We start from the raw sequence: 56,382 nt of genomic DNA on the forward strand, positions 1-56,382 counted from the left end.
CACGTCCGTCCCCGCCGGGATGGCTCGCTCGATGTCGATCAGGTACGACAGCGACAGCAGCGACCCCGCATCGCCCGGCGAGAACGCGACCGCCTCCTCGGCCGTGACCGTGAACTGCACGTCGTCGGTGTCGCCGTCGGCGGCGGCGACGAACGTCTCGGCGTCCGGGTCGACGCTGAGCGCGAGGTGGTCCGCGACCATCCCCGCGGCCGTCACGAACCGGCCGACCATGTCGACCGGGACCGTCAGCGACGCGGTGTGTTCGAAGCCGAGGTCGTCCACGTCGGGCGGCCCGCGGACGCTGTCGGGGTCGAACAACCCCATCGCGTACTCCAGGCCGTCGGCGACGACGTGGAGGCGGAACGACTCGGGGTCGAGCGCGAGCGTCACGGGGTCGTCGCCGGCGGCCATCGAGAGGATGTCCTCGAGTCGGGTCACGTCGACGCCGACGACGGTGCCGTCGGCCTCGTAGGACGCCGCGGCCGCAGCGTCGAGTTCCGCGTCGACCGCCGCGACGGTCGCCGGGTCCATCGCCGCCGCGCGGATGCCGTCGCGGCCGAACGTCAGCCGACACTCGTCGACGAGCGCGCCGACCGCCGAGAGCAGTGGCTTCAGGGTGTCCGCCCGCACGCGCACGGACACCGGTACCTCCCCGTCGAAGTCGGGCGTCTGTCCCGACTCCGCGTCCGTCTCGTCTCCCTCGTCGGTCACGGCGCTCGCCTCGGGCATGGCCGGATCCCGAACGTATCGGCTCATAAGTATTTTTGCAAGCGATCAGGTAGATACCCCGTTTCCGAGTACAAACATATATGTATCTCGTTTTCATACCCTGTTTTAGAGTATGGGCGGCGAACGGGAGCGTGGCGTCTTGAGCCCGGCCGACCGGGCGTACCTGCGTGGGGAGACGGAGTTCGCGAGCGTGCAGTCCGAGCGTAACGCGCGGGCGCGCATCCGCGACAGGCTTCACGCCGGACTCTACGACTTCGAACTGCTCGTGGAGGGGCTCTCGGAGACGGACCGGAAACTCGTGTTCGAGGACCGCCTCGACCGCGAAGGGACGGACGCCTTCGACGCGCTCGTCTCGGCGATGGCGTTCCTCTACCGCGGGGTCGAGGACACGGACCTAGAGTTCGAGACGGTGCTCGTGGAGGGGATCAACCTCGCGGAGGCGAGCGAGGAGCGCGCGGCGACCGTCGACCTCGACGTGACGTTCCGCGCGTTGAGCGTCGCCGAGGTGCGCCGGAAGATGCGGGCGGGCGAGACGCTGTCGCTGACGGAACTGGCCTTCGCCGACGCGCGCGAAGAGATCGCGCCCGACGAGTTCGCGGAGTACGTCCGCGGCGACGAGACGGACGACCCCGGCGTCGACGACGGCCGGATCCAGTCGCGGGTCACCGACTTCTGACTCCCGGCCCCGAGGAGATCGACGCCGACAGGTCCGTATATAAATTCCCCTTGATAACTTATCACACACGCCCGCAACGGCTCCGTGCGAGCAGTTGACGAACCGACGCCGGAATGTTTTTATAGAATCGAAAACAATCAGGGAGTGACTCATGTCTCAGCGCCAGCGAATGGGCAACCAGCCCATGATCGTACTCTCGGAGGACAGCCAGCGAACGTCGGGCAAGGACGCCCAGTCGATGAACATCACGGCCGGCAAGGCCGTCGCGGAGTCCGTCCGCACGACGCTCGGACCGAAAGGGATGGACAAGATGCTCGTCGACTCCTCGGGCGGCGTGGTCGTCACGAACGACGGCGTGACCATCCTGAAGGAGATGGACATCGACCACCCGGCGGCCAACATGATCGTCGAGGTCTCCGAGACGCAGGAGGACGAGGTCGGCGACGGCACGACGACGGCCGTCGTCATCGCCGGTGAGCTGCTCGACCAGGCCGAGGAGCTCATCGACTCGGAGGTCCACCCGACGACCATCGCGCAGGGGTACCGCCAGGCCGCCGAGAAGGCCAAGGAGGTCCTCGACGAGCAGGCCATCGACGTCACCGCGGACGACCGCGAGACGCTCGAGAAGATCGCCGCGACGGCGATGACGGGCAAGGGCGCCGAGTCCGCCCGCGACACGCTCGCGGAACTGGTCGTCGACGCCGTGCTCGCCGTCCGCGACGACGACGGCACCGTCGACACGGACAACGTCTCCGTCGAGACCGTCGTCGGCGGCGCCATCGGCAACTCCGAGCTCATCGAGGGCGTCATCGTCGACAAGGAGCGCGTCGACGAGAACATGCCCTACGCGGTCGAGGACGCCGATGTCGCCCTCTTCGACGGCGCCATCGAGGTCAAGGAGACCGAGATCGACGCCGAGGTCAACGTCACCGACCCCGACCAGCTCCAGCAGTTCCTCGACCAGGAGGAACAGCAGCTCAAGGAGATGGTCGACAAGCTGAGCGCCGTCGGCACGGACGTCGTCTTCGTCGGCGACGGCATCGACGACATGGCCCAGCACTACCTCGCGCAGGAGGGCATCCTCGCCGTCCGCCGCGCGAAGGACTCCGACCTGAAGCGGCTGGCCCGCTCGACGGGCGGTCGCGTCGTCGCCAACCTCGACGACCTCGAGGAGAGCGACCTCGGCTTCGCCGGCTCCGTCGCCCAGAAGGACATCGGCGGCGACGAGCGCATCTTCGTCGAGGACGTCGAGGACGCCCGCTCGGTCACGCTCGTCCTCCGCGGCGGCACCGAGCACGTCGTCGACGAGGTCGAGCGCGCCATCGAGGACTCGCTGGGCGTCGTCCGCACGACGCTGCGCGACGGACAGGTGCTCCCCGGCGGCGGCGCGCCCGAGACCCAGCTGGCGCTGGAGCTTCGTGACTTCGCCGACTCCGTCGGCGGCCGCGAGCAGCTGGCCGTCGAGGCGTTCGCCGACGCGCTGGAGGTCATCCCGCGCACCCTCGCCGAGAACGCCGGGCTCGACCCGATCGACTCGCTGGTCGACCTGCGCGCCCGCCACGACGGCGGCGAGTTCGGCGCCGGTCTCGACGCCTACACGGGCGACGTGATCGACATGGAGGCCGAGGGCGTCGTCGAGCCGCGCCGCGTCAAGACGCAGGCCATCGAGTCCGCCACCGAGGCGGCGACGATGATCCTCCGCATCGACGACGTCATCGCCGCCGGCGACCTGAAGGGCGGCGGCACCGACGACGGCGGCGACGACGAGATGCCGCCGGGCGGCGGCGGCATGGGCGGCATGGGCGGTATGGGCGGCATGGGCGGCGCGATGTAAGCGAGGTTCCGTAGGAACCTCGAAAAGCCGAGCGGGCGAAGCCCGCGAGGCAACCCACGTTTTGTGCTGCACTCGCGGCCCTTCGGGCCGCTCGTTCGACAAAACGTGGATCAAAAGCACTCCTCCCGAACTTCGGGCGGCTTCGCCGCCCGCCGTTCGGTCGTCGGCCCGCTCGGGCCTTCGGCCCTCGCGGAGGAGTCATCCACCACACCGCTCCCGACACGCACCGCCTCTCGACCGATCTTCGATTCTTTCGACACCGCGACCGCGAGCGACAGCTCTCCGTATCGCGATCGTCCCGGGAACTGGCCCCTACAGTCCCGGAACCACGCCGCCGAGCAGCAACACGAGCGCCACGGTGAGCACGAACAACCCCAGCGAGAACACCCGCAGGCGCGCCCGGCGGCTCCGAGCCACGTCCGGGAGGTCGGCGTCCGCGTTGCCGCCGCTCCCGCCGTTGCCGCCGAGTCCGAGGATCCCGCGTTGCTGCTGGCGACCGCGGTCGGCTTCCGGAGGGCGCATGCCGCCCGTCTCCGAGACGAGCAGTCCGGCGAGCGTCGCCGCCGCGACCATCGAGAGCGCGAGCACCGCCAGCCCGGGGTCCACCCCGAGCAGCGCCGCGCCGCCGGCGACGGCGACGACCGCGGCGACGGGGTAGGCGACCCCGACCCGCGCGTACGCCGCCGCCCGTCGTCGATCCATACCGGGGGTCGGCGCGCCGGTCCGAAAGCCGTTGTGTTGTCGACGACGGCGATTGAGCGCGGAACCGGGGTCGACGGGCGGCGCCGCGATGGGTTTTCGTCCCGTCGGACGTATCCAGTGGTATGAGCGATGAATCGCATGGCGGCGGGGGTCCGCGTTCGGAGGCGGACGCCGAAGCGGTCGCGGCGGCGCACGCGGACGCGCTCGCGTCGCTGGCGGCGGAGTTGGTCGGCGACGGGAGGCCCGCGCCCCGCGACGCCGTCGGCGAGTGGCGGACGCTGTTCCCCGGGACGGTCGTGACGCCCGGCGATCCCGAGTACGACGACGCCCGCCGCGTCTGGAACGGGTACGTCTCCGCGTTCCCGGCGGCCGTCGCGTACCCCACGACGCCGGCGGGCGTCGCCCGCGTCGTCGACGCCGCCCAGGAGACGGGACTCGGGATCGCGACGCGCTCGGGCGGGCACTCCTCGGTCGGCACCTCGACCGGCGACGGCGTGCTCGTGTGCGACGTGGGCGCGATGCGGGACGTGACGGTCGACCCGGCGGCCGGAACGGCGACCGTCGAGCCGGGTGCCACCATCGGCGAGCTCGACGCGGCGACGACCGAACACGCCCTCGCGACCCCGCAGGGCGTCGCCCCGGAGGTCGGCGTGACCGGCCTGACGCTCGGCGGCGGGACGGGCTACCTCTCGCGAGCCCACGGGCTGGCGTGCGACCGCCTCCGCCGGGTCGAGTTGGTGACCGCCGCCGGGGAACGAGCGCGGTCGAGCACGGCGAGACCGCGACAGCGAACGGGGAGCGGAGCGACCCGTGAGCGCGTCACCGCGAGCCCGGCGAGAAACCCCGATCTGTTCCGTGCGGTGCGGGGCGCCGGCGGCGACTTCGGCGTCGCCGTCGAGTTGGAGTTCGACCTCGTCCCGGTTCCCGACGAGGTGGCGATGTGTGACACGTGGTTCGGCGTCGACGGCGCCGACGAGATCGCGGCGCTGTTGCGGGCGTACCGCCGGCTGCTTCGCGCGGCGCCGCGGGAGACGAACGTCTCGCCGTACGTTGCGCGCGTTCCCGACGAGCCGGGGTTCACCGACGACCGCGCGGGCGACCTCGCGCTGTGTGTGCTCGGCGCCCACGCCGGCGACCCCGAGGCGGGAGAACGGGCGCTTGCGCCGTTTCGCGATCTGGCTCGCGAATCCGAACGCGGGACCGAGGAGGAACGCGAGAGCGGGGACGGAACGAACCGCGGCGGCGACGCGACGGCGCCGCTGATCGATCACGCCGAACGCGTTCCGTACCGGGAACTCCAGCGATACCTCGGGGGCGACTCGGCCGCCGGCGACCGCTACTACTGGAAATCCGTCGCCGTCGAGTCGTTCACCGACGACCTCGTCGCGCTCGTCGCCGAGCGAATGACCGCGCTCCCGGGCGGGGCCGGCGCGGGGCCGGACAGCACCGTCGTCGTCTGGCCGATGGGGGGCGCGATCGCCGACCTCGATCCGGGCGACACGGCGGTGCCCGAGCGCGACGCCGAGGTCGTCCTCAACTTCGAGGCGTGTTGGAGCGACCCCGGCGCGGACGACGAGCACGTCTCGTGGGCACGGGAGTCTGCCGAGTCAGTCCGCGAAGTGGCGACGGTGACCGGGGAGCTGCCGAACTTCTCGGGAACAGAGCGCGGCGAATCCGCCGCCCGCGACGTGTACGGCGACAACTACGACTGGCTCCGGGAGACCAAGCGGGAGTGGGACCCCGAGAGGGTGTTCTCGCCGAGCGGCCGGTTGTGACACGATCGAGGGTGAGAGACTCTCTCGTGTGAGAATTCCGGGGACGAGGTTATCCGTCCCGAGCGCGTATCGGAGGGTATGGACGACCCCTCCACACGCACCGCCAGACCGCCCCCGAAGAACACGCTGTTTTGCCCCGAGTGCGGCCACGCCGCGCCGGCCGACGGCGACTGGGTCGTGCGCGAGCGCGACGGCGTCGAGGCGCTGACGTGCCCCGACTGCGGCGCGACCCTGACGGTCCGCCGGTCGAAGCTGGCGGCGCCGGCCTGACGCCCGAGCGCGGCGAGCCGTCGATGGTCGAACGCGACGACACGGCGTCGGGAAGCGACACGCAACGCGGTGACCCCCGGCGTTCGCCGACACGCTGGGGTTGAAGCCGCGGGCGACCGTGGGGCCCGTATGCGCGCAGCAGTGTTCCACGGCCCCGGCGATATCCGGGTCGAGGAGGTCGACAAGCCCGAGATCGAGGAGCCGACCGACGCGATCGTCCGCGTCACCCACACCGCGATCTGCGGGTCGGACCTGTGGTTCTACCGCGGCGAGAGCGACCGCGACCCGGGGACGGGCGTCGGCCACGAGCCGATGGGAGTCGTCGAGGAGGTCGGCGAGGACGTGCGCTCGGTCGAGCCGGGCGACCGCGTGCTCGCCCCCTTCGCCATCTCCTGTGGCTCCTGTGAGTTCTGTCGCAAGGGGCTGCACACCTCCTGTGTGAACCGCGACTCGTGGGGCGGCGACAACGGCGGCGCCCAGGGCGAGTTCGTCCGCTCGACGCACGCCGACGGCACGCTCGTCCGGGTGCCCGACCGCTACGCCGACGACGAGGACGCCCTCCGGTCGCTGCTCCCGCTCACCGACGTGATGGGGACGGGCCACCACGCCGCCCTGTCGGCGGGCGTCGAGGCCGGCGAGGACGCGGTCGTCGTCGGCGACGGCGCCGTGGGGCTGTGCGGCGTCGCCGCCGCCCGCCGGCTGGGCGCCGAGCGGATCGTCGCCGTCGGCCACCACGAGGACCGCCTCGCGATCGCCGAGGAGTTCGGCGCCACCCACACGGTCGCCGAGCGCGGCGACGACGCGGTCGACGCGGTGCTCGACATCACCGACGGCGGCGCCAACCACGTGCTGGAGTGCGTCGGCGCCGCCTCCGCGATGGAAACCGCGGTGGAGGCCGCCCGCCCTGGCGGCACCGTCGGCTACGTCGGCGTTCCCCACGGGATGGAGGGCGGGCTCGATCTGTTCTCGTTCTTCGGCGACAACGTCGCGCTGCGCGGCGGCGTCGCGCCGGTCCGCGCGTACGCCGAGGAGCTGCTGGCCGACGTGCTCCAGGGGACGCTCGACCCGTCGCCGATCTTCACCGAAACCGTGGGCCTCGACGGCGTCCCCGATGGGTACCGCATGATGGACGAACGGGAGGCCGTGAAGGTGCTCGTGAAGCCCTGGGAGTAGGCGAACGGGCGGGTCCACGTTGGATGCTACCTCGTGACAAACGCTAAACCCCGAGCGGCCGATGGGCCGGTATGGAGGTCGTCGAGCGACCCACGTTCGAGTCAGAGGTGAGCAAGCGCATCTACGAGTACGTCGAGCGGCACGGGACCGCGAACCGTCACATCGTCCAGCAGACCGTGTCGGCGCCGGCCGAGGAGTTCGAGCGCGAACTGGACCGCCTGGAGTCGCGGGGATACCTCGACGACGACGGCGGGACCCTCCGGGTCGCGCTCGACGTGGGCGCCGTCGAGGAGTACGAGACCGCCGACACGTCCTTCACGATCCGGCCGGCCCGCCAGGACGACTTCGAGGGCCTCGTGGCGGCGATCCGGCAGGTCACCGACCAGGAGACGTACGTCGTCGCCGAGAGCATCGCCGAGCAGTTGCTGTACGAGGAGACGGTGACGCGGCACAACTCCGTCGAGTCGCGGGTGTTCTTCGTCGCCGTCGCCGACGACGCCATCGTCGGGTGGACCCACCTCGACCTGCCGCAGGTGTCGCGGGTGCGCGAGACGGCCAAACAGACCGTCGGGGTCGTTCCCGAGTACCGTCGGTCCGGGATCGGGGGACAGCTCCTCCGGCGCGGCCTCGACTGGGCGGAGGCCAACGGCTTCCGGAAGGTGTACAACAGCGTTCCGGTGACGAACGCCGCCGCCCTGGACTTCCTCGGCGACCACGACTGGGAGACCGAGGCGATCCGACGGGATCACTACACCATCGACGACGAGCACGTCGACGAGGTCATGATGGCGTACACGTTCTGATGGGAGACGGGCGGTCGATGACGAGCCCGGCGTGGGCGTGCCGGTCGAAGACTCGGGCACGAAGGCGGAGTCGGGGCGATCGAACCGAACGCGGTAGCCGATTTGTGAGTGACCGTCGGCTTATCCAGAACGGAGAGGCCGGACAGAGGGGAGGGCATCTGTAATCCCGTCATGTGTCGTGTCGACCGACGATCTCGCGCGGGAGGTGATCGTTCTCGAACACCATTCCGTCACGTATCGTCTACTCGAATGCGTGCGATTGGTGGGATGATAAGTAGACCCCCCACCCTTCCAGAAGCTTCCACTAACAACCGAACGGATCTATAATTCACAGAACCATGTGCGAATTGTCGGCTCGTTCAACAACCCGAGCACCGCTGGATTCGGCCCCCGGTGCATACGCTTGACCGCACGACCGATCGAGCCAGACTCAAGCTAACCGACGAGCGGGCTCGAATCAGCAGTGATGTATTCACCCAATTACTTATTAGAGCACGGCCGTTTCACTCGGGTATATGGCCTCTCGTCACCGTCGGGAGTCCGCCGCGGAGGAGTTGGCGGACCTCACCGACAAGCCGGAAGCGGACTTCGACGCGGAGGAGTTCGAGATCCCCGAGTTGGACGATCTCGACTCCGTCAGCGAGTCGTAACGCGCCCTTCTACTTCGAGCGTTCGTGATACTCGGCGAGTAGCTCCTCGTATCGCTCGTCGAAGAAGCGCTCGCAGTACGCCGGGGCCCTGTTTACCGGCACTTCGGGGAAGCCCTTCTGAACGTCCACCTTCAGATCGTCGTAGGCGTACAAGTCGATGTGGAGCCGTTCGTCCGTGATATCGTGACCCCAATCCATGTGCGGGTGGTGATCGAACCGGGCGACGTGTTGCCAGTCGTCCTCGGAGCCGTATTCCGGTGCGTGGTTACACTCCAGTTGAACAACGAACCAGAGTACGTCCCCTTCCTCGACGCCGAGTTCCGTTCGACGCCGAACCCGCCCGTAGTCGAGGTGAGCGGTGTAACTCCTGTCGGGAGTTGGCGACTCTAGTTCTCCGCCGTCCATCGATTCTCCGGAACCGGCGGCCTCACTTAGCAGTTGATACTCGTATGCAGTCGGTGCGAGGGTTCGACGGCGCCACCGAGATCATCGCCGTCGCCCTCAACGACGGCTTGTCGTGGATCCGTCTCCGGGTTTGAACATTCCTCCGCGAATCCTCGTTCTGTCGCCTAACCAAATCTAGTCTGAATTATAATCTGGCAGGCAATCGGCCCGACCGGCCCAGGCAAGTGGGTAACAGGTCACGCTTGGGGAGCGATTTTACACATGGCCGTCGCGAGCGGATGTGCAAATGGAGAGGTGGTCGACTCTGTAATGTGCAACCCCCCGTTCTTGGGGGTTCGTGTGGGGTGTGATTGTGTTGGAGTGTTTCATTTGGATATTGATCCCAGTCCAACTATGGATTATTTAACGCTAGGCCGACTTCGAGTCTGAAAACCATTAGCTGCTATTGCTCTGGTAATGTCCGGAACTATCCATCTATTGATAGAAATGACTAATATCCTAACAAATTCTACTGAATATACATGTATCAATATACCAAATTGACTGAGTCAATGAATCTCAACCCTGTTGGGGCTGGGCCGGAATTGGTGTGCCACACACGATTTTGGCACGTGGTTGAGACGCTTCCTAGTGACACGTGTCTACCCCGTGCGATTGTCGGACTCGGACTCCTATCTGAGTTAATCCGACCAAGAGAAAATGACATCTGTATCCAGGTTGACGCAAGCGAGGCTCAGGAAATAACCGCGATAGTGCTCCCAGAGACCTTGGTGGAGATTCGAAAGCTCTGCCGTGACCTTACTAGGAGCAATCACCAGTACGATCAAGAAGCAGTAGGGAAGTTCCTCCAGCGGACAGGACTCACCCGTCATCCCACTGCTGGTAACGATCTGTGTGATTTCCAGGCAATTGAGCCGATTAATAAAATCACTGATGCACCGGAGTTGGACGTCACCGGATGGAAACCATCAGATCAGTCCAGGCCTGCTGACAAGTCAACCCAATCCGAGTCAAAGCAACAAAGCGATATCAAGACCCTGCTTGCGGGAAACAAGCGAGTGACGTACTGGGGTGGGGAGCGTATCACAGGAAAGAGTGGGCTTTCAGATCCAGAACGGATCAAAGATGCTGGGCTGCACCGTGGTGGCGGTTAAAACACAGCAACAATAAGTCATGTGTTTTGATTATTCAGATACCACTTAACCATTCAGCATATATCGTGACGATCGAAAGCCAAGTAATCGTGTTTTCTCTGGATCTAATTCGCCGAAAAAGCGGGCGACGAGGGATTTGAACCCCCGACCTCTTGGTCCGGAACCAAGCGTTCTGTCCGCTGAACTAGCCGCCCTCACACCCTTGTACCGCGGCCCGGCGAATAAGCCTTCGGAACCGTCACGGGCTCGCGACGAACGGAACGTGAAGCTGTCGGAAACAACCGCGAGAACGTGGAAAAGCGGGTCGGCGACGGGACCGAACGGTTACGGCGCTTCGCCGGTCTCGATCGTGAAGTCCGCGCGGGGGTACGCGACGCAGGTGAGGGTGTACCCCTCGTCGAGTTCGGCGTCGTCGAGCATCTGCTGGTTGTCGTGTTCGACGTAGTCCTCGGCGTTGCCGCCGGAGGTGATCTGGCCGGCACACGAGACGCACTGGCCCTCCCGGCAGGCGTAGGGCATGTCCCAGCCCTCGTCCTCGCCGGCCTCCAGGACCGTCTCGTTGTTGGCGACCTCGATCGTGTCGCCCTCCTTCGTGAACTCGACCTCGAAGTGCTCGATCTCGTCCTCGGGAATGTCGCCGGGGCCGGACGACGACTCCTCGGCCGCCGCGCCCTCCTCCAGTTCGCCCTCCTCGCCGGTCGCGACCGCGCCGGCGGGGGCGCTCCCGCCCCCGATGGCGCGGCTCCCCGGCTCGGGGAACTCCGTCTCCTCGACGGTGGAGGCCCGCCGCTCGATGACCTCCTCGGAGATGTCCGCGGTGGCCTCCCAGCCGGTGCCGCGGGCGGCGTGCAGGGCGACGAAGACCAACACGAGGCCCGCGCCGAACCCGATTGCCACGGGGTCTACCATGCTCGCGGCTATGAAGCGGGGGGTAACAAGGGTTGTGATCGTTGGCGGGCGACGGATCCGCGCGAGTCGCCGACGGCGAACGTGTTCGACGTCGAGATCGCCCCGCGACGGGGTCACCCCGCCGGGGCGTCGCCCGCGGTCGCGTTCGCCCACGACCGGTCCGGGTCGGTCGCGCCCGGACACCGACCGTCGAGCGGGCTCGTGTACGACGCCGAGCAGCCGGCGAACTCGCCGTTCTCCATCCACTGGATCCGCGTGCCGTGCGCGTCCGGGATCAGTCCCTCGGGGCTGCCGCCGCTGGGCGTCACCGTGATCCGATACAGGACGCCCGTCTCACAGGAGGCGTTCGTCGGGCCCTCGTGGCGGGAGTCGACGTGAACGCGGAACGTACTGAGGTCGGTGCCCGGCGGCGACGTGCGTTCGGTCCACGCCGAGAGGTTCGCGTCCGTGTCGCCGGTCTCGATGAAGTCGACCTGTGAGTAGTTTCCGGCGTCGAAGGAGCCGCTCGAATACGTCGCCACGTCCTCGGCACAGCCGGCGTCGAGCCGTTCGAACTCGGTGACCCGAAGCTCCGACGGCCCGGTGTGGTCGGAGAAGCCGGGGAGCGCGTTCACCGAGGGGCCGACGACGGCGCCGACCGCGAACGCGAGGAGGGCGACGGCGACCAGCCGCTGTGTCGATTGGGAGACCATACGCGGCCGTTTTCACGGCTCCGTGAAGTCCGTGGCGGACCGCCGCGGGTCGGGGAGCGGGGAGTGGGGGGCGGGGGGCGGGGGGCGGGGGCGGGGGGCGGGGGCGGGGGGGCGGCTACTCCCCGGTCCGGGGGACCTCGTGGCGACCGAAGCCGTACCGCAGCCGACTCGCGAGCCGCCGGCCGAACCGCTCCTCGCGGGAGTCGAAGCGTTCGGCGAGCGCCTGGTAGATGAGCGGCACGGGCACCTCCTGTTCGAGCGCCTCCTGTACGGTCCAGGTTCCGGTGGACCCGCCCTCGATACGGTCGGCCACGTCGCCCAGGTCGTTGCCCTCCTCGCGGAACGCCTCCTCACAGAGTTCCAGCAGCCACGACCGGATGACCGCGCCGTTGTTCCACGTGCGCGCGACGGCCTCCAGGTCGAGGTCGTAGCGGCCGCGGTGGAGGAGCTCGAACCCCTCGCCGTACGCCTGCATCAGCGCGTACTCGACGCCGTTGTGGACCATCTTCACGTAGTGGCCCGAGCCGGCGGGCCCCATCCGGTCGTGGCCCGCGGGGCCGGTGGCGACGGCGTCGAACACGGGCGTCAGCTCCTCGTAGGCCCACTCGGGGCCGCCGACCATCAGCGAGAAGCCGAGTTCCGCGCCGGCTGGACCCCCGGAGGTGCCGCAGTCGAGGTACGCCGCGTCGGTCGCCTCCGCGCGGCGGACGGAGTCCTCGAAGTAGGAGTTGCCGCCGTCGACGACCACGTCGTCGCCGTCGAGGTGCGGCTCCAGGTCCGCGAGCGTGGCGTCGACCGCGTCGCCGGCGGGGACCATCAGCCAGATGCGGGCGCCGGCGTCGTCTCCCTCGCCGGCTCCGCCCTCGCCGCTATCCAGTCGCTCGTACAGGTCCGCCACCGAGTCCGCCGGCTCCGCGCCGGCCTCGGCGGCCGCGGCGGTCGCCTCCGCGTCGAGGTCGAACGCGACCACGTCGTGGCCGGCGTCGAGGACGCGGTCGACGACGATCCGTCCCATGCGACCGAGTCCGATCACGCCGAGTCGTATGCTCATACCGGCGCGTCGGCGAGGCGGGGCGTATGCGTTGCGGTGTGCGGGAGCCGCCGCGCGGGCCGGGGTGTGCGGGCGCGGCCGCACGGTCGGCAGATCGCAGCCGGATCGCCCGGAAGCGCCGCACTTACGCGCCGCGCTCACGCACACACCCCCATGGACGACCGAGTGCGAGAACACGCCGAGGTGCTGGTCGACTGGAGCGCCCGCGTCGACGCGGGCGACCAGGTCGTGATGGACATCGCCGAGGGCGCCCACGACCTGGCGGTCGCGGTGGCCGCGGAGCTGGGCGAGCGCGACGCGAGGCTGCTGACCACATACGGCTCCAGCGAGGTGGGCCGCGCGTTCCTCCGCGCCGGCGACGACGACGACCGCGAGTTCGCACACAGCGAGCCGAAGCTGGCGATGCTGGAGGCCGCGGACGTGTACCTCCGCATCGGCGGCGGACGTAACACGACCGCCCTCGCGGACGTGGACGGCGACCGCCGCCGGCGCGCCCGGAAGGCGACAACGGCGACCCGCGAGGCGCGGATGGACACCGACTGGGTCTCCACGGTCCACCCGACGCGCTCGCTCGCCCAGCAGGCCGGGATGGCCTACGAGGAGTACCGGGACTTCGTGTACGACGCGGTCCTGCGCGACTGGGAGTCGCTGGCCGAGGAGATGGCGAACATGAAGGAGATCCTCGACGCCGGCAGCGAGGTCCGCATCGAGAAGGAGCGCACGGACCTCACGATGTCCATCGAGGACCGCACGGCGGTCAACTCCGCCGCGAGCGTCGCCTACGACTCCCACAACCTGCCCTCGGGCGAGGTGTTCACCGCGCCGCACGCCACCGAGGGCGAGGTGTACTTCGACGTGCCGATGACCATCGACGCCCGGCGCGTGCGGGGCGTCTCGCTCACGTTCGAGGACGGCGAGGTCGTCGACTTCGCCGCCGAGCAGGGCGAGGAGGCGATCGCGGACGTGCTCGCCACCGACGAGGGGGCCCGTCGACTCGGGGAACTCGGGATCGGGATGAACCGCGGCATCGACCGCTTCACCGACTCGATCCTGTTCGACGAGAAGATGGGCGACACCGTCCACCTCGCGGTCGGGCGCGCGTACGACGCCTGCCTGCCGGAGGGCGAGTCGGGCAACGACTCGGCGGTCCACGTCGACATGATCACGGACATGTCCGAGGACTCGCGCATGCTGGTCGACGGCGAAGTGGTGCAACACAACGGGACCTTTCGGTGGGAGGACGACTTTTCCGCCGAGTAGGTCGACTCGGCGTCACATCGTTTGTCGGTATTTCTATTGGCGAAACGACACGAACGGTTCGAACACTCCCGTTCACACGGCGCACACAACCCCACGGCGGTTGGCGTGCGGCTGCCGCGCCTCGTGCGCGGTCGCCGCGCGCGAGGGGCGAGTACCGGAGCGCGAACGGAGTGAGCGCGAGGAACGCAGTCGGCTGGGGAGGCTCACGTGAACGGAGTGAACGTGAGTTCGTCGGAGCTCGCTCCGACGTACGTGAGGCTGCGGTGCGGTCGCGGTGGGCGGGACTGAAAGGGGCCGCGGGTGTGCGCGAACCCCGATGACGTAAGCACTGGAGCGAGGTGAACGAAGTGAGCCGAGCGAAGCGCGCAGCGAGTCGCGGGAGCGCACACCCGCGGGGGCTTTCGAGAACCTCGACGCCCTGCCGGCGGTAACTCCGCAGCGGTGTTCGTCATCCGAGTTCCCACAGAATACGGATCAGACCGTCGCGCTTAACCTCCGCCCACCACCACGGACACGCGATCATGGAGCCGCGCCACGCCCGCTACCCGTTCTTCGCGTCGGCCCGCGAGGCCGTCCGCGCGTCGGGCGTCGACCTGGCCGCGCTCGTCGCCGACGGCGACGACGCCGTCGACCGCGGCCGCGAGCGGGTCGAGCGCGCGCTCACCGAGGGCACCGTCGAACCCGAGGACGCCGGCGCATGGGACACCCGCGACGAGCTGCTCTCGTATCCGATCGCGCGGATCCTCGTCTCGCTGCTCGACTCACACGCCGCCGTCGAGAAGTACGCGCAGGCCGAGGCGGCCACCGCCTACCGCCGCTTCACCGAGGACCTCGACCGCGCCCGCGACGACGGCGCCCGCCGCGAGCCCGCCCGCGTCGACCGGGACGCCCTGCTGCGGGAGTTCGACCTCGCCGGCGCCGTCCGAATCGAGGACCCGAAGCCCGGGCAGGTGGCGGGGAGGTGGCTCTGGCTCGACGTCGGCGCGTACCTCTCGTACGTCGACCCCGACTGGGGCGACGACTGGCGGCTCGTCAACCGCGAGCTCGTCGACGGCGAGGTGCGCACCGAACGCGAGGAGCTGTATCGCCTGCTGCGCGAGGCCGTCGAGGACCGCGTCGCCGAGGGGCTCCCGTTCGAGGGCGTCGGCGAGGAGCTCGCCGACGAGCTGGAGACCGAGATAAGCGACCTGCGCGACCTGCTGGCCGACCGGAGCGTCGCCGCCGACCTCGACGTGGTCGCGCCCGAGTACTTCCCGCCGTGTATCGCGAAACTGCTGGGGCGGGCACAGGGCGGCGACGAGCTGGACCCCCACGAGCGCTTCTCGCTGCTCGCGTTCCTCGCTGGCCTCAACCTCGACGCCGAGGAGGCCGTGGCGCTGTCGGGGCTCGACCCGGAGCTCGTCGCCGACCGCTTCGCGTACCTCCGCGACGACTCCGGCGCGCAGTACCCGCCGCCGTCGTGTCGGACGCTCGGCGAGTACGGGATCTGCGGGAACGAGGACAACCACCGCAGCGTCGCGCCCCATCCCCTGGAGTACTACAGCCGGAAGCTCCGCGAGGCCGACGAGGTCGTCGACTGGCGTGAACGAACCGACTCGGACGCCGGCGACGCCGCGGCCTGAGCGGCACTCCGGTGGAACGACGGGTCCGGGTCGGAGGTCCTCCGATCGCTACTCGCGGCGATCGAGGAGGACGCCGGCGGCGGCCATCAGCACGACGAACAGGCCGATCGCGGCGACGAGGTAGTACGCGCCGATGTTCGAGAGGTTGTGGCCGTCGGTGTACTGGAGACCGATGGCGACCAGAAGGGCGATGAAGACGACGACTGCGCCGACGGAGACGGCGATCATGCGGCGCATTTCGGCGTCGATTTCCATGCACCGCCGTATCCGTGGACCCGGCAAAAGGGCTTCGAAGCGTTCGTCAGCCGCCGGATACCGCGAACCGTCCGCGGAGGGCCGACCGAGCCCTTAGGTTCGCTCGGACCGTACCTTCACCGATCAATGACACCCGCACTCACCACCGACGAGCGACCGGATCGAACCCGCGGACGGAGCCACCACGGCCGGAACCGCCACGACGGCATCCACGAGAACGGCGTCGCACGCGGACGGCGTCGCTTCACCGAGGACAGGCCGGACGCACCGGACGGTCCTGACGGGCCGGACGGCCCCGGCGGACTGGAGGAGTCGAACGCACGGGACGGCGTCGACGCCGTCGAGCCCGGCGACGGCGAGCGGACCGAGCGCGCCCGGACGGAGCCGATGGCGGTGTACCCGCTCCGCGACGACGACCGATACCTCGTCGACACCGAGGGCGGCACGTACGTCGTCGACCTCGGGAGCGACACCTGCACCTGTCCGGACCACGAGATCCGGGGGAACCGCTGCAAGCACCTCCGCCGCGTCGGCATGGAGGTCGGCATCGGCCGCGTGCCCGCCCCCGGCGAGCGCGTCGCCGCCTGCGCCGTCTGCGGCGACGGCGTGTTCGTCCCCGTCCGCGAGGAGGGCGCGTTCCTCTGTGGCGATCACCGCCCCGCGGTCGGCTCGTTCGTCCGCGACCGCGAGGCCGACAAGCTGCTCGTCGTCACCGGCGTCACGACCGAGCGGGCCGACGAGTACGAGACAGAGGAGGGGAAGCCGATCGCCGACTACGACACCAACGCCGCCTACGGCGACCACGAGCCGGTGGTCGAGGCGGTGTACGTCGGCAACGCGCTGCGCTCGCCCGGCACGCTCGACGTGTCCGGACGCAAGCGGTACGGCTTCCCGGCCTCGCGGCTGCGCCGGCTCGACCCAACTGAGCGGCCGGACATGCCCGTTATCGGGATCTGAGGAGCGCGAACGGGAAGAGATTACAGCAACCGACGGATTCAGAGCATCTCCTCTGCTTCCTCGGCGGTGAGGACGCCCTGCTCGACGGCGTTGAGCACCTCCGCGACGCTGGTGTCCGACTCCGTGTCGTCGCTGGCGGCCAACAGATCGTCGATGGTCTCGCCCTCGTCCAGGGCCGCCTCCTTCTTCACGCGGTAGTTCCCGCCGTCGGTGACGTGGAGGTCGCCCGGGTGGAAGAAGTACCAGTCCTCGCGGTCGAATCGCACGCCGATCTTCGGGGAGGCGCCGAAGTTGCGCGCGAAGTAGATGAGCGCCTCCACCTCCTCGCCGCGGAGGTAGATGGGGTCGCCCGAGGAGGACTTCGCCTCGACGGCGTAGAAGACGCGGCCGTCGCCCGCGAGCACGTCCGGCAGCTCGCGGTCGGTGGAGGAGCCGCTGGCGGGCGCGCGCATCACCGCGAAGCCGGCGTCGTGGAGCCTGTTGACGAGTTCGCGCTCCCGGCGATCGCCCTTCGGGTTGCCCGGCATAGCTGTGCGTGAGCCGTTGGCGCGGATAAACGGGACGGTCGCGAACGAGTGCGGAGTGAAAGTGAACGCGGGGGGCGGGACGCGACGGAATGCGCCGGGACGGGGGGGGGCGACCGCGGGGCGTCACTCCCGCCGCGCGATCACCGACTCGCCCGCGCGGACCGCCTCTCCGCGGCTCACGCGGACGTCCTCGAGGGAATACGCGCTCGGGAGCACCACGTCGGCGCGCGAGCCGAACGCGATGTAGCCGATCCGCTCGCCCCGCGTGACCGGATCTCCATGCGAAACGTAGGGGGTGATCCGACGGGCGAACCAGCCCGCGATGAGCGCGCCGTCGACGCGATCGGCGTCGCCGTCGGCGTCCACGACGCCGGCTTCGACTCCGGCGCGGTCGGTCGCGTTCTCGCCCGCGTCGAGCGTGTACTCGAACCGCTCGTTGCGCTCGGAGTCCTTCGCGAACGCCGGCTTGTGGGCGGCCCCGCGGTGGTCGAGACGCGTCACCGTCCCGTCGGCGGGCGCGCGGCAGACGTGCACGTCGAACGGGCTCATGAACACCCCGACGCGGACGTTGTCGCCGTCCTCGCGGACCACCGAGACGTGGCCGTCCGCCGGCGAGAGCACGCCCTCGCCCGACGGCTCGCGGTCGGGGTCCCGATAGAAGTACACGGAGAAGCCGCCGACCGCGAGCAACAGGATCCCGATCGGCGGCACGAGCAACAGGAACGGCACGGCGAGCACGAACGGGACGAGGACGCGACGTTCGCTCCCGGGAGCCAGGTCCGGAACCGGAACCCGGATCATGCGTCGACGGGGTCGCGGACGGCCGTCTCGGTCGTCGTCCGGCCGGCGCCCCACGCCGCGAGCAGGTGCGTGAGGTGGATTCGGTCGTCGCTCCCCTCGACGAGATCGAGGTCGACCTCGCCCGCGAGGGCGTGCAGTCGGGCGACCGATTCGGGGGAGGCGTCGGACTTCGAGCGCGCGACGCGGAGGATCTCCCGCAGGAGGTCGCCGCCCTCGTACCCCTCGTCGTGGAGCAGGTCGTCGAGGGCCGAACGGGCCTCCTTCAGCTCCCCGGCCTGCGCCGCCTCCAGCGCCGAGAGGACCGCCTCGTCGGTGCCGACCTCGCCGAGCGTCTCGTAGGCCGCCGACATCGTCACCTCCTCGTGCTCGACGGCGGTGGTCTGCGCCGAGAGGATCGCCCTCCGGAGGTCGCCGCCGGCCGCGCTGGCGACGAACTCCAGCCCGTCGTCGTCGTGGTCGATCCCCTCGGCCTCGCAAACGTCCGAAAGCACTCCGATGATCTCGTCGGTCGTCGGCGCGCGCACGGGCACCGGGAAGCAGCGCGAGCGGATCGGCGGGATGAGTTTGGCGGGCTGGCGCGTCGCGATGACGAACTGCGTCGTGCGGTGGTACTGCTCCATCACGCGCCGGAGCGCCTGCTGGAAGTCCTCGCGGATCGCCTCGGCGTTGTCGAGCAGGACCGTCTTGTACGACCCCGACATCGGCGCGTTCGCGGCCGACTCCTTCAGCACGCGGTTGATCATGTCGCGTTTCGCCATGCGCGAGCGCCCCGTGAGGAACGACTCGAAGCGGGGGTCCTGCCGGATCTCCTTTTTGGTGCGGCCGAAGAAGTCCGCGACGTTGATCTCGATGAGGTCGTTGTCGGGGTCGTCGTGTGCGGCCTCGGCGAGCGCGCGCACGGCGGCGGTCTTGCCCGACCCCGGCGGACCCTGCACCACGAGGTTCATCGGCTCGTCCACCGCCCGAGCGAGCCGCTCGCGAACGTCCTCCTGCGGGAGGTCCGCGAGCGCGGGGGCGTGCGTGTCCGTCCACAGCGGGCCGTCCATTACCGCGTGGTAGCTGCCCGGACGGCTTGAACCCTGCCGTTCGGCGAGGCCGTGGCAGTGGCGGTTGGGGTTGCGACGGCGGGTGCGGTTGCAATGGCGGATGGGTCGGATACGGTCGTCCGATGAGTACTACGGCGGCGGCACCGCTGTGGGTGGAACGTGTCGGGAAAAACGGCGGAGTCGGTTCGACCCGTGGGATCGAATCGGCGGTCGTCGCTCGGTTCGTTGCCTGTCGCGGGCGCCCGCGACGGAGGTCCGCGGCAGGGGGCGCTCAGTCCGCCGTGACTTCCGTCGGCGTCCGGTCGGCCCCGGCGTCGGGCGTGGCCGCCCGGTAGAGGCCCCAGACGAACAGGACCACCAGTCCGAGGAGGACCAGGCCGGTCCGCAGCGTCGGGTCGATCGCGGGCGTCGCGATCACTTCGCCCGCCTCGTTGGTCAGCGGGACGGGGCTGTACGGCTTGCCCGCGAGGAGCTCGACGAGGCCGAGCCCGACGATACCCAGCAGCACCAGTCCCGCGCCGAACGCCGTCGCGATCTTGTCGGTGATGTCGAATTGGTTCATTGGTCTCACCTCCTTACCCGAGGAGGTAGCGGAGCTTGGGGTAGCGGTTCACCACGTCGAGGCGCTCGATGAGCGCGTCCAGGCCGTAGTAGCGGCCGGCCGCGAACACCATCATCGTGGCGAACAGGAGCAGCCCCATCAGGTCGCCGTTGACGAGGCCGTTCCCGAAGCCGGCGTTGCCGACCCAGAACAGGGTCATGAAGACGACCCCGCCGAAGGCCGCCAGGCGGACGAACGCCCCCGCCATCAGCGCCAGCCCGATGAGCGTCTCGAACAGGGGCACGCCCGGCTCGATGAGCCACGCGAGGTTGTTCCCCATCCACACCGGGATGGGGCCCAGCGCGGTGCCGGTCATCCCCTGCATGTACGCCGTGCCGTACGTGAAGTTCAGCCCGTTCTCGATGAGCTTCGTCACGCCGGCGTGGAAGAACCACCAGCCGGTAATGACCCGAAGTAGGGCGATCCAGTACGCCGCGAGCGGCCCGCCGACCTCGAAGCCGAAGTCTTCGGCCAACGGGTTCGTTTCCGAGTATGCCATGGGTCTCACCTCACAGGTGAGGATCGGACGGCTATCCCGGTATAAACGACACCTGGTTCCCAATCGCTGAAAGCCGGCGAAAGTCGGCGCGAGCGTTGCCGTACTACCCGATCGTTGATCGAGGATCGAGCGTCAGACTGCGGCGGCGCGCAGCGCCGCGGAGTCGGAGCCGTCGGCGGCCCCGTCGGACCCGTCGTCGCCGTCGTCAGCGGTCCCCTCGCCGTCATCGCCGTCGGTTCTCTCGAACTCCCGCTCCAACTCGGCCTCGCCGTCGCCGGCCTCGACCTCGACGCTCAGCTCGGTCACGTTCGCGTCGACCGAGAACGTGACCGTCCCGTCCGCGCCGGTACTGAACGTCTCGGTCATCTCGTCGTCGTCGAGTTCCTGTGTGACCTCGACCGTGGCGTTCTCGACGGCCGAGCCGTTGCGCGTCACCTCGACGGTCGCGTTCTCGCCCGCGGCGACGTTCCCGACGAATGAGGCGTTCAGGGCAGCGATCTCCGCCTCTTCGTCGTCCGAGTCGTTCTCGGCCGCCCCGTCGTCGGACTCGTCCTCGCGCTCGTCGACGTCCTCGATGGGCACCTCGTCGCCCGTGCCGGACTCGCCCACGACGGGTTTGAGGATGTACTTGCCCGAGTTGCCGGCCTTGAACACCGACATGTCGTAGACGAAGTCCACTTCCTCGCCGTTACCGACCGTGAACTCCTTGTTCAACTGGAGCTTGTTCGACGGCAGCTTCACGTTCGCGGAGTCGCCGTTCTCCAGCGTCGCGTCGATGCCGTCGACGTAGACGAACACCTTGGTGTAGGTGCCGTTCTCGACCCCGAAGGTGCCGAGCTTCGTCGCGTTCGCGCCCGGCAGCGTCGTCAGGTCGACCGTCCGGTCGTCGACGTCCTTCTCGACCCAGCCGCCGGACTCGCCGCCGCGCTGGAGTCCGACGTTCGTCACCGTGACGTTGAGGTGGGCGAAGTCGCCCATGGCGTTCTGCTCGTCGCTGAGGTAGAAGTCCATCGAGGACTGGCCGGAGTTCGAGGAACCGGACTCGCCGCGGTCGGCGTCGTCGGCGTCATCGGCGTCGTCGGCGTCATCGGCGTCGTCGGCGTCATCGGCGTCGTCGGTGTCGCCGCCGTCATCGGCGTCGTCGCCGGCGGCGTCATCGCCCTCGGACTCCTCGCGTTCGTCGTCCCCCTCGCCGCGCTCGCCGACGTCGCGGATCTCCACCTCGTCGCCCGTACCGGACTCGCCGGCGACCGGCTTGAGGATGTAGCCGTTGGGACCGCGCTCGAACACGGTCACGTCGAAGACGAAGTCCACTTCCTCGCCGGTGCCGACGGTGAACTCCTTGTTCAGCTGGAGCTTGTTCGACGGCAGCTTCACGTCCGCCGAGGAGCCGTCGGTGAGGGTGCCGTTCACCGACTCGACCTCGACGAAGACCTTCGTGTACGTGCCGTTCGGGACCGGGACCGACCCGAGTCTGGAGGCGTTCGCGCCCTGCAGCTCGGTCAGGTCGACGGTGACGTCGTCGACCTCGTAGGTCACCTGCCCGCCGTCGTCCGCGTCGTCGCCGTCGTCGGACTCGGGCGTCTCGGTCGATTCGGCTGTTTCGGTCGGTTCGGTCGTCTCCGTTCCGTCCTCGTCGTCAGCGCCGTCGTCATCCGAATCCGCGTCGTCGGCGTCCGCCCGAACGAGCGTGACCTCGGTGATCGTGACGTTCAGGTGTTCGAACTGGTCGATCGCGTTCTGCTGGTCGCTGATGTAGAAGTTGACGGTTCCCCCGTCGCCCCCGCCGTCGGCGGTCCCGGCGTCGCCCCCGGAGGGAACGCCGCCCGCACAGCCGGCGAGAACCAACATCAGGGCCGCCGCGACGGCGGCCCACCCGGTCGTGTGTCGTGACATCGTACACGGTCGTACCGGCGGCGACCACATATACGGAGCCGGCCACGAACCCGGATTCGTCCGGGATTCAGCCGAATTAATCCGGACACAGCGCCGGGTTCGATGTCGGTCCCCGCGGGCGCAGTCAGTCGGGCGGCGACGTGGTCGCGGCGCTGCTGCGGCGCGCTCCGACAGCGTTTCACCGTCGGCACCTCCACTCCCGGGTATGATCCGGGTCACCTTCCTCGGGACGAGCGGCGCGGTGCCGACGGTAGAGCGCGCGCCGAGCGCGCTGTACCTGAACCGCGAGGGCGACGAGTTCCTCCTCGACTGCGGGGAGGGGACCCAGCGCCAGATGATGCGCTTCGGCACCGGCTTCGGCTTCTCGCACCTGTTCGTGACCCACCTCCACGGCGACCACGTGCTCGGGATCCCGGGGCTGATCCAGAGCCTCGACTTCAACGACCGCGAGGCGCCGCTGGCGATCCACGGGCCGCCCGGGTCGAAACGCCACCTCAAGGGGCTGGTCCACGCCGCCGGCCACGACCCGAGCTTCCCGGTGACCGTCCACGAGGAGCGTCCCGGGTCGGTCGCGCTCGACCGCGCGGAGTACGAGATCCGGACGTTCGAGACGGATCACCGGACCTCCTCGGTGGGCTACGCGCTCGTCGAGGACGACCGGAAGGGTCGCTTCGACCGCGAGAAGGCCGAGGAGGAGCTCGACGTTCCGCCTGGGCCGGCGTACGGGAAGCTCCACGAGGGCGAGTCCGTCGAGTTGGACGACGGCCGCGTCATCGAGCCCGAGCAGGTCGTCGGGCCGTCCCGACCGGGACGGCGGGTCGTCTACACCGGCGACACCCGGCCCGCCGACGCGACCGTCGAGGCCGCCGAGGGGGCTGACCTGCTCGTCCACGACGCCACGTTCCTCGACGAGGACGCCGACCGCGCCCGCGAGACCGCCCACTCGACGGCCGTCGAGGCCGCCCGGATCGCCGGACGCGCCGGCGCCAAGCGGCTCGCGCTCACGCACCTCTCCTCGCGGTACGCTGGACGGGCGGGGAAGTTGGAACGGGAGGCCGCCGACGCGTTCGACGGCGAGGTGTGGTTCCCCGACGACGGCGACCGGGTCGAGGTGCCGTACCCCGACGCGGACGGGGAGTGAGCGGCGTCGCCGACGAACGACCAGCGCGGAGTTTTTACGCGACAGCCGCCAAGGCGCGGGCGTGAACGCCCGGACGAGCGCGCTCGACTCCCTCGTGTTCGGGGTCGACATCCAGAGCGGCGACATCCGGGGCGACGCCCCCTCCTACGCGCTCGTCGTCTTCGACGGCGAGTCGATCGAGCGGGACGTCGTCTCCCACCGCAAGCTCCGCCGGCGGATCGAGGCCGACGAGCCCGCCGTCGTCGCCACCGACAACGCCTACGAACTCGCCGCGGACAAGGACGACCTCGTCCGGTTCCTGCGGGCGCTCCCCCACGAAACGTCGCTCGTGCAGGTGACCGGCGCCGAACGGCCCGAGCCGCTCTCGCGGGTCGCCTCCCGTCACGGCGTCCCGTACGGGAAGAAGCCGATGAAGGAGGCGGAGGCGAGCGCCCGCCTCGCGGCCGCGAACGTCGGCTACGAGGTGACCGCATTCACCGACACGACGACGGTGAAGGTGTCCCGCGGGCGCTCGACGGGTAAGGGTGGCTGGAGCCAGGACCGCTACACCCGTCGGATCCACGGCAACGTGAAGCGGCGCGCCCGGGAGGTCGAGTCGGCGTTGGACGACGCGGGGCTCGACTACGAGGTCGACATCACGGAGAAGTACGGCGGCTACCAGAACGCCGTCTTCTCGGTGTCGGCGCGGCCGCAGGACATCCCGGTGAGCGCCCATCGCTCCGGCGACACCCGCGTCGAGATCGAGCGCGAGCGCCGCGACGGCATCGAGTTCGAGCCGCTCGTCAAGCGCCGGGACCGCGTGATCGTCGGTATCGACCCCGGCACCACCACCGCGGCGGCCGTCGTCGGCCTCGACGGCACGGTCTTCGACGTGCACTCGACGCGGACGGCCGACACTGCCGACGTGATCGAGTGGCTGATCGAGCGCGGCCGGCCCGTGATCGTTGCCGCCGACGTGACGCCGATGCCCGAGACCGTCGAGCGGTTCCGGCGGAGCTTCGACGCCGCCGGCTGGACGCCCCAGTCGGACCTCCCGGTCGACGAGAAGCTCCATCGCACGCGCGAGGAGGCGTACGACAACGACCACGAGCGCGACGCGCTCGCGGCCGCCCTCTTCGCCTTCGACGACCACGAGGACCAGTTCGAGCGCGTCGGCCGGCAGACCCCCGCGGGGATCGACCGCGCGGAGGTGATCGCCCGCGTCGTCGCCGACGAGCAGTCCGTCGAGGGGGCGCTGTCGGACCTCCGGGACGACGACGGCGAGGAGGCCGAGGAGTCCGGGCCCGAACCGCGCGAACTCACCGACGAGGAGAAGCGCATCCGGGACCTCGAATCCCAGGTCGACCGCCTCCAGTCGCACGTCGAGGACCTCAAGGACGAACTCGAGGAGAAGGACGACGAGATCGAGGACCTGGAGGAGGAGCTGTCGGACGCCCGGCACGAGGAGCGACTGGAGGCCCGGCGCGACCGCGAGGTCACGCGGATCCGGCGCGAGAACAGTCGCCTGGAGCGCGAACGCGACGAGGCCGAGGAGACGGTCGAGGAGCTCGAGGAGAAACTCGCGCGCATGAAGACGCTGTGGAAGCTGGACCACGACAACTTCGCGGACGTTTCGGAGGGACGCGATCTGGTAGCCGTGAAGGCGGTCGAGCAGTTCACGAAGCGCGCGATCGAGCACGCCGACGAGCAGTACGGACTGGCCGCCGGCGACGTGATCTACCTCCGGGACGCCTCCGGCGCCGGCCGGGCCACGGCCGAGCGGCTCGCGGAGACGGAGCCGCGGGTGATCCTCCGGAACGGGGGACTCTCGGACATCGCCGAGGAGGTGCTGTTCGAACACGAGATCCCCGTCGGTCCGGCGGACGACGTGACGCTGCAGGAGGTCGACGAGTTGGCGGTCGCCCGCGAGAGCGACGTGGAGGCGGTGATCGACGACTGGGAGGACCGGGCCGCGGCGCGCGAGCGCGAGCAGACCGAGGAGATGGTGGACGAGATCATCTCCGAGCATCGGGCGGGCGAGGCCGAACGGACGTGAGGCCTCGATACGTGAACGGCGAACGGAGTGAGCCGTGAGCAGGCGAGGCGGAGCGGACCTAGTGAGCGGCGCGGAGTGAGCGAAGAGCGACCGAACGCAGTGAACGACGGCACAACCGATGTCGGAGATATGAAACGGATCGCGTGTACCGGCGGCAAGTACCTGCGAACAGCGCCGTCGGCAACCGCCGTTCCGTCCGAAGCGACGGGGTTGCGGACCCGGACCCGAAACGTGCCGCCGGCCGGCCGAGCGCGCGGCGGCGGCGGCCGCTCCCGGCACCGACAACCGTCGAAGTCCGACCGATGTCCGTCGTTCGTCAGTCGCTCGTCGGTCAGAAGTCATACAACTTGAAACGAATTCCTAATTCTGATATATCGTGGAGTCGTTTTCTCGACCCCCGCGAACCCCTCCGTTTCGGGTGGAGTGAGACTCGTTACCACGAATCGAGTGATCGTTTCGACGACCGGCCCGGCGGACGTGTCAGTTGACGCGAGTGACTTCGTAGCCGCGGTCGCGGATCGCATCGAGGAGTTGGCCGGCGTGCTCGCGGCCCGCCGTCGCGACCTCGAACACGAGGTACGCCTCGCCGACGCGAAGGTCCTCGACGGCACGGTCGTGGCGGACGTGGCAGACGTTGGCGCCGCGGTCCGCGAGGACCGTCGACAGCGTCGACAGCTCGCCGGGTTCGTCCTCGATGCGGACGCGCAGCCGGAGGAGCTGGTCGCGGTCGGTCATCGCGTGTTCGAGCACGGTGTCGAGCAGCGACATGTCGATGTTGCCGCCGCACAGCAGCGGCACGACCGTCTCGTCGGTTACGTCGATGCGACCCGAGAGGAGGCCGGCGACGCTGGCGGCGCCGGCGCCCTCGACGAGCTGTTTGGCGCGCTGAAGCAGCGTGAGGACGGCGTGGGCGATCTCGTCGTCGCTGACGGTGACGACCTCGTCGACGTGGCGCTCGATGAGCTCGTAGGTGAGGTCGGCGACGCCGCCGGTGGCGATGCCGTCGGCGATGGTCCGGGTGTGCTCGCGGTCGACCGGCTCGCCCTTGTCGAGGCTCTCGGGCACCGTCGCGGCCTCCTCGGCCTGCACCCCGACGACGCGGACCTCGGGGGCGACGGCCGCGAGCGCGGTGGCGACCCCCGCGATGAGGCCGCCGCCGCCGATGGGGACGATCACGGTGTCGAGGTCGGGGACCTGTTCGGCGAGTTCGAGGCCGAGCGTGCCCTGCCCGGCGACGATGGCGGGGTCGTCGTACGCGTGGACGAAGACGGACCCGGGCTCCGACGCGAGGTCGCGGGCGTGCGCGACCGCCTCCTGGAACTCCCGGCCGCGGAGGACGACCTCCGCGCCGTAGCCGCGGGTGGCGTCGACCTTCGCCTGCGGGGCGTCCTCGGGCATCACGACCGTCGCCGGGATCCCGGCGTTCGTCGCCGCGAGCGCGACGCCCTGGGCGTGGTTGCCGGCGCTGGCGGCGACGACGCGCTCGGCGTCGCCGTGCTCACGGCTCACGTCGCTCGCCGTTCGCTTCGAGGGCTCACTCCGTTCACCCTCGCCCGCGTCCGCGATCTCGGCGATCTTCGTCGAGGCGCCGCGGGTCTTGAACGAGCCCGTGCGCTGGAGGTGCTCCATCTTGAGGCGCACGTCCGCGCCGCTCATCTCCGAGAGCGACCGGGAGCGCTCGACGGGCGTCTCGCGGACGATGTCGGGGTCGAACCGCTCGCGCGCCCGCCGGATGTCGGTGACGGTGACGGGATCGGACATGGCTGGTTGACGGGGGCGTCTCCGTGAGTGTGCAAAAGTTGCGTGGATCGGTGGCCGCCGATCGTCGTCGCTCCGGCCGGCACCGCCGAGGCCGCCCTCCCGGAGCCGTCGCCCAGTCGTCCGGTCGGAGGTCGGACCGCGCGGGATCCGACGAGCGGCTCACAGCCCGAACATCCAATACCCGCGTTCACACACCACACGGTATGAACGCCGTCGTGGTGGGCGGGGGAATCGTCGGCGTCGCCAGCGCGTACGAGCTCGCCGCCCGCGGCGCCGACGTGACGCTCCTCGAACGGGGGAGCCTCGGCGCCGGCAGCACCGACCGCGCGCTCGGCGGCATCCGTGCGCAGTTCTCCACCCGGGTCAACGTCGAGCTCTCCGTCGCCTCGATCGAGGTGTGGGACGCCTTCGAGGAGCGCTTCGGCGTCGACATCGACCGCCGGCGGACGGGCTACCTCTTTTGCACCCGCGACGGCGACACCGCCGACGCCTTCGCCGAGCAGGTCGCCATGCAACGCGAGTATGGCGTCGAGAGCCGCCTCGTCGATCCCGACGAGGCCGCCGAGTTGTGCCCCGGCCTCCGCCCCGAGGAGTTCGTCGACGGCACCTACTGTCCGACCGACAGCTTCGCCGACCCGCACCTCGCGCTCCAGGGGTACGCCGGCGCCGCCCGCGAGGTGGGCGTCGAGATCCGGACGAACACGCCCGTCGCGGGACTGAATCCCCGGGAGTCGGGCGTCCGAGTCGAACTCGCGGACGACGACGCCGACCCCCTCATTGCAGACTCCGTCGTCAACGCCGCCGGCGCGTGGGCGCCGCGGCTGGCCGAGACCGCCGGCTACGACCTCCCCATCGTCCCGCACCGCCGCCAGACGGCCGTCGTCGAGCCCGAGCGGCCGGTTCCGGAGTCGGATCCGCTGGTCATCGACGCCGACACGACCGCGCACTTCCGCCCCGAACGTGACGGCCGCGCGCTCGTCGGCGGCCACTTCGCGGAGGCCGACCCGGTCGTGACGGACCCAGACCGCTTCTCGGAGACGCCCGACACCGACTGGGCCGTCGAGGCGATCGAGCGCGTCGGCGCGTTCGCGGACTACTTCGGCCCCGAGAGCCGCCTCGCTGGCGGCTGGGCCGGCCTGTACGCGGTGACGCCCGACCATCACGCGATCGTCGAGGAGTCCGTGCCGGGCGTCGTCACCGCCGCGGGGTTCTCGGGTCACGGCTTCCAGCACGCGCCGGCGACGGCGCGGGTCGTCGCGGAGCTGGTGCTGGACGGCGAGGCGTCCACGGTCGACGTGTCCGGGCTCGGACGCGACCGGTTCGAGGACGGGGACCTGCTCGTCGAGCAGAACGTGGCGTAACGCGGCGCGCGGGCACGGCTACGGATGGGGGTGGGGATGCGGGAACGAGCCAGTCGAGGAAGTCGCAGGGGCGGATACCTCATGTGGCGAGCCGAGTCGGTCGTGCTCGCGGGCCCGGTTCGCAGTCTTAGCTCCGGTTCGGCTCCCCGATCGCATCGTCGAACTCCGTCAACTCCGAACGGGGCTCGTCATCGGACTCCGACCGGTCGTCACGGAGCGTCGTCGGGTCGCCTGCTCGCGCCGGCGTCGAGTTCGGCCCGTCGAACTCCTCGTTGAGGAGCGCGCCGACGAGGCCGCCGACGGCGCCGAGGGCGCCCCCGTACAGCGCGCCGACCAGCAGGAGCACGAGGAACAGGGCGAACGCGACGAGCAGCCCCGAGCGCTGGCCGGGGCCGACGATGACGAAAACCGACGCGATCAGCGTCGCGATGACGGCGCCCGGAACCGCGGCCAGCAGGCCCGAGAGCCCGCCGACTTTGGCGCCCTCCGTTCGGTCGGGGCCGTGGAGGTAGCCGGCGACGCCCCCGCCGATCACCGGGGAGAACGGCAGGAAGAACGTCACGAGCGAGACCGCGGCGCCGATGGCCGCGTGCTTCAGGGCGGTCATATCTGATGAGGACATACCCGGTAGTTCGGTCGCCGATCGAATAAATAGCGCTGCGTGCAGAGCTATCACTCCGCAGCGACCGAACGCTTTAGTCGACCCCGGTCCGTCTCCCCGATATGGCGACCGGACCCGCCGCGACGACGCAGGCACCGCACCCGACCACCGACGGGGACGGGTCCGGCTTCTTCTTCCCGCGCCGCTGACCCCGGCGGAGCGCGGCGGCGGCCGAGGGGTCGCCGCCGCGTGAAACCGATGCGGGTCGCCCCAGCGGGCATCGCCCGGCTTCCGTCCGAGGGCGCGAGGCCGGAACGACACGACTAACCACCGACCGATCGGACACGAACACAACCGAATGCGACTCCCACAGGCGCAGGTCGCGTTGCTGGAGGCCGCCAGCGCGACCGACGCGAAGACGATCGAACAGCTCGCAGCCGAGACGGACCTGAAGCCCGAGACGGTCACTCGTGCCGCCTTCGACCTCCGCGACGAGGGGCTCGTCACCGTCGACGAGCGCGTCGAGGAGTCGGCGACGCTCACCGACGAGGGCGAGACCTACCGGAACGAGGGGCTGCCCGAGGTCCGCCTGTTCCGCGCCGCCCGCGACGCCGGCGGCGACGTGGGAATGGGCGAGGCGGTCGGCGCCGCCGGGCTGGAGGGTCCCGAGGTCGACATCGCGCTCGCCAACTACGCCCGCAAGGGGTACGGCGTCGTCGACTCCGGACAGGTCTCGGCGAACGAGGACGCGGACCCGGACGACGACGACGAGGCCGCCGCGCTCGACGCGCTCGCTGCGGACGAGGCCGTCGACGACGCGGCCCTGCTCGACCGACTGGAGAGCCGCGGCCTCGTCGAACTCGACGAGCGTACCGTCCGCTCCGTCACGCTCACCGACGACGGCGTGGACGCGCTGATGGCCGGCGTCGAGGCCGCCGAGACCGTCGACCGGCTCACGCCCGAACTGCTCACGAGCGGCGACTGGGAGGACGTCGAGTTCGCCGAGTACACCGTCGAGGCGGACGCGCCGGCCGTCGAGGGCGGCCGGGAACACGTCCTCCGCGGCATGTCCGAGCGCGTGAAGGACGTGCTGGTGGGAATGGGTTTCCAGGAGATGGACGGCCCGCACGCCGACGCGGACTTCTGGATCAACGACTGCCTGTTCATGCCGCAGGACCACCCGGCGCGCACCCACTGGGACCGCTTCGCGCTCGACGTGCCGCCGGTGGCCGACCTCCCCGAGGGGCTGGTCGACCGCGTCGAGGCGGCCCACCGCGACGGCGTCGGCGAGGACGGCGACGGCTACCACTCGCCGTGGTCGGAGGACTTCGCGCGGGCGATCGCCCTGCGCGGGCACACCACGTCGCTGTCGATGCGCTACCTCTCGGGGTACGCGAACGCGGACCTGGAGCCCCCGAAGCGGTACTTCTCCGTCCAGAAGGCGTACCGCAACGACACGCTCGACGCCACCCACCTGCTGGAGTTCTACCAGATCGAGGGGTGGGTGATGGCCGAGGACCTCTCGGTGCGCGACCTCATGGGTACCTTCGAGGAGTTCTACCGGCAGTTCGGGATCGAGGAGATCCGCTTCAAGCCGCACTACAACCCCTACACGGAGCCGAGCTTCGAGCTGTTCGGCGAGCACCCCGAGACGGGCGAGGAGATCGAGATCGGGAACTCGGGGATGTTCCGCGACGAGGTGCTCGAACCGCTCGGGATCGACTGCGACGTGATGGCGTGGGGACTCGCGCTGGAACGGCTCGCGATGCTCACGACGGGCGCGGAGGACATCCGCGACCTGCACGGCACGCTGGCGGATCTGGAGTTCCTGCGGAACGCGGAGGTGACCTACTGATGCCAGTCGTCGACATCGACACTGACGAGCTTCGAGGATTGACCGGCGAGGAGAACAAAAGCGACGAGGAGTTCAAGGAGGACCTGTTCGCGCTCGGGCTGGAGTACGAGGGCGACACCGACGACGGCCTGCTCCAGTTCGAGTTCGGCCCCGATCGCCTCGACCGGCTCTCGGTCGAGGGGGTGGCTCGGTCGCTGCGCTACCAGTACGGCGCCGACCGCGGCGTGTACGTCCCGAACACGAACGACGCCGGCTGGACCATCGAGGTCGACCCCTCCGTCCCGGACGAGCGCCCGTACGTCACGGGCGCGGTCGTCCGGGGCGTCGAGCTCGGCGAGTCCGGCCTCGACTCGCTGATCCAGCTGCAGGAGAAGCTGCACGCGACGATGGGGCGCGGCCGCGCGAAGGGCGCCATCGGCGTCCACGACCTCACGATGCTGAAGGGCCAAGCTCTGACGGAGGAATCCGAGCCCTCCGGCACCATCGACGCCGCCACCGCCGATCTGGGCGCGACCGAGAAGACGATCACCTACCGCGGCGTCGAGCCCGACGGCGACCGGTTCGTCCCGCTGGACGCCAACGCGGAGATGACGCCCGCGGAGGTGCTGGCGGAGCACGACACCGGCGAGACGTACGCCGATCTCGTCGAGGATCTGGACCGATACCCCGCGATATACGACGAGCTCGGGCTGTTCTCGTTCCCGCCGGTGATCAACGGGAAGCGCACGGAGGTCGACACCGAATCCCGCGATCTCTTCATCGAACTGACCGGGACCGACCAGTGGACCATCGACAAGATGTGCGTCATCCTCTGTTATGCCCTCTCGGCGCGCGGCGGCACCGTCGAGGAGGTGCAGGTGGACTACACGGACGGCGCGACGTACCCCGACGAGTACGGCCCCGAACTGATCCGGCCGGACCTCGACACCGACGAGAAGTCCGTCACCCACGAGCGCATCGAGACGATGCTCGGGATCGAATTGGAGCGCGAGGAGGTCGTCGACCTGTTCGAGCGCTCGGGCCTCGACGCCGCCTACAGTCTGGGCGAGGAGGAGACCGTCTACGACGTGGAGATCCCGCCGTACCGCGTCGACGTGCTCCATCCGCTGGACCTGGTCGACGACGTGGGACGGGCGTACGGCTTCAACGAGTTGGAGCCGACCTACCCCGACATCGGCACCATCGGCGGGCGCCACGAGCGCTCGCGGCTGGAGCGGGCGGTGCGCACGAGCCTCGTCGGCCTCGGCTTCGAGGACATGCTGAACTTCCACATGACCTCCGCCGAGGAGAACTACGACCGGCTGCGCCTCGACGAGCGCGACCCCGGCGCCGACCTGTCGGAGGCGCCGCTGGGCGCCGAGCCGCGTGCGGAGATCACCAGCCCGTACAGCGAGGATTATACCCAACTGCGCACGTGGGCGCTCCCCTCGCTGGTGCAGGTGCTGGAGAACAACACCCACCGGAGCTACCCGCAGGACCTCGCTGAGGTCGGCTTCGTCGCCCACCGCGACGACGACGTGAACACCCGCGTCGCCGAGGACTACCGGGTCGCCGGCGCGCTCGCGCGCACCGACGCCACCTACGAGGACGCGAAGGCGCGCCTCCAGGCGGTCTGTGACGACTTCGACGCCGATTTGGAGACGCCCGCGACGGAGCACCCGAGCTTCCTCGACGGGCGCGTCGCCGCGGTCGTGATCGACGGCGACGAGGTCGGCGTCGTGGGCGAACTCCACCCCGAGGTGCTGGTCGACCGGGACATGGAGGTCCCCGTCGCGGCCTTCGAGTTCTCGCTGTCGGCGCTGGCGTAGTCTCTCGGCGCCGGCGCCGCCGGCGATGTGCCCGTCGCGACGGCGGGAAACGACCATCCGAACCCGCGGACGGCGGCCGATCGCGGCGCGGGCGAGGGGAACACCTTTCACGTCATCCGCCGCAGGCACCCGTATGAGCCTGACCGTCGAACGCGTACTGGTCCCCGTGGACGGGAGCGACGAGTCACTGACGGCGGTCGAGTACGCCGTCGCCGTCGCCGAGCGGTACGACGCGCAGGTCCACGCCGTGTACGTGCTCGGCGAGGAGGTCGTCCGTGCCATCGAGGAGGAGATGGTCGACCAGTCGGAGATCGCCGAGGACACAGAGGCGTTCACCGACACGGTCCGCGATCTCGCCCACGCGGAGGGCGTCGAGGTGTCGAGTTCGATCGCGTACGGCTTCTCGACGAAGCGCAAGACTACCCACCCCGGATCGGTCATCCTCGACACCGCCGAGGACATCGACGCCGACTTCATCGTCATCCCGCGCGAGCCGCTCACCGGCGAGCCCGGCGAGGTGCTGGAGAAGGCCGCCGAGTACGTGCTGCTGTACGCGAGTCAGCCCGTGTTGTCGGTGTGACCTGATCGACGCGAGAGAACGGGCGCTACACCCGGAAGCGACGCGCGGGCGCCTACGCCGGATCCGCCAACACGGCCGTCATCTCCAGCTCGAACGACTCGGCGTCGCTCGTCTCGAAGCCGACCTTCTTGTAGAGGCCGACCGCGGCGCGGTTCCACCGCTCGACGGTGAGCCACACCTTGTCGACGTCGTTCGCGGCGCCGTGGCCCAACAGCGCCTTCATCAGGTGCGTGCCGATGCCGGCGCCCTGGTACGCCTGCAGCACGAAGATCGCCAGCTCGTACGCCTCGCCGTCGGGGACGAGCGTGGCGTGGCCGGCGACGGTGTCGCCGTCCCACGCGACGACGTTGTAGCCGTCGTCGCCGAGGATCGTTTCCAGCCACGAGCGCACGTCCGACTCCCGGCCCGGGGGGATCCCCTGTGCGCGGTCGGCCGGGTCGAACGCCGTGTACATCTCCACGAGCGCCTCGAACTCCTCCTCGCCGGCCTCGCCGTCGGCGTCGGGTGGATACGGCCGGATCTCGATGTCGCGGCCCTCGCGGTCGACGAACGACAGCGGCGGCGCCTCGAACGGGCCGGCCGGCTCGTCGGGGTAGACGCGGTCGCCGCTCATCTGACCAGTTTCACCGAGACGTGGGAGTTCAGGAGGACGAACTGCGCGATGCTGCCGAGGTTGATCTTCCCCATCGGGCTGGTCTCGCCCCCGCCGATCGCGATCATGTCGAACCCCTCGTCCTCCGCGATGGCGACGAGTTGGCTGCCCGCGTCGCCCTCGACGCGGCGCACGTCGGCGTCGAGGCCCGCCTCCGCGAGCACCGTCCGGACGCGATCCTCGACCTCCTCGGGGGTGCGGTCGGCCTGGGGGTTCTCGACGACCGCGACCGTGAGGTCGTCGCCGGTGGCCTTCGCCCGCTCGACGGTGTCCTCGAGCGCCCGGAGGGAGTCGTCGCTCCCGCCGATGCCCAGCAGTACGTTCATGCGCCGACGGTCGGCAGGGCCGGACAAAAGCATGCCGCCGACGCCGCCGCGGGCGGACGCCGTCACCCCGCGTGCGGGTGCCGGCCACCCGGCGGCCGTCCGCCGTCCGTCGGACGCGTGGGGGACGGGTTTTTCACCGTCGCTCGGCTACGGGGCGCCATGACCGACGACGCGGGCAAGGAGGCCGGCGGCGACGCCGACGCGGCCGCGGCCGAGGACATCGACGAGCGGGCCACCGACGTCGGCGAGGGCGCCGCCGAGGGTGTCGTCGGCGCGTCCCCGGAGCGCGAGGAGGCGACCGACGAGGAACGCGCGGACGCCGAGTCCGTGACGGCGGACGGGGCCACGGCCGACGAGTCTGTGGCGGCCGACGAGTCCGCAGCGACAGCGGACGCGTCGGGGTCCGTCCCCGGACCGGACGTCGGCGCCGACGCCGGCGAGGGCGTCCCCGAGGACGTGCCCGACGACGTGGCGAAGTACGACCGCTTCCAGAAGATGGAACGGGCGGAGTACGACCGCGTCAACGAGTTCCTCCGCGACCGCACCTACGTCACCGCCCGCGAGTGGGCGATCGCGCGGCTGTGTTCGGACTTCCGGACGGAGACGGGAGTCGAGATGACGAAGATCGGCGAGAACCTCCCGCGGCTCGTCCCGTTCATGACCGACACGTACACCCCGCAGGCGGTGAACCAGGCGCGGGCGTCCTTCGAGGAGAAGGTGCGCAAGGCGGGTGCCACCTTCCTCTACGGCGCGATGTCCGGGTTCTTCACCGCCGAGGACCTCGACGACGTGATGTACGAGTCGACGGAGGTCGCGAAGTTCCTGCTGGAGGTCGAGGGCGCGGACCTCGCCGTCGAGGAGGAGCTGGCCGCCGAGGACAAGATCTCCTCGGTGATGCGCGACGTGCGCGAGGCGAGCGCCGAGGTGCGCGGCGAGGAGGTCAAGTGCCCCGAGTGCGGCCACGTCCACGAGCCGTGATCGGTCGGCGCGTGTCGTCCCGTCCGGTCGATTGATTTGACGAGGGTTCGCGGGAGTAGCCCCCGACGGGAGTAGCGTTCTCGCTCCCGAAGCGAGCACCGGGGAGCGGCCGTTCCGGACAACGCCGTGACACGACGTGTCGAGCGACCACAGCCCCTATACCCGAACCACCCGCCGGTACACACAATGAACGCGACACTCGACGGCGACGTGGTCCGCGCAGCGGGCGATGCGCGCCAGCGGTTCCACGACGCCCGGGGGTACGGCCGTGCGTCGGGACCCGACGTGACCCTCGCACGGGTGGAGGCGGCCCATCTGCTGTATCGCGGCGACATCGATTCGGTCTCCGGGATGGACTTCCGGGCGTTCTTCCGCGACAGCGTCGCCGGCGAGTCCGGCTTCGCCGCCCGGTTTCTGGTGTACGCCGACCTGCGCGAGCGGGGCTTCTATCTCGCCCCCGCCCGTGCGGGGTGGCCGGGGAGCGCGGACGGACGCGACGCCGGCGCGGACAACACGGACGACGATTCCGACGGTCGCCACGACGACGCCGACATCCTCGTGTTCGAGCGCGGCGAGAAGCCCGGCGGCCCGGTCGCCCACCGCGTCCGCGTCGTCGGCGAGCGCGAGGAGCTGGCGGCAGCGTCGCTGGGGGGACGAACGCTCGCCGTCGTCGACGAGGAGAGCGAGGTGTCGTACTTCGCGTGCACGGCCGACGGCGGGTTCGACGGGCGAACCGAGTACGACCTACCGGACGACCTCGACGCCGACCTGCTCGACGACCGCGTCGTCTGCTGGTCGCCGCCGGTCGACCTGTACGAGTCGGCGTTCTACGGCCAGCCGATCTCCGGACGCGACGACGCCGACGTCGACGCCCTCCAGCTGTCGCTGGTCGAGGCGGCCGACCTGGCCGCCCGCGGCGCCGTCGCCCTCGACGCCGACGCGGTGATCGAGCGCGGGCGGGCGGTCGAGGGCGAGCGGTTCGACCGCCGCCTGTCGGTGTATCGCGAGCTTCGCGACCGCGGCGTCGTCCCCAAGACCGGCTACAAGTTCGGCGCCGACTTCCGGACCTACGACGCCGTGGAGACGGTGACGGACCTCCCGCACTCCGAGCGACTCGTCCGGGTGGTGCAGCCGGACCACCGCTTCCACCCCCGCGAGTTGGCGCTCGACGTGCGACTGGCCGGCGGGGTCCGGAAGCGAATGGTTTTTGCGCTCGCCGGCGACGACTCGAACGACTACCTGACGGTCGAGCGACTCACCCCATGAGCGACGACAACACCGGCCCCGCACGGGGCACCGACGAAGCCGACAACGAGGAGCACCGAGCGCGAACTGACGGTGGCGTCGCGCTCGACCCGTGGGGCTCGGCGACCGTCGCCGACTACCGCGAACTGTTCGAGGAGTTCGGCATCGAGGCGTTCGAGGAGATCATCGACGAGGTGCCCGAGCCGCACTACCTCATGCGCCGGGGCGTCATCTTCGGCCACCGCGACTACGGCGCCGTCGCCCGCGCGCTCGCGAACGACGAGCCCGCCGCCGCGCTCTCGGGGTTCATGCCCACCGGCGACCCCCACATCGGCCACAAGCTCGTGTTCGACGAGCTGATCTACCACCAGGAGCAGGGCGCCGACACCTACGGCCTGATCGCGGACCTGGAGGCCCACTCCGCCCGCGGGATGACGTGGGAGGAGATCGACGAGCACGCCCGCGACTACCTCCTCTCGCTGCTCGCGCTCGGGTTCGACGCCGAAGAGGGCGAGCTGTACCGCCAGTCCACGAACCGCCGGCTGCAGGACCTCGCGTTCGAGTTGGGGTCGAACGCCCGGTTCGCGGAGTTCGAGTCGATCTACGGCTTCGACGGCGGCACCTCCGTCTCGCACATGCAGTCGGTCGTCACGCAGATGGCGGACATCCTCTACCCGCAGCTGGACGAGCCGAAGCCGACCGTCATCCCGGTCGGCCCCGACCAGGACCCGCACGTCCGCTTCTCGCGGGACATCGCGCGCAAGACGCGCTACTTCAAGGTGACCGAGGCGTTCGCCAGCCCGGAGTTCGACGCCGCCGAACGCGTGCTCGTCCGCCGGGCCCACGACGAACGCGAGGCGTGGGCCGACGACCCCGAGACGCCGCGGTGTAAGGACGCCGCCGCGTGGCTCGCCGACGCCGACGTGGACGCCGAGTTCGAGTCCGCCCGCGCGGGCGCCGTCGAGAAGCTGGAGAACGCCGGGATGGAGCCGCTCCGCCCCCGAACGCGCTTCCTCGACCGCAACGCCGACGAGGCCGCCTTCGAGGCGCTCATCGAGGCGGTTCCCGGCGAGAAGCGCGTCTTCGACGCCCACATCGACTCCTTCGAGTTGGACCGCGAGGACGCCGAGGAGCTGGCCCGCGAGGTCGAGGTCGACAACGGCGGCTTCGGCTTCCACACGCCCTCCTCGATCTACCACCGGTTCATGACCGGCCTCACGGGCGGGAAGATGTCCTCGTCGATCGAGGCGAGCCACATCTCGCTGCTCGACGACCCCGAGGAGGGGTACGACAAGGTGAAGTCGGCGACGACCGGCGGCCGGGAGACGGCCGAGAAGCAGCGCGAGCTCGGCGGCGAGGCCGACGAGTGCCCGGTGTACGAGCTGTACGCGTACCTGCTGGCGAACGACGACGACGGCTTCGCCGAGGAGGTGTACGAGGAGTGCGTCGGCGGCGAGCGACTCTGTGGCGACTGCAAGGAGCAGGCGGCGACGCTGATGAAGGAGTTCCTCGCGGACCACCAGGAGAAGCGCGAGGAGGCGAAGGAGCTGCTCGCGGAGCTGGACATCGACCTGGACGTCGACGCCTCGCGGCGGGGGATCCCCGGCGACGAGGAGGAGTAGCGAGACGCGAGCGGAGCGAGCGTCTCGGCAGGACGGCGGCGAGGTCCTCGTGCCGAGCCGCCCAGAACGATAGCGAGGTCGAACGAGCGGAGCGAGTGAGACCTCGGAGAACGGCGTTCACAAGACGCGCAGCGTCTTGTGAGCTCACGAGAGCTTCGCTCTCGTGAACGGCGAGCTTGTGGGCGAGCCGCCCAGAAGAATAGCGTCGTCGAGCGAGCAACGCGAGCGAGGCGACGGATCCCGGCGGCGACGGAGTCAGATCCCGTATTTGGACCGAAAGAAGTATGTTTTCGTTCTGAGATAGACGGGATAGATGGAATATCGGTTCGAGTGTGAGTGCGGCGAGGAGGTGTCCGACTTCACGCGCGGGGGCGACGTGGAGGTCAGCACCGTCGCGGTCTGTGAGGCGTGCGGCACCTCATACGGGCTCACGATCTCGACGATCCAGAGCGGCGACGACGAATAGCCTGCAGGCCCCGGCCGGCGGCAACGCGCCTCCAGTACACTCCGCGGTCAGAACGCGACCTCCACCCCGTTCTCCTCGCTCGCTTCTCCCCACAGATAGTTCGCGGTCGCCGTGTCCAACACCGCCGAGCCGACGCTCTCGACGACGATCAGCTCGTCGGCCGATTCCCGGCCGGCCTCGCCCTCGAACACCGCCGACAGCGGCGTCAGCCGCGCGGGGTCGACCTCGTTGTCGACGATGTCGCCGACGGCCGCGACCTCCTCGGGAACGTCAGCGAAGGCTCGGTCGGCCCGCTCGAACGTCGCGCGGTCGAGTTCCCGCATCGACGCTTCGTAGGCGCCCACGGCGATCACCAGCGCGCCGTCGGCGAGCGCCTCGCCCGGGAACACCGGCGTCTCGCTGGTCGTCGCGGTGACGACCACGTCTGCGTCGCGGACGGCCGCCTCCGCCGTGTCGACGGTCTCGGCGGCGATCCCCTCGCTCCGGAGGTCCGCCGCGCAGCCTTCCCGCGAATCGGGCGTCGGCGAGTAGATCCGCGCCCGGTCGACGCCGCGGGCCGCGTCGATCGCGCGGGTCTGCCAGCGCGCCTGCTGGCCGGCGCCGATCACCGCGAGGTCCACCGGACCCGATCCGGCGGCCAACTCCCGCGCCGCGAGCCCACCGATGCAGCCCGTTCGGGCGTTGGTGATGCGCTCGCCGGCCAACAGCGCGAGCGGGGCGCCGTTCGACGCGTCGGTGAGCAGCACCTGCGCCTGCACCGTCGGTCTGTCGACCGCGGGGTCGGCGTTCCCGGGGAACACGGACGCGAGCTTCGTCGCGTACGCCGGGTCGCCGTGGACGTACGCCGGCATCGCGAGCCCGGTGCCCGCGGGCTCGTTGCGGCCGTCGAGCCCCTCGCCGACCGGGAAATGCGGTCGCTCGGGACGCTCCACCTCGCCGCGGCCCTGCTTCAGGAACGCCTCCTCGATCACCGGGAGGAGGGCCTCAAGCGAGAGCAGCGAGGCGACCGCGTCGTCGTCGAGGACGTGCATACGCGGGGGTCGACGCGGCGGGACTTCGGTGTTTCCTCGGACGGGCGACGACGGCAGGGCAGCGGGATGGCGTGGCAGCGGGGCGGCAAGACGACGTGAGAAGGGGACGACGGCTCCGAACTTACTCTAACAGCAGCAGCTCTGGGCGCTCCAGCCGCTCCATCACGAAGTTCGTGAACCGGCCGGCCTCGGCGCCGTCGATGACGCGGTGGTCGATCGACAGCGACAGCGGGAGGGTGTGGGCCGCGCGCACCTCGCCGTCCTCGGCGACGGGGCGCTCGTCGATGGCGCCGAGCCCCATGATCGCCGTCTCGGGGTAGTTGATGATCGGCGTCGCGTACTCGCCGCCGATGGCGCCGAAGTTGGTGATCGTGAAGGTTCCGCCCTGCATCTCCTCGCGGGTGACCTTCCGCTCGCGGGCGCGCGCGGCGAGGTCGTTCACTTCGTCGGCGAGTTCGAGGATCGACTTCTCGTCGACGTGTTTCACGACGGGGACCATCAGGCCCGCGTCGGTCGCGACGGCGATCCCGAGGTTGTACTCCTTCTTCAGGAGGATCTCCTCGTCGTCCTCGCGGAGCTCGGAGTTGAGGTACGGGAACTCCTTGAGCCCGGCCACGAGCGCCTTCATCACGAACGGCATGTAGCTGAGCTTCACGTCGCGCTCGGCGGCGCGCTCCTTCAGGCTCGCGCGCACGTCGACCAGCTCGTCGACGACGGCGGTGTCGTGGTGGGTGACGTGCGGCGCCGTGTACTTCGAGGTCTCCATCTGCTGGCCGATGGTGCGGCGGACGCCGCGGTACGGCACCGACTCCGGCTCGCGGGAGCCCGCGGCGGCGCCGTTGCCCGACGCGGCGGCGGAGGCGGACGCGCCGGCGTCGTCGGCGCCGGCGGCCGACTCCGCGGCCTTCGCCTCCGTCACGGCCTGCGCGTACTGCTGGACCTGATCGGCCGTCACGAACGCCTCGCCGTCGCGCGTCTCGTCGGTCGGCACATCGTTCAGGTCGACGCCCGCGTCCTCCGCGGCCTTGCGGGTCGCCGGCACCGCGAGCGTGCGGTCGCGTCCGGCGGCCTCGACGGACGACGGAGCCGGCGACGGCGCGGTGTCGTCCGCGGCGGCATCGGCGTCGCCGGCGGCGCCGGCGTCCCCCGCCTCGGAGACGGCCGACCGCGTGTTCTCGATGTCGACCGATTTCGGGCCCGAGGAGTCGCCCTCGGCGACGTCCTCGGTCCCGTCCGACTCGGCGTGCGCTCGCACGTCGCCCTCGGTGACGCGGCCGCCGGGGCCGCTCCCCTCGACGGCGGCGATGTCGACGCCGAGCTCACGGGCGAGCCGTCGGGCGGACGGGGGCGCGAACACCCGGCCCGAGGAGGGCGCGGGCGCCTCGTCGGCTGTGTCGGCGTCGGCGTCGGCGTCGACACCGGCGTCGACGTCGGAGTCCGCGTCCGCGTCGGTGCCGGCGTCAGCGTCCGCGTCGGCGACCGGTTCGGATCCGGATTCGGACTCGCCCGCATCGTCGGCAGCGGCGGCGGTGTCCTCCTCGCCGTCCTCGTCGACGTCGTAGGTGATGATCACGTCGCCGACGGGGACCATCTGGCCCTCCTCGGCGTGCAGTTCCTTCACCGTCCCGTTGTACGGGGACGGGACCTCCACGAGCGCCTTGTCGGTCTCGACTTCCGCGACCGGCTGGTCCTCGGTGACCGTGTCGCCGGGGGCGACCAGCCAGTTGACGAGTTCCCCTTCGGCGACGCCCTCGCCGACGTCGGGGAGCTTGAACTCCTTCTCGGCCATGGGTTAGAACTCCACGGCCTCCTTGATACCGTCGGCGACTCGCGCCGCGTTCGGGAGGTAGTAGTCCTCCAGCGCGTACAGCGGGTACGGCACGTCGTAGCCGGTGACGCGCTTGATCGGCGCCTCCTGGTACAGCAGCGCCTCCTCCTGCAGCGTCGCGGTGATCTCGCCCGCGAGCCCGCCCGTCTTGGGCGCCTCGTGGACGACGCACGCGCGGCCGGTCTTCTTGAACGACTCGACGATGGCCTCGCGGTCCATCGGGGAGACGGTGCGAAGGTCGACGACCTCGGCGTCGATACCCTCCTCGGCCAGCTCCTCGGCGGCCTCGAGGGTCGGGCGGGTCATCGCGCCGTAGGTGAACACGGACACGTCCGAGCCCTCACGGCGGGTCTTCGCCTCACCGATCGGTACCTCGTAGTCGCCCTCGGGCACGTCGCCACGGAAGGCGCGGTAGATGAGCTTCGGCTCCATGAACACGACCGGGTCGGGGTCGCGGATCGACGAGATGAGCAGCCCCTTGGTGTCGTACGGCGTCGAGGGCATGACCACCTTCAGCCCGGCCTCGTGGGTGTAGAACGCCTCCTTCGACTCCGAGTGGTGCTCGGGCGCGCGGATGCCGCCGCCGTAGGGCATGCGCAGCACCATCGGGAGCGTGTAGCGGCTGCGCGAGCGCGTGCGCAGCCGGGCCATGTGGCTCACGATCTGGTCGAAGCCGGGGTAGGCGAACCCGGAGAACTGGATCTCGGGGATCGGCTTCAGGCCCATCGCGGCCATGCCGACGGCGGTGCCGATGATGCCCGACTCCGCCAGCGGGGTGTCGATGACGCGGTTCTCGCCGAACTCGTCGTACAGGCCCTCGGTGGCGCGGAAGACGCCGCCGTTCTTGCCGACGTCCTCGCCCATGACGAGCACGTCGTCGTCCAGCTCCATCTCGGTCGCGAGCGCGTCGCGGACCGACTGTACCAGCGTCAGGTTCTGCGTGGCTTCTTGCTCTTGCGTGCTCATGATCTCACTCCTCCACGAACGCGTCGTCGCCGTACTCCTCGCGCAGTCGCGCGAACTCCTCGGCCTGCCGTCGGATCTCCGGGGTCTGCTCGGCGAACACGTGCTCGAACATCGAGGACGGGTCCGGCCGAACCGTCGACTCCGCCGCGTCGATGGCGTCGGCCACCTCCTCGCGGACGGACTCCTCGACCGCGGCGACGCGCTCGTCGTCGAGCACGCCCTGGTTCCGGAGGAACCGCTCCAGCCGCGGGATCGGGTCCTTCGCCTTCCACTTCTCGACCTCCTCGTCCTCGCGGTAGACGCTCGGGTCGTCGGCGGTCGTGTGCGCGCCGAAGCGGTACTGGACCGCCTCGATCAGCGTCGGACGGCGCTCGCCCTCGCCCGGGTTCTTCGCCTTCTCCAGCGCCTCGGTCGTCGCCTTGTAGACGGCCAGCGGGTCCATGCCGTCGATCTGGACGCCCTCGAAGCCGTAGGCGACCGCCTTCTGTGCCAGGGTCTCGCTGGCGGTCTGGCGCTCGCGCGGGACCGAGATGGCCCACTGGTTGTTGTTGCAGAAGAACACGTTCGGCGTGTCGAACACGCCCGCGAAGTTCAACCCCTCGTGGAAGTCGCCCTCGCTGGTCGCGCCGTCGCCGAAGTAGCAGATGAACGCGCGGTCGGTGTCGCCGTCGTTCTTCAGCTTGTCCGCCCAGGCCATCCCCGTCGCGTGGGGGACCTGGCTCGCGATGGGGACCGCGGGCGTGAAGACGTTCGCGTCCTCGGGGATGAGGCTCCCGCGCTCGTCGCCCATCCAGTACAGCAGCGTCTGTTTCAGCGGCAGGCCGCGGACCAGCGCCGCCCCGTGTTCGCGGTAGGAGGGGATCATCCAGTCGTCCTCGGCCAGCGCCAACGCGGAGCCGACCTGCGCACCCTCCTGTCCCGACAGCGGCGGGTACGTCCCCATGCGCCCCTGCCGCTGGAGCGACACCGCCCGTTCGTCGAAGTGGCGGGCGAGTTTCATGTGGCGGTACATCGCGACGAACTCCTCCTCGGAGAGGTCCGGGACGTCGCCGACGACGCCGCCCTCCTCGTCGAGGACCTGAACCATCCCGTCGCCGGGGTCGCGCTCGAGCGTGCTCACGGTACCCACCTTCGCATACCAGAACGCTGTCCGTCCCGCCTGATAGTGTTTTCGTAAATAGTTTACTGTGGACAGAAATACTGCCAAGAATTGGCAGGGCGTCGAATCTCCCTCGAATGAACCGGATGTTCGTACGTATTTCTTCGTGTATCCCCGAGGTTGCTTTGTGAACGGCCGAAAAGGAGACGGAGTTCTTTACAATCGTTAATGCATGCTGTTCGCTAGCACGAGGCACGACATCGCACGCGTCGGACGTGAGAGCGGGGGTCGTGAACAGCGGGGGATCAGTCGGCCGCCTGTGCGGCCTCGCGCGCCTCCTCGATCGTCGCCCCGTCGCGGACGAGCGCCTCGACGAAGAACTCGCCCGCCTTGTACGACGACCGGACCATCGGTCCGGAGGCGCAGTACAGGAACCCGAGCTCCTCCTCGGCGACGCGCGCCCAGGTGTCGAACGCGTCCGGGTGGACGTACTCGAACACGTCGAGGTGCGAGCGCGACGGCTGGAGGTACTGCCCGAGCGTGACGATATCGACGTCGACGTTCCGGAGGTCCCGCAGCGTGCGGTACACCTCGTGGTCGTACTCGCCGAGCCCGAGCATAACGCTGGTTTTCGTGTGGATCTCTGACTCGCGGTTCACGCGTTCGAGCACGTCGAGGGTCTGCTCGTAGTTCGCGCGGCGGTCGCGCACGGGCCACTGGAGGCGCTCGACCGTCTCGATGTTGTGGGCGATCACGTCCGGGTCGGCGTCGATGATCCGGTCGACGGCGTCTGGGTCGCCGCCGAAGTCGGGGATGAGCACCTCCACGAGGATCGAGGGATCGCGGCGTTTGATCGCGCGGATCGTCTCCGCGAAGTGACGCGAGCCGCCGTCGGCGAGGTCGTCGCGGTCGACGGAGGTGAGCACGACGTAGTCCAGCCCGATCTCCGCGACCGCGTCGGCGACGTTGGCGGGTTCGTCCGGGTCCAGCGGCTCCATCCCGCCGGTCTCCACGTCGCAGAAGTTGCACCCGCGCGAGCAGCGGTCGCCCATCAGCATGAACGTGGCCGTCCCCGGCCCGTCGCCGGGGCCGCTCCCCCCTGACCAGCACTCCCCGAGGTTCGGGCAGTTCGCCTCCTCACAGACGGTGTGGAGGCCGCGGTCGCGGAGGATGGACTTGATCTCGGTGAAGCGCCGCCCGGAGGGCGGGCGCATCTTCAGCCAGTCCGGCTTCCGCCGCCGACTACTCATACCTCGTCGTTCGTCGCGGGGGGCAAAAGCGTGCGGTATACCCCGTCGAGTTGGTCCGCCCGCGACTCGGATCCGATGCGGTTCGAGCCGCCGGCGCGTGGATCCGACGGTCGATTCCACGCATCGAATGTGATAACAGATTGAACCGACAGGGATTTATTATATCGCTAAGAGTGTGGAACAGACTCGCGAATGTTCGACGTCTCGCCCGAGGAGATCACCGACGGGCGGCTGGGGAGAGCGCTCGCGTTCCTCTCGATCCCGATCGTCGCCCAGCAGCTCGCGGTCACCGCACAGAGCATCGTCGACGTGCTCTGGCTCGGTCGCCTCAGCGGCGAGGCGGTCGCCGCCGTCGGCCTCGTGGCGCCGCTGATCGGGCTGATGACCGCGGTCGTGAGCGGGGTGTTCACCGGCGAACACGTCCTCGTCTCCCAGCGCGTCGGCGACGACGACGAACGCGGGGCGAGCCGCGCGGTGTTCCACGCGCTCGTCGCCGGCGTGGCGGTGATGCTCGCGATGGTGCTCGTCGCGAACGCGTTCGGCCGCCAGCTCACGGCGCTGTTCGACCCCGGCCCCGAGGTCGCCCGGATGGGCGCGATCTACCTCGGGACGATGGCAATCGCGTACACCGTCTCGACCGTCAGCGACGTGTTCGAGTACGGCTTCATCGGCGCCGGCGACTCCCGGACCCCGCTCCTGGTCAACCTCCTGTCGATCGGGATCAGCATCGGCCTCGACCCGCTGCTCATCTTCGGCTACGGGCCGATCCCGGGGTACGGGATCGCGGGCGCCGCCTACGCGACGGCGATCGGGTTCGGCGTCGGCGCCCTCGTCATGATCGCCGCCGCACGCTCGGGCCACCGAGGGTTCACCTTCCACCTCGACGCCGTCGGCCTCGATCGCGGGGAGTTCCGCGAGCTCGTCTCCGTGGGCGCGCCGAAGGTCGGGCAGGGGATCGCCAGACAGGTCGCCCGGCTCGTGGTCGTCGCGATCGTGTCGCTGACGGGCGGCGCGGCGGCGCTCACGGCGTACACGATCGGCGCCCGGATCGCGACGGTCGTGTTCGTCCCCGCGGCGGCGATCGGGTCGGCCGGGACGACCCTCGTGGGACAGAACCTCGGCGCCGACAAGCCTGCCCGGGCGACGCGGGCGACGTGGCTCGGCGTCGGCGCCGGCGCGGTCGGCCTCGGCGCGATCGGCGTCGTCCAGTACCTCCTGCCGGAGACCGTCGCCACCCTGTTCGTCCCCGGGATCGCCGGCGAGGCGCTCACGCTTACGGTCACGTACCTCCAGATCCTCGCGCTCGGCTACTGGGCGCTCGGGACGATCTGGACGGTCGAGGCCGGCTTCAACGGCGCCGGCCGAACGGACGTGAGCATGTACTCGACGATGCTCCAGTACTGGGCCGTCCGGGTGCCCGTCGCCGCCGTCGGCGCGTTCGTCCTCGGCTGGGGGGCGCTCGGGCCCTTCTGGGCGGTGACGATCTCGAACGTCGTCGCCGCCGTCGGGCTCGTCGGCTACTTCCGGTACTCGACCGCCGGGGGACTGCACGAGCGGGCCGCCGAGGGCGCCGGCAGCGACGGCGACGCCGGGGCCGCGGCCGGCGACTGATCGGTTCGGACGAGCGGATCGGACCGGTTCGCTCGTCCGAACCGGGAATCAGAAGTCGTCGTCGCCGGGGGCGATCCCCTCGGCGTCCTCCGCGGGCGGCTCGATCCCGACCTCCTCGGGGTCGACGTCGAACTCCCGGCGGAGGTCCTGAATCCGGTCGCGGATGTCCGCCGCCAACTCGAACTCCAGGTTGCTCGCGGCCTCCTCCATGCGATCCTCCAGCGCCTGGATGCGCGCCTGCGCCTCCTCCTCGTCGGCGACCTCGTCGCCGGCGACGCCCGAGGTGTCGGTCTTCGATCCGGGGAGGTTCGTCTCGCCGATCTCCTTCTCGATGGTCCGGGGCTCGTAGCCGTGCTCCTCGTTGAACGCCCGCTGGATCTCCCGGCGGCGGTTCGTCTCCTCGATGGCCGCCTCCATCGCGCTCGTCGTCGCGTCGGCATAGAGGATCACCTCGCCCTCGACGTTGCGGGCGGCGCGACCCATCGTCTGCACGAGGGTGGTCTCCGAGCGGAGGAAGCCCTCCTGGTCGGCGTCGAGGATCGCGACGAGGGAGACCTCGGGGATGTCCAGCCCCTCCCGGAGGAGGTTGATGCCGACGAGCACGTCGATCTCGCCGAGCCGCAGCGAGCGGATGATCTCGTGGCGTTCGAGGGTGTCGGTCTCGTCGTGCATGTACGCGACCTCGACGCCGGCCTCCTCCAGGTACTCCGTGAGGTCCTCGGCCATCCGCTTGGTGAGGGTGGTGACGAGGGTGCGCTCGCCGCGCTCGATCCGGTCGTCGATGCGGTCCATCAGGTCGTCGACCTGTCCCTCGGCGGGCTCGACGGTCACCTCGGGGTCGACGAGGTGGGTGGGGCGGACGATCTGCTCGACGACCTGCTCGGAGCGCTCACGCTCGTAGTCGCTCGGGGTGGCCGAGACGTACAGCCGGCGGTCGGTCTTCTCCTCGAACTCATCGAAGGTGAGCGGGCGGTTGTCGTACGCCGTCGGCAGGCGGAAGCCGTTGCCGACCAGCGAGTCCTTGCGCGATTTGTCGCCCTCGTACTGCCCCTTGATCTGGGGGAGCGTCTGGTGGGACTCGTCGATCACCGTGAGGAAGTCGTCGGGGAAGTAGTCGAGCAGGGTGTAGGGCGCGTCGCCGGACTCCCGGTCCGAGAGGTGGACCGAGTAGTTCTCGATCCCCGAGCAGTAGCCCGTCTCCTGGAGCATCTCGATGTCGAAGGTGGTGCGCTCCTCGATGCGCTGGGCGGCGACGAGGTCGCCCTGGCGCTCGAAGTGCGAGACGCGCTGTTCCATCAGCTCCTCGATCTCGGAGACGGCCCGGTCGATCTGCTCCTCGGGCAGCGAGTAGTGCTCCGCCGGGTGGACGAGCGCCGCCGGCTCCTCGCTGACGACCTCGCCGTTGACCACGTCGACCTTGCGCATGCGGTCGATCTCGTCGCCCCACAGCTCCACCCGGACGGCGTGGCGGCCGTACATCGGGAACACCTCGACGGTGTCCCCGCGCACGCGGAAGGTGCCCTGCTGGAAGTCCACGTCATTGCGCTCGTAGTTCAGGTCGACCAGCCGCTTGAGCAGCTCGTCGCGGCCGATCTCCTGGCCGACCTCCAGTTCCAGCGCCATGCCGCGGTAGTTCGCGGGGTCGCCGAGCCCGTAGATGGCCGAGACGGAGGCGACGACGATCACGTCGTCCCTCGTCAGCAGCGACCGCGTCGCGGAGTGCCTGAGGCGGTCGATCTCGTCGTTGATGGACATCTCCTTGTCGATGTAGGTGTCCGTCTGCTCGACGTACGCCTCGGGCTGGTAGTAGTTGTAGTAGGAGACGAAGTACTCGACGGCGTTGTCGGGGAAGAGGTTCCGGAATTCCTCGTACAGCTGCGCGGCGAGGGTCTTGTTGTGGGCGATGACGAGCGTCGGGGTGTCGAGCTCCTCGACGACCCACGAGACGGTGTTCGTCTTCCCGGAGCCGGTGACGCCCAGCAGCGTCTGCTCGGTCATCCCGGACTCGAAGCCGTCGACGAGTTGGCGGATCGCGTCGGGCTGGTCGCCCGCGGGGTCGAAGGGGGCGTCGACGCGCAGCGGCTTCTCCGCCTCGGGACGGTCCGGTGAGAGGGGTCCCTCGGTTTCGCTCATTGGAGTGGGTGTGGGGCGGGACGCACTTGACGAGCGCGGTCGAGTGAGTGAGCGACCGAAGGGAGCGAACGAACGAGACCGCGAAAGAACAGCGGAACGGTCCTGTGCCGCTCCGGCCATGAAGCAAGCGCGGACAACGGCGGCGCGCTTGCGGGCGCGCCGCCCACGAAGCGAGCGCGAACAAGGGCGGATCGCTCCTCTGCCGCATCGCCCATGAAGCGATCGCGTCGGCGACAGCGGCGACGTTCGCGACCGCCGAAACGCATACCACCCGAAGCCGAGAACGTTCGATCATGACACGCACGCTCCTCGTGGAGGCGGCAGAACACCTCCGGCGCGCGGCCGACGCCGCCGACGGCGAGACGGCCGAGCGGTTCGACCGGGTCGCGGACGACCTCCGGGCGGCGGCCGACGAGAACGAACCCGGCCCCGACCACGGCTGGCTCGACAAGCGGACGCACATCGTCCGCGACGCCGCCGGCGACGCCGGCGAGGACGTACAGGGTCACGCCGACGCCGCCGTCGAGTGCATCAACGAGTACCGCGAGGACGTGCCCGGCGTCTGAGTCCCGGGGCGGCGATCGACGGCCGATCGGGACCGCGATTTATCACCGGCGGCGACAACGTCCGGCCATGAAGATCGGACTCGTCGCCGTCGGACAGGCGGGCGGCAAGATCGCCGACGCGCTGCTGCGATACGAGCGAAGCGCCGGCGTCGAGATCGTCGCCGACGCGGTCGCGGTCAACACCGCCCGCGCGGACCTGCTCGGGCTGCAGGAGATCGACCCCGAGCGACGCGTGCTCATCGGCGGCGACCGGGTGAAGGGCCACGGCTCCGGCGCGGACAACGAACTCGGCGCCGAGCTCGCCCGCGAGGACATCGGGGAGGTGCGCGACGCGGTCGACGCGATCCCGACGAGCGACGTGGACGCGTTCCTCGTGGTCGCGGCGCTGGGCGGGGGTACCGGCTCCGGCGGCGTGCCTGTGATCTGCCGGGAACTGCGCCGGATCTACGAGGAGCCCGTCTACGCCCTCGGCGTGCTGCCCGCCCGCGAGGAGGGCGGCATCTACACGCTCAACGCCGCGCGGTCGCTCAAGACCGTCGTCGAGCACGCCGACGCGACGCTGCTGTTCGACAACGACGCCCACCGCGAGACGGGCGAGAGCCTCGCGGGCGGCTACGGCCGCGTGAACGAGGAGATCGCCCGACGGCTCGGCGTCCTGCTGTCGGCGGGGGAGGCACGCGACCCGACCCCCGAGAAGGTGGTCGACGCCAGCGAGATCATCAACACGCTCGGGCGCTCGGGCGGGGTGGCGTCGCTCGGTTACGCCTCGGCGCCGCTGGAACGCAAGCGCGGGCTGTTCGGGGGCCGCAAGCGGATCGAGGAGGACGCGCTGGAGTCGACGACGCGCGTGACCGCGACGGTCCGGCGTGCAGCGCTGGGCGGGCTGACGCTCCCGTGTGAGCTACCGGACGTGGAGCGGGCGCTGGTCGTCGTCAGCGGGCCCCCGGAGACGCTCTCGCGGGCGGGCGTCGAGGACGCGCGCCGGTGGCTGGAGGAGGCGACCGGCACCCCGGAGGTGCGCGGCGGCGACTACCCCCTGCGCGACACCGACCACCTCGCGGCCGCAGTGCTGTTGGGCGGTGTGACCGAGGCGCCGCGGCTGGCGGAGCTGCGCGCGGGCGCCGTCGAGGCCCAGCGCAACGTCGCCGCGATCGCCGAGCGTGCCGAACTGTCCGGCGGGATCTGGGAGGCCGAGGGGCTCGACCCGCTGTTCTGATCCGGGCTCCGAACGACCGAGCACCTCCGAACCGCCGTGACCGCCGAACCGACGCCTCAGCAGACGTTCTTCGGCTTGACGCCCATCGACTCCAGCGTCGTCACGTAGTCGTCGTATGCGACCTCGACGATCCGGTCGGCGGCCTCGCGGGCGGCGCTCCAGTCCTCGTCGCCGTCGCACACCTCCGCGAGCGCGTCGAGCGCGTCGTCGAGGCGTTCGGCGAGGTCGTCGCGGATCCCGCGGAAGTCGTTCGAGGACGCCGGGTCGGCGTCGCCGACGAAGAAGCCGACCGTCTGCTCGGCGCGGGTGTGGGCGACCACGAGCCGGCCGTACAGCCCGCCGACGCGCTCGACGGTGCCCGTCAGGTCGGCGAGCACGTCGTACTCGGGGTACTCGTGGGGGTCGTCGGTCTCGGGGTCGAAGTCGGGGGCAGCCACGTCTCGGTGCTCGCGCGCGTCCTCGGCGGCGTCGCCGAACAGCGCCGCGGCGTCGCCGTTGGCCTCGTCGGCGCTCCACGACTCGAAGGTCCGCCCGGCGAGGGCGAACTCGGCGGCGACGGCGGTGCGCACGGCGGCGGCGTCCATCTCGCCGCCGGTTAGCGCGTACAGCGACTTCGAGGACCCGAGCCGCGAGAGCGGCGTCTCGTTGTCGTCTCGGAACTCCGCTGAGAAGGCGTCTGCGTCCATGCCCGAACGTACGCCGGTGTGCCGCTTGAAACCCTCGCCGCCGGCAGCGCTGGCCCGGGCGTGACGGGGCGACCGGTCAATGCGCCGACCGGGCGGTGGCAGTTGGAACGCGCCGATCGCATGCCCGAAGCGGACGGCGACCCCGGCGACACCCTTACTAGCCGCCCGGGAGAGTCGCGGATGTGTCACGTCCCTCCGACGAGCCGCGGTCCGTCTCGACCGCGCTCACGGCGGCCGGGCGACTCCTCCGCGACCGCCCCGCCGCGGTCCTCCCGGCGTACCTCCTCTCGATCGGCCTCGCCGCCACCGCCCGCGTCCCGGTGACGGTCGGCCTCGGCGTCGCCGTGGCGTCGCTGGCGGCGACCGGTCGACTCGAACCGCTCGTGCGTGCGGCCGTCGAGCTACAGGAGGCCGCTCGCGCCGCCGGCGACCCCGGCGGCGGGATCGGGCCCGGAGACGGTCCGGAATCCGGTTCCGGGGAGATCCCGGCCGGCGCCGCCGAGGCGCTGGCCGACGCCGCCGCGAACGCCGCGACGCCGACGGTCGTCGCCGCCCTCGGGATCGGCGTCGTCGCCGCGGTCGTGGTCGGCCTGCTCGCTCGGGCGCTGGGATCTGCGGTGTCGTACGGGACCGTCTGGGCCGGGCTCGACGGCCGCGACCCGCTCGTGTCCGGCGTCCGAACCGCCGGGCGCTGGCGGACGTTCCTCGGACTCGCGCTCGTCCGCGCGGTCGTCGGCCTCGTCGCAGTCGGCGGCCCGCTGTTCGTCGGGGTGAACCTCGCGCTCCGGCCCGCAGTGATCGGCGGCGACGCAGCCGCTGGCGTTGCCGCGATCCTCCTGACCGTCGGACTCGTCGGCCTCGGCGTCCTGGTCCTCCTCCTCACGTACTTCCTGCTGGCGTTCGCGGAGTCGGCCGCCGTCGTCGACGGCCGCGGGGCCGTCGGGTCGATCCGGGCGAGCCTCGGGTTCGTTCGCGACCACCCGGCCCACGCCGTCGGGTTCGCGCTCGTCGCCGTCGGCGGCTACGTCGCCGCCGCGGTCACCGTCGGCGTCGCCAACGCCGCGGGGGCGGGCAGTCTCGGCGGGATCGTGTTGCCGCTCTTCGTCGTCCCGCTGCTCGACGCCGGCGCGACCGCGCTGTACGCCGGATGCGACCGCCCTGAACCGGTCGAGCGTCCGGGGTTCCGCACGCGCGTTCGCCGCGCGCTCGGGCACGGCTGGAGCGAGATGACGGGGTTCGTCGCCGGCCATCCGGTCGCGGTGCTGGCCGCGCTCGCGACGCTGGCCGGCGGGGTCGCCGCTGGGTACGCCACGACCGCCCCGTACGGGGTGACGGCGTCGGGCCCGGAGGACGTGGCGGGCGTGTTCGGCGCGGTCCCGGTCGGCCCGTTCGTCACCATCGCGGCGAACAACTGGCTCGTGAGCGTGGGGCTCGCGTACGGCGGCGTCGCGTTCGGCCTCCCGGCGGTGTCCGGGCTGCTGTTCAACGGCGTCCTCGTCGGCGCGCTCGCGGGCGTGTTCGACCGGACGGCGTTCCTCGCGCTCGTGGCCCCCCACGGCGTGCTCGAGCTCCCGGTGATCGCCGTCGCCGGCGGGCTCGGACACCACCTCGGCGGCGTCGGCTGGCGCGCGGTTCGTGGCCGCGCGGACGCCGAGGCGGTCGCGGCCGCGCTTGAGCGGGCCGCACACGTGCTGGTCGGGATCGGGATCCTGCTGGTCGTCGCGGCCGCCATCGAGGCGTTCCTCACGCCGCGGGTCGCGGCCGCCGTGCTGGGCGGATAACGCTCGGCCCCGCGATCTCGCGGGGTCGGTTCGGCGTCCGTCGTAGCCGTGATCGGTCGAAATCCTGGCGCAGAGACACATACGCACCTTTTTGGTAGCCGGTGTCCGAGCGCGCCCATGGGCGATCTGTCTCCCGGGGAAGCCCTCCTCGATCACGCACAGGACGAGATCGCCGTCGTCACCGCCGACGGGACGTTCACCTACGTGAACGCCGCCGTCGAGGCGATCCTGGGATACGAACCGGAGGACCTCGTCGGCGAGAACGTCTTCTCGTACGTCCACCCCGACGACGCGCCGAGGGTCCGACGGAAGTTCGATCGAACGGTCCGGTCGGACGCGTACGACGAGACCACCGTCACGTACAGACACCGGACCAGCGACGGGTCGTGGGTGTGGTTCGAGAGCCGGCTGTCGAACCTGACCGCCGACGCGTACGACGGATACGTCGTGAGCTCGCGCGACATCACCGAACGGGTGCTGGCCGAGGAGACGCGCGACGCCGCCGCTACGCGGTTGCACACGATCGCCTCGGTGTCGGGCGACGTCCTCTGGCTGTTCGCCGGCGACTGGTCGGAGGCGCTGTTCGTGAACGGCGCCGTCGAGCAGATCTACGGGATCGCCCCGGAACGGCTGTATCGGGACTCGGTGGCGTTCCTCGACACGGTCCATCCGGACGATCTAGCCGGCGTGATCGACGGAATGGAGCGACTCACGGACGGCGAGTCCGTCGACATCGAGTATCGCGTCAACCCCGACGAGAACTTCACCCGGTGGGTGTGGGTGCAGGCGACTCCGATCGTCGAGGACGGCGTCGTCACCCGGATCGCGGGGTTCAGCCGCGACGTGACCGACAGACGCCGGCGCGAGCAACATCTGGTGGTGATGGACAACCTCCTTCGGCACACCCTCCGCAACGACCTCAACGTGATCCTGGGGACGGCAGAACGGATCGCCACGGCGTTCCCGGAGGCTGCCACGCTGACCGAACAGATCCGAGCGACGGGGACGCGACTGCTCCAGAGCGCGGCCAAGGAACGACAGATCATCGAGCTCCTCGTCAACCGACGCTTCGGCGAACGGATCGCCGTCGGCGACGCCGTCGAGCGCGCCGTCGAGCGGGCGCGAACGCGCCACCCGAACGCCGACATCGAGTACGTCGCTGGGCCGGACGACCGTTCGGCGGCGATCCCCTCGCCGATCACGGCCGCGGTGACCGAACTGATCGAGAACGGGATCGTTCACTGCGACGACCGGCGGCCGGCCGTCGACGTTCGCGTTCGATCCGGCGGCGACGGGAGCGTCGCCATCGAGATCGTCGACGGCGCCGCCCCGCTTCCCGACGTCGAGGTGAACGTGCTGACCGGGTCCCACGAGTTCGGACGCGACCCCGTCCGTCACAGCGGCGGGCTGGGGGTCTGGCTCGTCTACTGGTGCGTCGAACTGGCGAACGGAGCCGTCGCCGTCGAGAACGCGGGCTCCGACGGGAACCGGATCGAGATCACCGTCCCGACGGTCGCGGACGAGTCGACCGTGAACCCGGGCGGGCCGACTGCGGATCCGAACGGATCGAGCGCGAGTTCGAACGGGGCCGGCCCGAACGGGCGTGCGAACACCGGGCGTGCCGACCGCACGTCCGAGTGAGCGGTTCGTCTCCGGGGGAGATCGGGCGGGTTACTCGCCGCCGGGCTCGCTGCCCGTCACGATCGGGGCGCGCACGAGGTTGCCCCACTCCGTCCAGGAGCCGTCGTAGTTGACGGTCTGGTCGGCGCCGACGAGCTCGTGGAGCGCGAACCACGCGACCGACGAGCGCTCGCCGATGCGGCAGTAGGCGACGATCTCGTCGTCGCCCTCGGCGAGCACGTCGTCGTACAGCTCCTCCAGCTCCTCCTGGGTCTTGAACGTCCCGTCGTCGTTGGTGACGGAGGCCCACGAGATGTTGCGGGCGCCGGGGATGTGGCCGCCGCGCTGGGCGGTCTCCTGGAGTCCCGGCGGGGCGAGGATCTCGCCGCTGTACTCCTCGGGCGAGCGAACGTCGACGAGGGGAACGCCCGCGCCGATGGCGTCGTCTACGTCGTCGCGGTACGCGCGGATCGACTCGTCGGCCTCGTCGGCCTCGTAACTCGTCTCGGGGAACGACGGCACCTCGTCGGTGGTCGGGTAGTCGTGCTCCAGCCAGTACTCGCGGCCGCCGTCGAGCAGCTTCACGTCGTCGTGGCCGTAGTACTTGTACTGCCAGTAGGTGTAGGCGGCGAACCAGTTCGAGTTGTCGCCGTAGAGGACGACCGTGGAGTCGTCGCTGATGCCGTGTTCGGCGTTCAGCGCCTCGAAGTCCTCCTTCGTGAGCACGTCGCGCTGGGTCTGGTCCTGGAGGTCCGTCTCCCAGTTGAAGCCGATGGCGCCGGGGGCGTGTTCGGCGTCGTACGCCTCCGTGTCGACGTCCACCTCCACCAGTCGATACGCCGGGTCGTCGGACTGGAACTCGTCGAGGTGGGACTCCACCCAGTCGGCGTCGACGAGTACGTCCTTCGCGTAATCTGACATTGCGAACGACGGTACGCCTCCCCGCCGTATAATACCCGCATCCCCGGCAGAGGCGGCCATTCGTCGCATGAACCGGAAATCCTTGCCGCCATTTCCCGTCCTCCTGTCGGGACCGCCGTCGCCGGCGACCGACCGCGACCGCCGGCGGAACGGCGACGGCCGTGAACCAGCAATAATTTCCGACTTCTCTGACGCCGCGCGGGCGTCGCCGGCTCGACCGGGCTTTTACCGGCGCCGCGCGAACGGCGGGCATGAGCGACACCTTCGTCCCCGCGTCGTGGCTCGCCGACCGCCTCGACGACCCCGGCGTCCGCGTCGTCGACGTGCGCGACGCGTGGGAGTACGACGGCATCGGCCACGTACCGGGCGCCGTCTCGATCCCGTTCGACGAGTTCCGATCGAGTGCGGGGGATACGGGGATGCTCCCGGGCGCCGACCGCTGGGGGGACCTGCTCTCGAACGCCGGCGTCGCCCCCGGCGACGAGATCGTCGCCTACGACGACGAACACGGCGTGTTCGCCGCCAGGTTCCTCGTGACCGCGGAGCTGTACGGCCACGAGCCCGAGCGCTTGCACGTGCTCGACGGCGACTACAGCTCGTGGAGCCGCGAACACGAGACCGCACGCGAGGCCGCCGACGTGGAGCCGACCGAGTACGAACCGGGCGAACCGGCCGAGTCCCCGCTCGTCGACTTCGACGGCGTCCGCGAGCGCCTCGGCGGCGACGCGGCGGTCGTCGACACCCGCGACCCCGAGGAGTACGCCGCGGGCCACCTCCCGGGCGCAGTGAACCTCGACTGGCTCGAGCTGGTCGACCCCGATACGCGCGGGTTGAAGCCGCGCGGGGAGCTGCAGGGGACGCTTCGCGAACGGGGGATCACCCCGGATCGGGAGGTCCTGCTGTACTGCAACACCGCCCGCCGGATCAGCCACACCTACCTCGTGCTCCGGCATCTC

The 56,382-nt window shown here is 70.2% G+C and carries 52 protein-coding genes and 1 tRNA gene (2 of these 53 running past the window's edge); 27 read left to right on the forward strand and 26 right to left on the reverse strand.

Features of this window, described 5'->3' with window-relative positions:
• Positions 1–729: the 5' portion of a beta clamp domain-containing protein gene (locus K6T50_RS08470; protein ID WP_222606194.1), read on the reverse strand. The gene continues 105 nt to the left of window position 1, outside the view; only the first 729 of its 834 coding nucleotides appear in the window; its start codon is at positions 727–729; its stop codon lies off the left edge, out of view.
• 112 nt (positions 730–841) lie between these two features.
• Between K6T50_RS08470 and K6T50_RS08475 the strand changes: the two genes are divergently transcribed.
• A complete protein-coding gene (locus K6T50_RS08475) occupies positions 842–1,405 on the forward strand; it encodes a DUF8102 family protein (RefSeq protein ID WP_222606195.1) in 564 nt (187 codons plus the stop codon).
• A 184-nt stretch (positions 1,406–1,589) separates the two neighbouring features.
• Positions 1,590–3,239 (forward strand): thermosome subunit alpha, encoded by a 1,650-nt coding sequence (gene thsA, locus K6T50_RS08480; protein ID WP_222608866.1) that lies wholly within the window; start codon positions 1,590–1,592, stop codon positions 3,237–3,239.
• A 312-nt stretch (positions 3,240–3,551) separates the two neighbouring features.
• Here thsA and K6T50_RS08485 read toward each other — a convergent pair whose 3' ends face one another.
• Positions 3,552–3,941, reverse strand: coding sequence for a hypothetical protein (locus tag K6T50_RS08485; protein WP_222606196.1), 390 nt, complete (start codon positions 3,939–3,941; stop codon positions 3,552–3,554).
• A 122-nt stretch (positions 3,942–4,063) separates the two neighbouring features.
• Between K6T50_RS08485 and K6T50_RS08490 the strand changes: the two genes are divergently transcribed.
• From K6T50_RS08490 to K6T50_RS19140, 5 genes are all read left to right on the forward strand, one after another.
• Positions 4,064–5,716, forward strand: a complete 1,653-nt coding sequence (locus tag K6T50_RS08490) for an FAD-binding oxidoreductase (RefSeq protein ID WP_222606197.1) — start codon at positions 4,064–4,066, stop codon at positions 5,714–5,716.
• Between the two features lie 78 nt (positions 5,717–5,794).
• On the forward strand, positions 5,795–5,986 hold the full coding sequence (locus tag K6T50_RS08495) for a DUF8106 domain-containing protein (protein ID WP_222606198.1): 192 nt from the start codon (positions 5,795–5,797) through the stop codon (positions 5,984–5,986).
• A gap of 129 nt (positions 5,987–6,115) precedes the next feature.
• Complete coding sequence (locus K6T50_RS08500; RefSeq protein ID WP_222606199.1) at positions 6,116–7,159, forward strand: zinc-dependent alcohol dehydrogenase family protein; 1,044 nt, start codon at positions 6,116–6,118, stop codon at positions 7,157–7,159.
• A gap of 71 nt (positions 7,160–7,230) precedes the next feature.
• The gene (locus K6T50_RS08505) at positions 7,231–7,962 is read left to right on the forward strand and encodes a GNAT family N-acetyltransferase (protein WP_222606200.1); all 732 of its coding nucleotides are present in this window, start codon (positions 7,231–7,233) and stop codon (positions 7,960–7,962) included.
• Between the two features lie 515 nt (positions 7,963–8,477).
• Positions 8,478–8,612, forward strand: a complete 135-nt coding sequence (locus K6T50_RS19140) for a hypothetical protein (protein ID WP_275673097.1) — start codon at positions 8,478–8,480, stop codon at positions 8,610–8,612.
• A 9-nt stretch (positions 8,613–8,621) separates the two neighbouring features.
• Here the strand turns inward: K6T50_RS19140 and K6T50_RS08510 are convergent, their stop codons facing one another.
• Entirely contained in the window at positions 8,622–9,017 is a 396-nt protein-coding gene (locus K6T50_RS08510) for a DUF7718 family protein (protein ID WP_222606201.1), read from the reverse strand.
• 611 nt (positions 9,018–9,628) lie between these two features.
• Here K6T50_RS08510 and K6T50_RS08515 point away from each other — a divergent pair.
• Positions 9,629–10,171 (forward strand): hypothetical protein, encoded by a 543-nt coding sequence (locus tag K6T50_RS08515; RefSeq protein ID WP_222606202.1) that lies wholly within the window; start codon positions 9,629–9,631, stop codon positions 10,169–10,171.
• Between the two features lie 121 nt (positions 10,172–10,292).
• Here K6T50_RS08515 and K6T50_RS08520 read toward each other — a convergent pair.
• The 4 genes from K6T50_RS08520 to K6T50_RS08535 all read right to left on the reverse strand — a co-directional run bounded on the left by K6T50_RS08520 (position 10,293) and on the right by K6T50_RS08535 (position 12,817).
• Positions 10,293–10,365 (reverse strand) — tRNA-Arg (locus K6T50_RS08520).
• Positions 10,366–10,495: 130 nt separating this feature from the next.
• The gene (locus tag K6T50_RS08525; RefSeq protein WP_222606203.1) at positions 10,496–11,080 is read right to left on the reverse strand and encodes a 2Fe-2S iron-sulfur cluster-binding protein; all 585 of its coding nucleotides are present in this window, start codon (positions 11,078–11,080) and stop codon (positions 10,496–10,498) included.
• Positions 11,081–11,193: 113 nt separating this feature from the next.
• On the reverse strand, positions 11,194–11,772 hold the full coding sequence (locus K6T50_RS08530; protein WP_222606204.1) for a hypothetical protein: 579 nt from the start codon (positions 11,770–11,772) through the stop codon (positions 11,194–11,196).
• A gap of 115 nt (positions 11,773–11,887) precedes the next feature.
• Positions 11,888–12,817, reverse strand: a complete 930-nt coding sequence (locus tag K6T50_RS08535) for an NADP-dependent phosphogluconate dehydrogenase (protein WP_222608867.1) — start codon at positions 12,815–12,817, stop codon at positions 11,888–11,890.
• Between the two features lie 159 nt (positions 12,818–12,976).
• Here K6T50_RS08535 and K6T50_RS08540 point away from each other — a divergent pair, with 159 nt between their 5' ends.
• Both K6T50_RS08540 and K6T50_RS08545 read left to right on the forward strand, forming a co-directional pair.
• Positions 12,977–14,083: an aminopeptidase gene (locus K6T50_RS08540; RefSeq protein WP_222606205.1), complete on the forward strand. Its 1,107-nt coding sequence runs from the start codon at positions 12,977–12,979 to the stop codon at positions 14,081–14,083.
• Between the two features lie 521 nt (positions 14,084–14,604).
• Positions 14,605–15,705 carry a DNA primase large subunit PriL gene (locus K6T50_RS08545; RefSeq protein WP_222606206.1) on the forward strand — a complete coding sequence of 367 codons (1,101 nt, stop codon included), beginning with the start codon at positions 14,605–14,607 and terminating at the stop codon, positions 15,703–15,705.
• A gap of 48 nt (positions 15,706–15,753) precedes the next feature.
• Here the strand turns inward: K6T50_RS08545 and K6T50_RS08550 are convergent, their stop codons facing one another.
• Positions 15,754–15,960, reverse strand: a complete 207-nt coding sequence (locus K6T50_RS08550) for a DUF7472 family protein (protein ID WP_222606207.1) — start codon at positions 15,958–15,960, stop codon at positions 15,754–15,756.
• A gap of 126 nt (positions 15,961–16,086) precedes the next feature.
• Between K6T50_RS08550 and K6T50_RS08555 the strand changes: the two genes are divergently transcribed.
• The gene (locus K6T50_RS08555) at positions 16,087–16,917 is read left to right on the forward strand and encodes an SWIM zinc finger family protein (RefSeq protein WP_225935290.1); all 831 of its coding nucleotides are present in this window, start codon (positions 16,087–16,089) and stop codon (positions 16,915–16,917) included.
• 38 nt (positions 16,918–16,955) lie between these two features.
• Here K6T50_RS08555 and hjc read toward each other — a convergent pair whose 3' ends face one another.
• The 6 genes from hjc to K6T50_RS18920 all read right to left on the reverse strand — a co-directional run bounded on the left by hjc (position 16,956) and on the right by K6T50_RS18920 (position 22,287).
• Entirely contained in the window at positions 16,956–17,444 is a 489-nt protein-coding gene (gene hjc / locus K6T50_RS08560) for a Holliday junction resolvase Hjc (protein ID WP_222606208.1), read from the reverse strand.
• 123 nt (positions 17,445–17,567) lie between these two features.
• Entirely contained in the window at positions 17,568–18,245 is a 678-nt protein-coding gene (locus K6T50_RS08565) for a protein sorting system archaetidylserine decarboxylase (RefSeq protein WP_222606209.1), read from the reverse strand.
• Complete coding sequence (locus tag K6T50_RS08570; RefSeq protein WP_222606210.1) at positions 18,242–19,291, reverse strand: AAA family ATPase; 1,050 nt, start codon at positions 19,289–19,291, stop codon at positions 18,242–18,244. The genes K6T50_RS08565 and K6T50_RS08570 overlap by 4 nt, the downstream gene beginning before the upstream one ends.
• Positions 19,292–19,562: 271 nt before the next feature.
• Positions 19,563–19,853, reverse strand: a complete 291-nt coding sequence (locus tag K6T50_RS08575; RefSeq protein WP_222606211.1) for a hypothetical protein — start codon at positions 19,851–19,853, stop codon at positions 19,563–19,565.
• Positions 19,854–19,866: 13 nt separating this feature from the next.
• The gene (locus K6T50_RS08580) at positions 19,867–20,391 is read right to left on the reverse strand and encodes a DoxX family protein (protein WP_222606212.1); all 525 of its coding nucleotides are present in this window, start codon (positions 20,389–20,391) and stop codon (positions 19,867–19,869) included.
• Positions 20,392–20,523: 132 nt separating this feature from the next.
• Entirely contained in the window at positions 20,524–22,287 is a 1,764-nt protein-coding gene (locus K6T50_RS18920) for a DUF4382 domain-containing protein (protein ID WP_225935291.1), read from the reverse strand.
• Positions 22,288–22,492: 205 nt separating this feature from the next.
• Between K6T50_RS18920 and rnz the strand changes: the two genes are divergently transcribed.
• Positions 22,493–23,428, forward strand: a complete 936-nt coding sequence (gene rnz, locus K6T50_RS08595) for a ribonuclease Z (RefSeq protein WP_222606213.1) — start codon at positions 22,493–22,495, stop codon at positions 23,426–23,428.
• 61 nt (positions 23,429–23,489) lie between these two features.
• On the forward strand, positions 23,490–25,463 hold the full coding sequence (locus K6T50_RS08600; protein WP_222606214.1) for a DUF460 domain-containing protein: 1,974 nt from the start codon (positions 23,490–23,492) through the stop codon (positions 25,461–25,463).
• Positions 25,464–25,943: 480 nt separating this feature from the next.
• Here the strand turns inward: K6T50_RS08600 and ilvA are convergent, their stop codons facing one another.
• Entirely contained in the window at positions 25,944–27,224 is a 1,281-nt protein-coding gene (gene ilvA / locus K6T50_RS08605) for a threonine ammonia-lyase (RefSeq protein WP_222606215.1), read from the reverse strand.
• Positions 27,225–27,427: 203 nt separating this feature from the next.
• Here ilvA and K6T50_RS08610 point away from each other — a divergent pair, with 203 nt between their 5' ends.
• Positions 27,428–28,585: an NAD(P)/FAD-dependent oxidoreductase gene (locus K6T50_RS08610; protein ID WP_222606216.1), complete on the forward strand. Its 1,158-nt coding sequence runs from the start codon at positions 27,428–27,430 to the stop codon at positions 28,583–28,585.
• Positions 28,586–28,712: 127 nt separating this feature from the next.
• Here the strand turns inward: K6T50_RS08610 and K6T50_RS08615 are convergent, their stop codons facing one another.
• A complete protein-coding gene (locus K6T50_RS08615; protein ID WP_222606217.1) occupies positions 28,713–29,207 on the reverse strand; it encodes a DUF5518 domain-containing protein in 495 nt (164 codons plus the stop codon).
• A gap of 337 nt (positions 29,208–29,544) precedes the next feature.
• On the opposite strand from K6T50_RS08615, the gene pheS reads away from it, so the two are divergent.
• The 3 genes from pheS (at position 29,545) to K6T50_RS08630 (ending at position 33,429) form a co-directional block, all read left to right on the forward strand.
• A complete protein-coding gene (pheS, locus tag K6T50_RS08620; protein WP_222606218.1) occupies positions 29,545–31,041 on the forward strand; it encodes a phenylalanine--tRNA ligase subunit alpha in 1,497 nt (498 codons plus the stop codon).
• A complete protein-coding gene (pheT, locus tag K6T50_RS08625) occupies positions 31,041–32,849 on the forward strand; it encodes a phenylalanine--tRNA ligase subunit beta (protein WP_222606219.1) in 1,809 nt (602 codons plus the stop codon). Before pheS ends, pheT begins: the two co-directional genes overlap by 1 nt.
• A gap of 133 nt (positions 32,850–32,982) precedes the next feature.
• Positions 32,983–33,429 (forward strand): universal stress protein, encoded by a 447-nt coding sequence (locus tag K6T50_RS08630; RefSeq protein ID WP_222606220.1) that lies wholly within the window; start codon positions 32,983–32,985, stop codon positions 33,427–33,429.
• 52 nt (positions 33,430–33,481) lie between these two features.
• Here the strand turns inward: K6T50_RS08630 and K6T50_RS08635 are convergent, their stop codons facing one another.
• On the reverse strand, positions 33,482–34,042 hold the full coding sequence (locus K6T50_RS08635; protein WP_222606221.1) for a GNAT family N-acetyltransferase: 561 nt from the start codon (positions 34,040–34,042) through the stop codon (positions 33,482–33,484).
• On the reverse strand, positions 34,039–34,407 hold the full coding sequence (locus tag K6T50_RS08640) for a universal stress protein (RefSeq protein WP_222606222.1): 369 nt from the start codon (positions 34,405–34,407) through the stop codon (positions 34,039–34,041). The genes K6T50_RS08635 and K6T50_RS08640 overlap by 4 nt, the downstream gene beginning before the upstream one ends.
• Positions 34,408–34,566: 159 nt before the next feature.
• On the opposite strand from K6T50_RS08640, the gene K6T50_RS08645 reads away from it, so the two are divergent.
• The 4 genes from K6T50_RS08645 (at position 34,567) to K6T50_RS08660 (ending at position 38,718) form a co-directional block, all read left to right on the forward strand.
• Positions 34,567–35,385 (forward strand): DUF5806 family protein, encoded by an 819-nt coding sequence (locus K6T50_RS08645; RefSeq protein WP_222606223.1) that lies wholly within the window; start codon positions 34,567–34,569, stop codon positions 35,383–35,385.
• Positions 35,386–35,571: 186 nt separating this feature from the next.
• Positions 35,572–36,651 (forward strand): tRNA-intron lyase, encoded by a 1,080-nt coding sequence (gene endA, locus K6T50_RS08650; protein WP_222606224.1) that lies wholly within the window; start codon positions 35,572–35,574, stop codon positions 36,649–36,651.
• A complete protein-coding gene (locus K6T50_RS08655) occupies positions 36,648–38,252 on the forward strand; it encodes a tryptophan--tRNA ligase (RefSeq protein ID WP_222606225.1) in 1,605 nt (534 codons plus the stop codon). Before endA ends, K6T50_RS08655 begins: the two co-directional genes overlap by 4 nt.
• A 313-nt stretch (positions 38,253–38,565) precedes the next feature.
• Positions 38,566–38,718, forward strand: coding sequence for a hypothetical protein (locus tag K6T50_RS08660; RefSeq protein ID WP_222606226.1), 153 nt, complete (start codon positions 38,566–38,568; stop codon positions 38,716–38,718).
• Between the two features lie 47 nt (positions 38,719–38,765).
• On the opposite strand, the gene K6T50_RS08665 is transcribed toward K6T50_RS08660, so the two are convergent.
• From K6T50_RS08665 to lipA, 5 genes are all read right to left on the reverse strand, one after another.
• A complete protein-coding gene (locus tag K6T50_RS08665; RefSeq protein WP_222606227.1) occupies positions 38,766–39,749 on the reverse strand; it encodes an ornithine cyclodeaminase family protein in 984 nt (327 codons plus the stop codon).
• A gap of 121 nt (positions 39,750–39,870) precedes the next feature.
• Positions 39,871–41,538: a dihydrolipoamide acetyltransferase family protein gene (locus K6T50_RS08670; RefSeq protein ID WP_222606228.1), complete on the reverse strand. Its 1,668-nt coding sequence runs from the start codon at positions 41,536–41,538 to the stop codon at positions 39,871–39,873.
• A gap of 3 nt (positions 41,539–41,541) precedes the next feature.
• Complete coding sequence (locus K6T50_RS08675) at positions 41,542–42,543, reverse strand: alpha-ketoacid dehydrogenase subunit beta (protein WP_222606229.1); 1,002 nt, start codon at positions 42,541–42,543, stop codon at positions 41,542–41,544.
• Between the two features lie 4 nt (positions 42,544–42,547).
• A complete protein-coding gene (pdhA, locus tag K6T50_RS08680; protein WP_222606230.1) occupies positions 42,548–43,663 on the reverse strand; it encodes a pyruvate dehydrogenase (acetyl-transferring) E1 component subunit alpha in 1,116 nt (371 codons plus the stop codon).
• 284 nt (positions 43,664–43,947) lie between these two features.
• Complete coding sequence (gene lipA, locus K6T50_RS08685; protein WP_222606231.1) at positions 43,948–44,892, reverse strand: lipoyl synthase; 945 nt, start codon at positions 44,890–44,892, stop codon at positions 43,948–43,950.
• Between the two features lie 192 nt (positions 44,893–45,084).
• Between lipA and K6T50_RS08690 the strand changes: the two genes are divergently transcribed.
• Entirely contained in the window at positions 45,085–46,503 is a 1,419-nt protein-coding gene (locus tag K6T50_RS08690) for an MATE family efflux transporter (protein WP_222606232.1), read from the forward strand.
• Positions 46,504–46,551: 48 nt separating this feature from the next.
• Here K6T50_RS08690 and uvrB read toward each other — a convergent pair whose 3' ends face one another.
• Positions 46,552–48,636, reverse strand: coding sequence for an excinuclease ABC subunit UvrB (gene uvrB, locus K6T50_RS08695; RefSeq protein WP_222606233.1), 2,085 nt, complete (start codon positions 48,634–48,636; stop codon positions 46,552–46,554).
• Between the two features lie 293 nt (positions 48,637–48,929).
• On the opposite strand from uvrB, the gene K6T50_RS08700 reads away from it, so the two are divergent.
• Positions 48,930–49,202, forward strand: coding sequence for a DUF7553 family protein (locus K6T50_RS08700; RefSeq protein ID WP_222606234.1), 273 nt, complete (start codon positions 48,930–48,932; stop codon positions 49,200–49,202).
• Positions 49,203–49,269: 67 nt separating this feature from the next.
• Entirely contained in the window at positions 49,270–50,418 is a 1,149-nt protein-coding gene (locus tag K6T50_RS08705) for a tubulin/FtsZ family protein (RefSeq protein ID WP_222606235.1), read from the forward strand.
• A 56-nt stretch (positions 50,419–50,474) separates the two neighbouring features.
• Here the strand turns inward: K6T50_RS08705 and K6T50_RS08710 are convergent, their stop codons facing one another.
• Entirely contained in the window at positions 50,475–51,104 is a 630-nt protein-coding gene (locus K6T50_RS08710; RefSeq protein WP_222606236.1) for a transcription antitermination protein, read from the reverse strand.
• 182 nt (positions 51,105–51,286) lie between these two features.
• On the opposite strand from K6T50_RS08710, the gene K6T50_RS08715 reads away from it, so the two are divergent.
• Positions 51,287–52,885 (forward strand): stage II sporulation protein M, encoded by a 1,599-nt coding sequence (locus tag K6T50_RS08715; RefSeq protein WP_222606237.1) that lies wholly within the window; start codon positions 51,287–51,289, stop codon positions 52,883–52,885.
• Between the two features lie 117 nt (positions 52,886–53,002).
• Positions 53,003–54,526 carry a PAS domain-containing sensor histidine kinase gene (locus K6T50_RS08720; protein WP_222606238.1) on the forward strand — a complete coding sequence of 508 codons (1,524 nt, stop codon included), beginning with the start codon at positions 53,003–53,005 and terminating at the stop codon, positions 54,524–54,526.
• A gap of 30 nt (positions 54,527–54,556) precedes the next feature.
• Here K6T50_RS08720 and K6T50_RS08725 read toward each other — a convergent pair whose 3' ends face one another.
• Complete coding sequence (locus K6T50_RS08725) at positions 54,557–55,426, reverse strand: sulfurtransferase (protein WP_222606239.1); 870 nt, start codon at positions 55,424–55,426, stop codon at positions 54,557–54,559.
• 251 nt (positions 55,427–55,677) lie between these two features.
• Here K6T50_RS08725 and K6T50_RS08730 point away from each other — a divergent pair, with 251 nt between their 5' ends.
• On the forward strand, positions 55,678–56,382 hold the 5' portion of the coding sequence (locus tag K6T50_RS08730) for a sulfurtransferase (protein ID WP_222606240.1). 78 nt of this gene lie beyond the right edge of the window; the window shows 705 of its 783 coding nt (coding positions 1–705); the start codon lies at positions 55,678–55,680; its stop codon lies beyond the right edge, outside the window.

This window comes from Halobaculum magnesiiphilum (assembly GCF_019823105.1).
Lineage (GTDB): Archaea > Halobacteriota > Halobacteria > Halobacteriales > Haloferacaceae > Halobaculum > Halobaculum magnesiiphilum.

Excerpts from the sequence above, each read along its gene's own strand:
- K6T50_RS08645 (WP_222606223.1), top strand. The coding sequence starts at position 34,567 with ATGACCGACGACGCGGGCAAGGAGGCCGGCGGCGACGCCGACGCGGCC.
- K6T50_RS08690 (WP_222606232.1), top strand. The coding sequence starts at position 45,085 with ATGTTCGACGTCTCGCCCGAGGAGATCACCGACGGGCGGCTGGGGAGA.
- K6T50_RS08475 (WP_222606195.1), top strand. The coding sequence starts at position 842 with ATGGGCGGCGAACGGGAGCGTGGCGTCTTGAGCCCGGCCGACCGGGCG.
- K6T50_RS08485 (WP_222606196.1), bottom strand. The coding sequence starts at position 3,941 with ATGGATCGACGACGGGCGGCGGCGTACGCGCGGGTCGGGGTCGCCTAC.
- K6T50_RS08610 (WP_222606216.1), top strand. The coding sequence starts at position 27,428 with ATGAACGCCGTCGTGGTGGGCGGGGGAATCGTCGGCGTCGCCAGCGCG.
- pheT (WP_222606219.1), top strand. The coding sequence starts at position 31,041 with ATGCCAGTCGTCGACATCGACACTGACGAGCTTCGAGGATTGACCGGC.
- ilvA (WP_222606215.1), bottom strand. The coding sequence starts at position 27,224 with ATGTCCGATCCCGTCACCGTCACCGACATCCGGCGGGCGCGCGAGCGG.
- K6T50_RS08660 (WP_222606226.1), top strand. The coding sequence starts at position 38,566 with ATGGAATATCGGTTCGAGTGTGAGTGCGGCGAGGAGGTGTCCGACTTC.
- K6T50_RS08710 (WP_222606236.1), bottom strand. The coding sequence starts at position 51,104 with ATGGACGCAGACGCCTTCTCAGCGGAGTTCCGAGACGACAACGAGACG.
- K6T50_RS08630 (WP_222606220.1), top strand. The coding sequence starts at position 32,983 with ATGAGCCTGACCGTCGAACGCGTACTGGTCCCCGTGGACGGGAGCGAC.
- K6T50_RS08490 (WP_222606197.1), top strand. The coding sequence starts at position 4,064 with ATGAGCGATGAATCGCATGGCGGCGGGGGTCCGCGTTCGGAGGCGGAC.
- hjc (WP_222606208.1), bottom strand. The coding sequence starts at position 17,444 with ATGCCGGGCAACCCGAAGGGCGATCGCCGGGAGCGCGAACTCGTCAAC.
- K6T50_RS08495 (WP_222606198.1), top strand. The coding sequence starts at position 5,795 with ATGGACGACCCCTCCACACGCACCGCCAGACCGCCCCCGAAGAACACG.
- K6T50_RS08700 (WP_222606234.1), top strand. The coding sequence starts at position 48,930 with ATGACACGCACGCTCCTCGTGGAGGCGGCAGAACACCTCCGGCGCGCG.
- K6T50_RS08675 (WP_222606229.1), bottom strand. The coding sequence starts at position 42,543 with ATGAGCACGCAAGAGCAAGAAGCCACGCAGAACCTGACGCTGGTACAG.
- uvrB (WP_222606233.1), bottom strand. The coding sequence starts at position 48,636 with ATGAGCGAAACCGAGGGACCCCTCTCACCGGACCGTCCCGAGGCGGAG.
- K6T50_RS08655 (WP_222606225.1), top strand. The coding sequence starts at position 36,648 with ATGAGCGACGACAACACCGGCCCCGCACGGGGCACCGACGAAGCCGAC.
- K6T50_RS08510 (WP_222606201.1), bottom strand. The coding sequence starts at position 9,017 with ATGGACGGCGGAGAACTAGAGTCGCCAACTCCCGACAGGAGTTACACC.
- K6T50_RS08570 (WP_222606210.1), bottom strand. The coding sequence starts at position 19,291 with ATGGACGGCCCGCTGTGGACGGACACGCACGCCCCCGCGCTCGCGGAC.
- K6T50_RS19140 (WP_275673097.1), top strand. The coding sequence starts at position 8,478 with ATGGCCTCTCGTCACCGTCGGGAGTCCGCCGCGGAGGAGTTGGCGGAC.
- rnz (WP_222606213.1), top strand. The coding sequence starts at position 22,493 with ATGATCCGGGTCACCTTCCTCGGGACGAGCGGCGCGGTGCCGACGGTA.
- K6T50_RS08540 (WP_222606205.1), top strand. The coding sequence starts at position 12,977 with ATGGACGACCGAGTGCGAGAACACGCCGAGGTGCTGGTCGACTGGAGC.
- K6T50_RS08545 (WP_222606206.1), top strand. The coding sequence starts at position 14,605 with ATGGAGCCGCGCCACGCCCGCTACCCGTTCTTCGCGTCGGCCCGCGAG.
- K6T50_RS08720 (WP_222606238.1), top strand. The coding sequence starts at position 53,003 with ATGGGCGATCTGTCTCCCGGGGAAGCCCTCCTCGATCACGCACAGGAC.
- K6T50_RS08500 (WP_222606199.1), top strand. The coding sequence starts at position 6,116 with ATGCGCGCAGCAGTGTTCCACGGCCCCGGCGATATCCGGGTCGAGGAG.
- K6T50_RS08555 (WP_225935290.1), top strand. The coding sequence starts at position 16,087 with ATGACACCCGCACTCACCACCGACGAGCGACCGGATCGAACCCGCGGA.
- K6T50_RS08705 (WP_222606235.1), top strand. The coding sequence starts at position 49,270 with ATGAAGATCGGACTCGTCGCCGTCGGACAGGCGGGCGGCAAGATCGCC.
- K6T50_RS08670 (WP_222606228.1), bottom strand. The coding sequence starts at position 41,538 with ATGGCCGAGAAGGAGTTCAAGCTCCCCGACGTCGGCGAGGGCGTCGCC.
- K6T50_RS08530 (WP_222606204.1), bottom strand. The coding sequence starts at position 11,772 with ATGGTCTCCCAATCGACACAGCGGCTGGTCGCCGTCGCCCTCCTCGCG.
- K6T50_RS08505 (WP_222606200.1), top strand. The coding sequence starts at position 7,231 with ATGGAGGTCGTCGAGCGACCCACGTTCGAGTCAGAGGTGAGCAAGCGC.
- K6T50_RS08575 (WP_222606211.1), bottom strand. The coding sequence starts at position 19,853 with ATGAACCAATTCGACATCACCGACAAGATCGCGACGGCGTTCGGCGCG.
- pheS (WP_222606218.1), top strand. The coding sequence starts at position 29,545 with ATGCGACTCCCACAGGCGCAGGTCGCGTTGCTGGAGGCCGCCAGCGCG.
- K6T50_RS08550 (WP_222606207.1), bottom strand. The coding sequence starts at position 15,960 with ATGGAAATCGACGCCGAAATGCGCCGCATGATCGCCGTCTCCGTCGGC.
- endA (WP_222606224.1), top strand. The coding sequence starts at position 35,572 with ATGAACGCGACACTCGACGGCGACGTGGTCCGCGCAGCGGGCGATGCG.
- K6T50_RS08525 (WP_222606203.1), bottom strand. The coding sequence starts at position 11,080 with ATGGTAGACCCCGTGGCAATCGGGTTCGGCGCGGGCCTCGTGTTGGTC.
- K6T50_RS08635 (WP_222606221.1), bottom strand. The coding sequence starts at position 34,042 with ATGAGCGGCGACCGCGTCTACCCCGACGAGCCGGCCGGCCCGTTCGAG.
- K6T50_RS08640 (WP_222606222.1), bottom strand. The coding sequence starts at position 34,407 with ATGAACGTACTGCTGGGCATCGGCGGGAGCGACGACTCCCTCCGGGCG.
- K6T50_RS08665 (WP_222606227.1), bottom strand. The coding sequence starts at position 39,749 with ATGCACGTCCTCGACGACGACGCGGTCGCCTCGCTGCTCTCGCTTGAG.
- K6T50_RS08580 (WP_222606212.1), bottom strand. The coding sequence starts at position 20,391 with ATGGCATACTCGGAAACGAACCCGTTGGCCGAAGACTTCGGCTTCGAG.
- thsA (WP_222608866.1), top strand. The coding sequence starts at position 1,590 with ATGATCGTACTCTCGGAGGACAGCCAGCGAACGTCGGGCAAGGACGCC.
- K6T50_RS18920 (WP_225935291.1), bottom strand. The coding sequence starts at position 22,287 with ATGTCACGACACACGACCGGGTGGGCCGCCGTCGCGGCGGCCCTGATG.
- lipA (WP_222606231.1), bottom strand. The coding sequence starts at position 44,892 with ATGAGTAGTCGGCGGCGGAAGCCGGACTGGCTGAAGATGCGCCCGCCC.
- K6T50_RS08615 (WP_222606217.1), bottom strand. The coding sequence starts at position 29,207 with ATGTCCTCATCAGATATGACCGCCCTGAAGCACGCGGCCATCGGCGCC.
- K6T50_RS08725 (WP_222606239.1), bottom strand. The coding sequence starts at position 55,426 with ATGTCAGATTACGCGAAGGACGTACTCGTCGACGCCGACTGGGTGGAG.
- K6T50_RS08565 (WP_222606209.1), bottom strand. The coding sequence starts at position 18,245 with ATGATCCGGGTTCCGGTTCCGGACCTGGCTCCCGGGAGCGAACGTCGC.